41 protein-coding genes, 1 tRNA gene, 1 other RNA gene and 18 pseudogenes (1 of these 61 running past the window's edge) are annotated in these 57,671 nt (G+C 55.5%); 38 read left to right on the forward strand and 23 right to left on the reverse strand.

The window, feature by feature from the left end:
- Together ACTBDU_RS03300 and ACTBDU_RS03305 are read left to right on the forward strand one after the other, a co-directional pair.
- Positions 1-226 (forward strand): annotated as a pseudogene (locus tag ACTBDU_RS03300) (integrase core domain-containing protein); the annotation flags it as partial.
- 10 nt (positions 227-236) lie between these two features.
- Positions 237-641, forward strand: a pseudogene (locus ACTBDU_RS03305) (hypothetical protein); the annotation flags it as partial.
- Positions 642-704: 63 nt separating this feature from the next.
- Here the strand turns inward: ACTBDU_RS03305 and ACTBDU_RS03310 are convergent.
- Entirely contained in the window at positions 705-1,985 is a 1,281-nt protein-coding gene (locus ACTBDU_RS03310) for a citrate synthase (RefSeq protein WP_438805554.1), read from the reverse strand.
- 617 nt (positions 1,986-2,602) lie between these two features.
- Between ACTBDU_RS03310 and sdhC the strand changes: the two genes are divergently transcribed.
- From sdhC to ACTBDU_RS03420, 22 genes and pseudogenes are all read left to right on the forward strand, one after another.
- Positions 2,603-2,992, forward strand: coding sequence for a succinate dehydrogenase cytochrome b556 subunit (gene sdhC / locus ACTBDU_RS03315; protein ID WP_438805555.1), 390 nt, complete (start codon positions 2,603-2,605; stop codon positions 2,990-2,992).
- Positions 2,986-3,327, forward strand: coding sequence for a succinate dehydrogenase membrane anchor subunit (sdhD, locus tag ACTBDU_RS03320; RefSeq protein ID WP_438805556.1), 342 nt, complete (start codon positions 2,986-2,988; stop codon positions 3,325-3,327). The genes sdhC and sdhD overlap by 7 nt, the downstream gene beginning before the upstream one ends.
- Positions 3,328-3,330: 3 nt before the next feature.
- Entirely contained in the window at positions 3,331-5,097 is a 1,767-nt protein-coding gene (sdhA, locus tag ACTBDU_RS03325; RefSeq protein ID WP_438805557.1) for a succinate dehydrogenase flavoprotein subunit, read from the forward strand.
- Between the two features lie 15 nt (positions 5,098-5,112).
- Entirely contained in the window at positions 5,113-5,829 is a 717-nt protein-coding gene (locus tag ACTBDU_RS03330) for a succinate dehydrogenase iron-sulfur subunit (RefSeq protein WP_438805558.1), read from the forward strand.
- A 205-nt stretch (positions 5,830-6,034) separates the two neighbouring features.
- Positions 6,035-8,842, forward strand: coding sequence for a 2-oxoglutarate dehydrogenase E1 component (sucA, locus tag ACTBDU_RS03335; protein ID WP_438805559.1), 2,808 nt, complete (start codon positions 6,035-6,037; stop codon positions 8,840-8,842).
- A gap of 15 nt (positions 8,843-8,857) precedes the next feature.
- Positions 8,858-10,048, forward strand: a complete 1,191-nt coding sequence (odhB, locus tag ACTBDU_RS03340) for a 2-oxoglutarate dehydrogenase complex dihydrolipoyllysine-residue succinyltransferase (RefSeq protein ID WP_438805560.1) — start codon at positions 8,858-8,860, stop codon at positions 10,046-10,048.
- 116 nt (positions 10,049-10,164) lie between these two features.
- Positions 10,165-11,331 (forward strand): ADP-forming succinate--CoA ligase subunit beta, encoded by a 1,167-nt coding sequence (gene sucC / locus ACTBDU_RS03345; protein WP_438805561.1) that lies wholly within the window; start codon positions 10,165-10,167, stop codon positions 11,329-11,331.
- Complete coding sequence (gene sucD, locus ACTBDU_RS03350) at positions 11,331-12,203, forward strand: succinate--CoA ligase subunit alpha (protein WP_438805562.1); 873 nt, start codon at positions 11,331-11,333, stop codon at positions 12,201-12,203. The genes sucC and sucD overlap by 1 nt, the downstream gene beginning before the upstream one ends.
- 881 nt (positions 12,204-13,084) lie before the next feature.
- A pseudogene (gene cydA, locus ACTBDU_RS03355) lies at positions 13,085-14,643 on the forward strand (cytochrome ubiquinol oxidase subunit I).
- Positions 14,644-14,660: 17 nt separating this feature from the next.
- A pseudogene (gene cydB / locus ACTBDU_RS03360) lies at positions 14,661-15,808 on the forward strand (cytochrome d ubiquinol oxidase subunit II).
- 16 nt (positions 15,809-15,824) lie between these two features.
- Positions 15,825-15,938: a cytochrome bd-I oxidase subunit CydX gene (gene cydX, locus ACTBDU_RS03365; protein WP_438805563.1), complete on the forward strand. Its 114-nt coding sequence runs from the start codon at positions 15,825-15,827 to the stop codon at positions 15,936-15,938.
- Positions 15,935-16,231 (forward strand): cyd operon protein YbgE, encoded by a 297-nt coding sequence (gene ybgE / locus ACTBDU_RS03370; RefSeq protein ID WP_438805564.1) that lies wholly within the window; start codon positions 15,935-15,937, stop codon positions 16,229-16,231. The genes cydX and ybgE overlap by 4 nt, the downstream gene beginning before the upstream one ends.
- 155 nt (positions 16,232-16,386) lie before the next feature.
- A pseudogene (locus tag ACTBDU_RS03375) lies at positions 16,387-16,762 on the forward strand (YbgC/FadM family acyl-CoA thioesterase).
- A 5-nt stretch (positions 16,763-16,767) separates the two neighbouring features.
- Positions 16,768-17,445: a Tol-Pal system protein TolQ gene (gene tolQ, locus ACTBDU_RS03380; RefSeq protein WP_438805595.1), complete on the forward strand. Its 678-nt coding sequence runs from the start codon at positions 16,768-16,770 to the stop codon at positions 17,443-17,445.
- Between the two features lie 15 nt (positions 17,446-17,460).
- Positions 17,461-17,883 (forward strand): colicin uptake protein TolR, encoded by a 423-nt coding sequence (gene tolR / locus ACTBDU_RS03385; RefSeq protein WP_438805565.1) that lies wholly within the window; start codon positions 17,461-17,463, stop codon positions 17,881-17,883.
- Between the two features lie 54 nt (positions 17,884-17,937).
- Entirely contained in the window at positions 17,938-18,930 is a 993-nt protein-coding gene (gene tolA, locus ACTBDU_RS03390) for a cell envelope integrity protein TolA (RefSeq protein WP_438805566.1), read from the forward strand.
- A gap of 157 nt (positions 18,931-19,087) precedes the next feature.
- The gene (gene tolB / locus ACTBDU_RS03395; protein WP_438805567.1) at positions 19,088-20,380 is read left to right on the forward strand and encodes a Tol-Pal system beta propeller repeat protein TolB; all 1,293 of its coding nucleotides are present in this window, start codon (positions 19,088-19,090) and stop codon (positions 20,378-20,380) included.
- A 43-nt stretch (positions 20,381-20,423) separates the two neighbouring features.
- Complete coding sequence (gene pal, locus ACTBDU_RS03400; protein WP_438805568.1) at positions 20,424-20,942, forward strand: peptidoglycan-associated lipoprotein Pal; 519 nt, start codon at positions 20,424-20,426, stop codon at positions 20,940-20,942.
- A gap of 9 nt (positions 20,943-20,951) precedes the next feature.
- Positions 20,952-21,737: a cell division protein CpoB gene (gene cpoB / locus ACTBDU_RS03405; protein ID WP_438805569.1), complete on the forward strand. Its 786-nt coding sequence runs from the start codon at positions 20,952-20,954 to the stop codon at positions 21,735-21,737.
- A 184-nt stretch (positions 21,738-21,921) separates the two neighbouring features.
- Positions 21,922-21,997: transfer RNA gene (locus tag ACTBDU_RS03410), tRNA-Lys, on the forward strand.
- A 423-nt stretch (positions 21,998-22,420) separates the two neighbouring features.
- Positions 22,421-23,467 (forward strand): quinolinate synthase NadA, encoded by a 1,047-nt coding sequence (nadA, locus tag ACTBDU_RS03415; RefSeq protein WP_438805570.1) that lies wholly within the window; start codon positions 22,421-22,423, stop codon positions 23,465-23,467.
- 52 nt (positions 23,468-23,519) lie between these two features.
- A complete protein-coding gene (locus tag ACTBDU_RS03420; RefSeq protein ID WP_438805571.1) occupies positions 23,520-23,891 on the forward strand; it encodes a metallophosphoesterase in 372 nt (123 codons plus the stop codon).
- Positions 23,892-24,099: 208 nt separating this feature from the next.
- Here the strand turns inward: ACTBDU_RS03420 and zitB are convergent, their stop codons facing one another.
- Both zitB and ACTBDU_RS03430 read right to left on the reverse strand, forming a co-directional pair.
- Positions 24,100-25,098, reverse strand: coding sequence for a CDF family zinc transporter ZitB (gene zitB, locus ACTBDU_RS03425; RefSeq protein ID WP_438805572.1), 999 nt, complete (start codon positions 25,096-25,098; stop codon positions 24,100-24,102).
- Between the two features lie 300 nt (positions 25,099-25,398).
- Positions 25,399-25,848: pseudogene (locus ACTBDU_RS03430) on the reverse strand (YbgS-like family protein).
- 207 nt (positions 25,849-26,055) lie between these two features.
- Between ACTBDU_RS03430 and aroG the strand changes: the two are divergent.
- Positions 26,056-27,116: pseudogene (aroG, locus tag ACTBDU_RS03435) on the forward strand (3-deoxy-7-phosphoheptulonate synthase AroG).
- A gap of 50 nt (positions 27,117-27,166) precedes the next feature.
- Here the strand turns inward: aroG and gpmA are convergent.
- The 12 genes and pseudogenes from gpmA to rpoE all read right to left on the reverse strand — a co-directional run bounded on the left by gpmA (position 27,167) and on the right by rpoE (position 35,594).
- The gene (gpmA, locus tag ACTBDU_RS03440) at positions 27,167-27,919 is read right to left on the reverse strand and encodes a 2,3-diphosphoglycerate-dependent phosphoglycerate mutase (protein WP_438805573.1); all 753 of its coding nucleotides are present in this window, start codon (positions 27,917-27,919) and stop codon (positions 27,167-27,169) included.
- 120 nt (positions 27,920-28,039) lie between these two features.
- Positions 28,040-29,076, reverse strand: a pseudogene (gene galM / locus ACTBDU_RS03445) (galactose-1-epimerase).
- 116 nt (positions 29,077-29,192) lie between these two features.
- Positions 29,193-29,671: pseudogene (locus ACTBDU_RS03450) on the reverse strand (galactokinase family protein); the annotation flags it as partial.
- Positions 29,668-30,722: pseudogene (gene galT / locus ACTBDU_RS03455) on the reverse strand (galactose-1-phosphate uridylyltransferase). The pseudogenes ACTBDU_RS03450 and galT, both read right to left, overlap by 4 nt.
- Positions 30,723-31,340: 618 nt before the next feature.
- Entirely contained in the window at positions 31,341-31,547 is a 207-nt protein-coding gene (locus tag ACTBDU_RS03460; RefSeq protein ID WP_438805574.1) for an integrase core domain-containing protein, read from the reverse strand.
- Positions 31,548-31,559: 12 nt separating this feature from the next.
- Positions 31,560-31,772, reverse strand: coding sequence for a DDE-type integrase/transposase/recombinase (locus tag ACTBDU_RS03465; RefSeq protein ID WP_438805596.1), 213 nt, complete (start codon positions 31,770-31,772; stop codon positions 31,560-31,562).
- A gap of 26 nt (positions 31,773-31,798) precedes the next feature.
- A complete protein-coding gene (locus tag ACTBDU_RS03470) occupies positions 31,799-32,026 on the reverse strand; it encodes a hypothetical protein (RefSeq protein ID WP_438805575.1) in 228 nt (75 codons plus the stop codon).
- Between the two features lie 214 nt (positions 32,027-32,240).
- The gene (locus ACTBDU_RS03475; RefSeq protein ID WP_438805576.1) at positions 32,241-32,465 is read right to left on the reverse strand and encodes a transposase; all 225 of its coding nucleotides are present in this window, start codon (positions 32,463-32,465) and stop codon (positions 32,241-32,243) included.
- Positions 32,466-32,878: 413 nt separating this feature from the next.
- Positions 32,879-33,337, reverse strand: coding sequence for a SoxR-reducing system protein RseC (rseC, locus tag ACTBDU_RS03480; RefSeq protein ID WP_438805577.1), 459 nt, complete (start codon positions 33,335-33,337; stop codon positions 32,879-32,881).
- The gene (gene rseB / locus ACTBDU_RS03485; protein ID WP_438805578.1) at positions 33,334-34,302 is read right to left on the reverse strand and encodes a sigma-E factor regulatory protein RseB; all 969 of its coding nucleotides are present in this window, start codon (positions 34,300-34,302) and stop codon (positions 33,334-33,336) included. Before rseB ends, rseC begins: the two co-directional genes overlap by 4 nt.
- The gene (gene rseA / locus ACTBDU_RS03490) at positions 34,302-34,991 is read right to left on the reverse strand and encodes an anti-sigma-E factor RseA (protein ID WP_438805579.1); all 690 of its coding nucleotides are present in this window, start codon (positions 34,989-34,991) and stop codon (positions 34,302-34,304) included. Before rseA ends, rseB begins: the two co-directional genes overlap by 1 nt.
- Before the next feature lie 27 nt (positions 34,992-35,018).
- Entirely contained in the window at positions 35,019-35,594 is a 576-nt protein-coding gene (rpoE, locus tag ACTBDU_RS03495; RefSeq protein WP_438805580.1) for an RNA polymerase sigma factor RpoE, read from the reverse strand.
- A 414-nt stretch (positions 35,595-36,008) separates the two neighbouring features.
- Between rpoE and nadB the strand changes: the two genes are divergently transcribed.
- Complete coding sequence (nadB, locus tag ACTBDU_RS03500; protein ID WP_438805581.1) at positions 36,009-37,610, forward strand: L-aspartate oxidase; 1,602 nt, start codon at positions 36,009-36,011, stop codon at positions 37,608-37,610.
- Positions 37,611-38,043: 433 nt separating this feature from the next.
- Here nadB and ACTBDU_RS03505 read toward each other — a convergent pair.
- Both ACTBDU_RS03505 and ACTBDU_RS03510 read right to left on the reverse strand, forming a co-directional pair.
- Positions 38,044-38,679 (reverse strand): annotated as a pseudogene (locus tag ACTBDU_RS03505) (lytic polysaccharide monooxygenase).
- Positions 38,680-39,213: 534 nt separating this feature from the next.
- Positions 39,214-39,973: pseudogene (locus tag ACTBDU_RS03510) on the reverse strand (tRNA1(Val) (adenine(37)-N6)-methyltransferase).
- Positions 39,974-40,090: 117 nt separating this feature from the next.
- Between ACTBDU_RS03510 and srmB the strand changes: the two are divergent.
- On the forward strand, positions 40,091-41,437 hold the full coding sequence (gene srmB / locus ACTBDU_RS03515; protein ID WP_438805582.1) for an ATP-dependent RNA helicase SrmB: 1,347 nt from the start codon (positions 40,091-40,093) through the stop codon (positions 41,435-41,437).
- 605 nt (positions 41,438-42,042) lie between these two features.
- Here srmB and grcA read toward each other — a convergent pair.
- Positions 42,043-42,426, reverse strand: a pseudogene (gene grcA, locus ACTBDU_RS03520) (autonomous glycyl radical cofactor GrcA).
- 319 nt (positions 42,427-42,745) lie between these two features.
- On the opposite strand from grcA, the gene ung reads away from it, so the two are divergent.
- Positions 42,746-43,429, forward strand: a complete 684-nt coding sequence (gene ung / locus ACTBDU_RS03525; RefSeq protein ID WP_438805583.1) for a uracil-DNA glycosylase — start codon at positions 42,746-42,748, stop codon at positions 43,427-43,429.
- 247 nt (positions 43,430-43,676) lie between these two features.
- Here the strand turns inward: ung and grpE are convergent, their stop codons facing one another.
- Positions 43,677-44,264: a nucleotide exchange factor GrpE gene (grpE, locus tag ACTBDU_RS03530; RefSeq protein WP_438805584.1), complete on the reverse strand. Its 588-nt coding sequence runs from the start codon at positions 44,262-44,264 to the stop codon at positions 43,677-43,679.
- Positions 44,265-44,387: 123 nt separating this feature from the next.
- Here grpE and nadK point away from each other — a divergent pair, with 123 nt between their 5' ends.
- From nadK to bamE, 3 genes and pseudogenes are all read left to right on the forward strand, one after another.
- Entirely contained in the window at positions 44,388-45,266 is an 879-nt protein-coding gene (gene nadK, locus ACTBDU_RS03535) for an NAD(+) kinase (protein WP_438805585.1), read from the forward strand.
- Between the two features lie 87 nt (positions 45,267-45,353).
- A pseudogene (recN, locus tag ACTBDU_RS03540) lies at positions 45,354-47,027 on the forward strand (DNA repair protein RecN).
- Between the two features lie 113 nt (positions 47,028-47,140).
- Entirely contained in the window at positions 47,141-47,491 is a 351-nt protein-coding gene (gene bamE, locus ACTBDU_RS03545) for an outer membrane protein assembly factor BamE (RefSeq protein ID WP_438805586.1), read from the forward strand.
- Positions 47,492-47,589: 98 nt separating this feature from the next.
- Here bamE and ACTBDU_RS03550 read toward each other — a convergent pair whose 3' ends face one another.
- Together ACTBDU_RS03550 and ACTBDU_RS03555 are read right to left on the reverse strand one after the other, a co-directional pair.
- Positions 47,590-47,874, reverse strand: a complete 285-nt coding sequence (locus ACTBDU_RS03550) for an RnfH family protein (protein WP_438805587.1) — start codon at positions 47,872-47,874, stop codon at positions 47,590-47,592.
- Positions 47,867-48,301, reverse strand: a complete 435-nt coding sequence (locus ACTBDU_RS03555) for an SRPBCC family protein (protein WP_438805588.1) — start codon at positions 48,299-48,301, stop codon at positions 47,867-47,869. The genes ACTBDU_RS03550 and ACTBDU_RS03555 overlap by 8 nt, the downstream gene beginning before the upstream one ends.
- Positions 48,302-48,450: 149 nt before the next feature.
- On the opposite strand from ACTBDU_RS03555, the gene smpB reads away from it, so the two are divergent.
- The 4 genes and pseudogenes from smpB (at position 48,451) to ACTBDU_RS03575 (ending at position 51,565) form a co-directional block, all read left to right on the forward strand.
- On the forward strand, positions 48,451-48,942 hold the full coding sequence (gene smpB / locus ACTBDU_RS03560) for an SsrA-binding protein SmpB (RefSeq protein ID WP_438805597.1): 492 nt from the start codon (positions 48,451-48,453) through the stop codon (positions 48,940-48,942).
- Between the two features lie 45 nt (positions 48,943-48,987).
- Positions 48,988-49,373: a transfer-messenger RNA gene (gene ssrA / locus ACTBDU_RS03565) on the forward strand.
- Positions 49,374-49,951: 578 nt separating this feature from the next.
- On the forward strand, positions 49,952-50,353 hold the full coding sequence (locus ACTBDU_RS03570; protein WP_438805589.1) for a hypothetical protein: 402 nt from the start codon (positions 49,952-49,954) through the stop codon (positions 50,351-50,353).
- Positions 50,354-50,395: 42 nt separating this feature from the next.
- Positions 50,396-51,565, forward strand: a pseudogene (locus tag ACTBDU_RS03575) (IS3 family transposase).
- 579 nt (positions 51,566-52,144) lie between these two features.
- On the opposite strand, the gene ACTBDU_RS03580 reads toward ACTBDU_RS03575, so the two are convergent.
- Positions 52,145-52,588 carry a DUF1640 domain-containing protein gene (locus ACTBDU_RS03580; RefSeq protein ID WP_438805590.1) on the reverse strand — a complete coding sequence of 148 codons (444 nt, stop codon included), beginning with the start codon at positions 52,586-52,588 and terminating at the stop codon, positions 52,145-52,147.
- A 155-nt stretch (positions 52,589-52,743) separates the two neighbouring features.
- Here ACTBDU_RS03580 and ACTBDU_RS03585 point away from each other — a divergent pair.
- Positions 52,744-52,863, forward strand: a pseudogene (locus ACTBDU_RS03585) (glycerate kinase); the annotation flags it as partial.
- Positions 52,864-52,989: 126 nt separating this feature from the next.
- Here ACTBDU_RS03585 and barA read toward each other — a convergent pair.
- Positions 52,990-55,628: pseudogene (barA, locus tag ACTBDU_RS03590) on the reverse strand (two-component sensor histidine kinase BarA).
- A 49-nt stretch (positions 55,629-55,677) separates the two neighbouring features.
- Between barA and rlmD the strand changes: the two are divergent.
- A pseudogene (rlmD, locus tag ACTBDU_RS03595) lies at positions 55,678-57,020 on the forward strand (23S rRNA (uracil(1939)-C(5))-methyltransferase RlmD).
- A 56-nt stretch (positions 57,021-57,076) separates the two neighbouring features.
- A protein-coding gene (gene relA, locus ACTBDU_RS03600) for a GTP diphosphokinase (RefSeq protein ID WP_438805591.1) crosses the window boundary here: on the forward strand, positions 57,077-57,671 show its beginning. Its footprint extends 1,598 nt past the window's final position; the window shows 595 of its 2,193 coding nt (coding positions 1-595); its start codon is at positions 57,077-57,079; its stop codon lies beyond the right edge, outside the window.

A 57,671-nucleotide genomic window follows, 5' to 3' on the forward strand; every position in this document is an offset into this window, starting at 1 on the left:
AACTGTTGGGATAATAGTCCGATGGAGCGCTTCTTCAGAAGTCTGAAAAACGAGTGGATACCGGTAACGGGCTACATAAGCTTCAGCGAAGCAGCTCATGAAATTACCGACTATATCGTAGGATATTACAGCGCACTCAGGCCGCATGTACAACGGTGGGTTGCCACCAAACGAATCAGAAAATAGATACTGGAAAAACGCTAACGCGGTGGCCAGTTTTAGTTGACCACTACACTCGGCCGGACGGTAAACCTCTCTGGACCGGCTGGCGTTTTGTGGTACGGCCGGGGTAGCAGGTGAAATTGGCCTTGCCGAAACACGGCATGTACAGCTATCTAGTGGTGTCCGGCGGTTTTGACGTTCCGCCGGTACTGCAATCGCGCAGTACCGATATCAAAGCGGCGATGGGCGGTCTGGAAGGCAGATGGGTGCAGGTGCCCCCCGGCGGCCGCCCTATATCGTGCTGATGGCCGGTGCCCAGACGACCGGCGGTTATCCGCGTATCGCCTGTATCATCGAGGCCGATTTATACCATCTGGCGCTGATCCGTCTGGGCGCGACTGTTCATTTCATTCCTTGCTCATTGGATGAGCCGCATTCGGCTCTGGCAACAGCAGAACTGCTACCTAGAGCAGTTGGCTCTGGTGGCTGGCGCGGAGCGACTGAAATGGGGTAGGTGGCGGGGCCGCCCCGACGCGGCAGGTTTATTTGTGCTGGCTGTGGAAATCCCGCTGGGCATAGCCGGTGTAGAGCTGGCGCGGACGGGCGATTTTCAGACCATCGTCGTGCATTTCTTTCCAGTGGGCTATCCAGCCGACGGTGCGCGCCATGGCGAAAATGACCGTGAACATGGTGGAAGGAATCCCCATGGCTTTCAGAATGATGCCTGAGTAGAAGTCAACGTTAGGATAGAGTTTGCGCTCCTTGAAGTAGGGCTCGTGCAGCGCGATGTGTTCCAGCTCCATGGCCACCGCCAGCAGGTCATCGGAAAGCTTAAGCTCTTTCAAAACTTCATGGCAGGTTTCGCGCATGACGGTTGCGCGCGGATCGTAATTCTTGTACACGCGGTGGCCGAAGCCCATCAGGCGGAACGAATCGTTTTTGTCCTTGGCGCGCTTGATGAACTCGGGGATATGCTCCACCTTATTGATCCCCTCAAGCATCCGCAGACAGGCTTCATTGGCGCCGCCGTGGGCAGGCCCCCACAGTGAGGCAATGCCTGCCGCGATACAGGCGAAAGGATTGGCGCCCGAAGAGCCGGCGGTGCGCACCGTGGAGGTAGACGCGTTCTGTTCGTGGTCGGCGTGCAGAATGAGGATGCGATCCATGGCGCGTTCCAGCAGCGGATTGACCTCATAGGTTTCGCACGGCGTGGCGAACATCATATGCAGGAAGTTGCCGGCATAGGACAAATCGTTGCGCGGGTAGATAAACGGCTGGCCGAGCGAATACTTATAGCACATGGCGGCTACAGTGGGCATTTTCGACAGCAGGCGAAACGCGGCAATCTCGCGATGGCGTTCAACGTTGACATCCAGCGAGTCATGATAGAAGGCCGCCAGCGCGCCGGTCACGCCGCACATGACCGCCATCGGATGGAAATCGCGCCGAAAACCGTGGAATAGCCGGGTGATCTGTTCATGAATCATGGTATGGCGCGTGACGATAGTGCGAAACTCATCATATTGCTCGCAGGTCGGCGCTTCGCCGTTCAGGAGGATATAGCAGACCTCCAGATAGTTGGACTCCAGCGCCAGCTGGTCGATGGGAAAGCCGCGGTGCAGCAAGACGCCTTTGTCGCCATTGATATAGGTGATCTTGGATTCACAGGAGGCGGTGGAGGTGAAGCCGGGATCGAAGGTGAAATACCCCTGGCTGCCCAGGCTGCGGATATCGATTTCTTTTTCGCCCATGGTGCCCGTTAGCATATCCATGGCGATAGGGTCCTGCCCCTCAGGGGTAAAAGTCGCTTTACTTTCAGCCATTATATTCTCCTTAGCGCGTATAAACTCAATCTTTCACCACGGGTGGCTTACTAACCCCGGCGTTTTTTTCTACCGTCCGTGCCAAACATGCCAATAAGCCGGGTGCAAAGCGCAGCCTGACGCTTCACCCGTAAAGGTAGAACGAACGGTTTGCCTTGGGTGGTGAAGATTTATCAAAAATATTACTTGCTGTTAATAAGCACCTTAACCTGCGGGTCAAGGCGCTTTTCACACCGTTGCATAAACTTAATCTTGGAGGAAGTGTGCTGCCGCTCGATAAGCGAGTTATAGCATAAAAGCGGGGTGGTTTGTAATCAAAATGTTGCTTTATTGTCAATGTGGATGTATACCCTTATAGGAAATGTGAGAACCGTGACGGTACTCATTAAATCGTCCAAATGTTAACAAACTATTTGTATAGTAATTGTAATTATAATGTGAAAGCCATATACTTCAACAAGGTCTCCGGAACCCCCTGTAGTAGAAGCACTCAGCGTTATTTAACGCGTCATTTAGGCACAAGGAATTGTGGTTTTAGCACATGACGTCGCATGGTTTATCCCGTTAACGCTGTCTGAGCCAGCCAGGACCGGAGGAAGGAATATAATAATAGCTGTGTGGGCAAAACCGTGAAAAAACAAAGACCTGTCAACTCGGATCTGCAAACGATCCGGTTCCCCGTAACTGCAATAGCATCCATTCTTCATCGCGTTTCCGGCGTCATCATGTTTGTGGCTATCGGTATTCTGCTGTGGGTTCTCGGATTAACCCTCTCTTCCCCCGAAGGTCTCATTCAGGCGGCCGCCATGATGGATAGCTTTATCGTCAAATTCATCTTTTGGGGAATTTTAACCGCGCTGGCCTATCACACGCTGGGCGGTATCCGTCACATGCTGATGGATTTTGGCTATCTGGAAGAAACGCTGGCGATGGGTAAAACCACCGCAAATGTTACATTTTTGTTAACTGTCGTGCTATCTATATTGGCTGGAGTCCTCGTATGGTAAGCAATGCTTCGGCATTAGGAGGTAACGGAGTACATGAGTGGTTATTGGTTCGTGCATCCGCCATCGTTATTTGCCTTTATATTATTTATCTGCTCGGTTTTATCCTGTTGGCAGATACTCTCACCTATGACGTCTGGCGCGGTTTTTTCGCCACCCCTATGACGAAAGTCTCTACCCTGTTGACCCTGTTTTCCATCCTGGTGCACACCTGGATCGGCATGTGGCAGGTATTAACGGATTACATCAAGCCCCTGGCGCTGCGGCTGCAACTGGTTATCCTTATCGTGCTCATGGTGTACTTACTTTATGGAACTGTTGTGGTGTGGGGGGCGTAGTCAATGTCATTGCCGGTGAGAGAGTTTGACGCCGTAGTAATCGGCGCAGGGGGCGCAGGCATGCGCGCCGCGCTACAGATCTCCCAGATGGGACTCTCCTGCGCGTTAATTTCAAAAGTTTTTCCTACACGTTCCCATACGGTATCGGCGCAGGGCGGCATCACCGTCGCGCTCGGCAATAGCCATGAAGACGACTGGCAGTGGCATATGTACGATACGGTCAAAGGATCCGATTACATCGGCGACCAAAACGCTATTGAATACACGTGCAAAACCGGCCCGGAAGCGGTGCTGGAACTGGAGCATATGGGACTGCCGTTTTCCCGCCTTGACGACGGGCGTATCTACCAGCGTCCGTTCGGCGGCCAGTCGCTTAACTACGGTGGTGAACAGGCCGCACGCACCGCCGCCGCCGCGGACCGGACCGGGCATGCGCTGCTGCATACGCTCTATCAGCAGAACCTGAAAAACCACACCACCATTTTTTCCGAGTGGTACTCCCTCGATCTGGTGAAAACCCAGGATGGCGCCATCGTAGGCTGCACCGCGCTGTGTATTGAAACCGGTGAAGTGGTGTATTTCAAGGCGCGGGCGACCATTCTCGCCACCGGCGGCGCCGGACGCATTTATCAATCCACGACCAACGCCCACATCAATACCGGCGACGGCGTCGGCATGGCGCTACGCGCCGGAGTACCGGTCCAGGATATGGAAATGTGGCAGTTCCACCCCACCGGCATCGCCGGCGCCGGGGTACTGGTCACCGAGGGCTGCCGCGGTGAAGGCGGTTACCTGCTGAACAAGCACGGCGAGCGCTTTATGGAACGTTACGCGCCGAACGCCAAAGATCTGGCGGGCCGCGATGTGGTCGCCCGCTCGATTATGATTGAAATTCGCGAAGGCCGCGGCTGCGAGGGGCCTTGGGGGCCGCATGCCAAACTAAAGCTGGACCATTTAGGCAAAGAGGTTCTCGAATCGCGTCTGCCGGGGATCCTGGAACTGTCGCGCACGTTCGCCCACGTGGACCCGGTGGAGGAGCCGATTCCGGTCATTCCCACCTGCCATTACATGATGGGGGGGATCCCGACCAAAGTGAGCGGCCAGGCGATCACCGTCAACGCCCAGGGTGAAGACGTGGTTATCCCCGGCCTGTTCGCGGTGGGTGAAATCGCCTGTGTCTCGGTGCACGGCGCCAACCGCCTGGGCGGCAATTCGCTGCTGGATCTGGTGGTGTTCGGCCGCGCGGCGGGGATGCATTTGCAGGAGTCGCTGACGGAGCAGGGACCGACGCGCGATGCCAACGACGACGATATCGAGGCGTCGCTGAGCCGCTATCACCGCTGGAACAACAATCGCAGCGGGGAAAATCCGGTCGAGATCCGAAAAGCGCTGCAGGCCTGTATGCAAAACAACTTCTCAGTGTTCCGCGAAGGGGATGCCATGGCCAAAGGGCTGGCGGAGCTTAAGGAGATCCGCGAACGTTTGCATCATGCCCGTCTTGACGATACCTCGACGGAATTTAACACCCAGCGCGTAGAGTGCCTGGAGCTGGATAACCTGATGGAAACCGCTTACTCCACCGCGCTGTCGGCGAATTTCCGCACCGAAAGTCGCGGCGCCCACAGCCGTTTCGACTTCCCGGACCGCGACGATGAAAACTGGCTGTGCCACTCGCTGTATTTACCCGAAAGCGACAGCATGACGCGTCGTAAGGTCAATATGCAACCGACATTACGCCCGGCGTTCCCGCCGAAAGTGCGTACCTACTAGGGTGGAGGATGAATCATGAAGGTTGAATTTTCCATCTATCGCTACAATCCCGATGTCGACGATAAGCCGCACATGCAGGACTACACCCTCGCCGTGGAGGAGGGGCGCGATATGATGCTGCTGGATGCCTTAATCCAGTTTAAAGAGCAGGACCCCAGCCTGTCGTTCCGCCGCTCCTGCCGTGAAGGGGTCTGCGGCTCGGACGGCGTCAACATGAACGGCAAAAACGGTTTGGCGTGCATAACGCCGCTGTCGATGCTGCGCAAGGGCGACCATAAAGTCGTCATTCGCCCGCTGCCCGGGCTGCCGGTCATCCGCGATTTGGTGGTCGATATGGGGCAGTTCTACGCCCAGTACGAGAAGATCAAACCCTTCTTGATAAACGACGGCCGCAATCCACCGGCGCGTGAGCATCTGCAATCGCCGGAACAGCGCGCCAAGTTGGACGGGCTGTATGAATGTATTCTCTGCGCCTGCTGTTCCACGTCCTGCCCGTCTTTCTGGTGGAACCCCGATAAATTTATCGGGCCGGCGGGGCTTCTGGCTTCCTATCGTTTCCTTATCGACAACCGCGACAAACAGCAGCAGGCGCGGTTGGATGATCTGAACGACGCTTTCAGCGTTTTCCGCTGTCACAGCATCATGAATTGTGTCAGCGTATGCCCCAAAGGGCTTAACCCCACCAAGGCTATCGGTCATATCAAGAGTATGCTGGTGAACTATAGCGCCTGACGGGCGCGATCTGCTCCCCGTTCACTGTAGCGGTCGGGGGGTAGGGCAGGAAGCCTTTGAAGAGCGGCTGGCCGCGGGGCCAGCCGCTCTTCAAAGGTTCCTTCAGCAAAGATGACCTCGCAGGGGTAATCCGCTGGCTGAACCGCTTATTATGTTATCCGATTACGGGTTAACCACGGCGAAAACTGAAGCTTAAGGGATCATGATGCAGAACGGCGCAATGAAGGCCTGGCTGGGTTCCTCCTATCTGGCGGGCGCAAACCAGTCCTACATAGAGCAGCTCTATGAAGATTTTTTGACGGATCCTGACTCTGTCGATGCGAGCTGGCGTGCAATATTTAAACAGCTACCAACCGCGGGCGTCAGCCCTGATCAACTCCACTCCAAAATGCGGGAATACTTCCGCCGTCTGGCGAAAGATGCCACACGCTATACCGCCTCGGTCAACGACCCGGATATCGACTCAAAGCAGGTGAAAGTCCTGTGGCTCATCAATGCTTTCCGTTTCCGCGGGCATCAGCATGCCAATCTGGATCCTCTGGAGCTGTGGAAACAGGAAACGGTTCCCGATCTTGATCTTGCTTTCCATAACCTCACCGAGGCTAATTTCCAGAAAACTTTCAACGTGGGGTCGCTCGCCATCGGTCGCGACACCATGAAATTGGCGGATTTGTATGAGGCGCTGAAAAAAATTTATTGCGGCGCCATCGGCGCCGAGTATATGCACATCACCAATACTGAAGAAAAACGCTGGATCCAGCAGCGTATCGAGTCAGTGGTGGGCCAGCCGAGTTTCAGTCGCGACGAGAAAACGCGTTTTCTCGCCGAGCTGACCGCGGCGGAAGGGATTGAACGCTATCTGGGCGCCAAGTTCCCGGGCGCCAAGCGCTTCTCGCTGGAAGGCGGCGATGCGCTGATTCCGATGTTAAAAGAGATGGTGCGCTATGCCGGCAGCAACGGTACGCGGGAAGTGGTGCTAGGCATGGCACATCGCGGCCGCCTGAACGTGCTGGTCAATGTGCTGGGCAAAAAGCCGCAGGACCTGTTCGACGAGTTCGCCGGCAAGCATAAAGCGCACTTGGGCGCCGGTGACGTGAAGTACCACCAGGGCTTCTCCTCCGACGTCGAAACCGAGGGCGGGCTGGTGCATCTGACGTTGGCATTTAACCCCTCCCATCTTGAGATCGTAAGCCCAGTGGTCATGGGCTCGGTTCGCGCACGTATCGACCGGCTGGATGAGCAAAGCAGCAGTATGGTACTGCCGATCACGCTGCACGGCGATGCCGCTATCAGCGGCCAGGGCGTAGTGCAGGAAACGCTTAACATGTCTAAGGCGCGCGGTTACGACGTGGGCGGGACGGTGCGTGTCGTTATCAATAACCAGGTGGGTTTCACTACCTCCAATCCTCACGACGCGCGCTCCACCCAGTACTGTACCGATATCGCCAAGATGGTGCAGGCGCCGATCTTCCACGTCAACGCCGATGATCCCGAAGCGGTAGCGTTCGTCACCCGCGTGGCGTTGGATTTCCGCAATACCTTCAAGCGCGACGTCATGATCGATTTGGTGTGCTATCGCCGCCACGGCCATAACGAGGCCGATGAGCCGAGCGCCACCCAGCCGCTGATGTACCAGAAGATTAAAAAACACCCCACGCCGCGCAAAATCTACGCCGACCGCCTGGAGCGCGACGGCATTATCACCCTCGCCGACGCCACCGAACAGGTCAATGTGTTCCGCGACGCGCTGGATCAGGGCGAGTGCGTGGTGAAAGAGTGGCGGCAGATGAATATGCATTCCTTCGCCTGGCAGCGCTATCTCAATCATGACTGGGACGAAGAGTACCCCAGCCAGGTGAAAAGTAAGCGTTTGCAGTCCCTGGCGCACCGCATCAGCGAGGTGCCGGCCGGCGTCGAAATGCAGCCGCGGGTTGCCAAGATTTATCACGATCGCGGCGCGATGGCGCGCGGTGAAAAGCCTTTCGATTGGGGCGGCGCCGAGACGCTGGCGTACGCCACGCTGGTGGATGAGGGGATCCCCATCCGCCTGTCGGGAGAGGACACCGCCCGCGGCACGTTCTTCCATCGCCACGCGGTGGTGCATAACCAGAAGAATGGCTCCAGCTATACGCCGTTGGCCCATGTCCACAACGGTCAGGGCAGCTTCCGCGTTTGGGACTCGGTGTTGTCGGAGGAGGCGGTGCTGGCGTTTGAATACGGTTACGCCACCGCCGAGCCGCGCACTTTGGTAATTTGGGAAGCGCAGTTTGGCGACTTCGCCAACGGCGCCCAGGTAGTCATCGATCAATTTATCAGTTCCGGCGAGCAAAAATGGGGACGGATGTGCGGGCTGGTGATGCTGCTGCCCCACGGCTATGAAGGGCAGGGACCGGAGCACTCCTCCGCCCGCCTGGAGCGCTATCTCCAACTGTGCGCGGAACAAAATATGCAGGTTTGCGTCCCGTCGACGCCGGCGCAGGTCTATCATATGCTGCGCCGTCAGGCGCTGCGCAATATGCGCCGGCCGCTGATTGTCATGTCGCCCAAGTCGCTGCTGCGTCATCCGCTCGCTATCTCGTCGCTTGATGAATTGGCCAACGGCACGTTCCAGCCCGCCATTGGCGAAGTAAACGATCTCGACCCGCAGGGCGTTAAACGCGTCGTGATGTGTTCCGGCAAAGTCTACTATGATCTCTTGGATCAACGGCGCAAAAACGGGCAGCAAGACGTGGCCATCGTGCGCATTGAGCAGCTCTATCCGTTCCCGCTGCAGGCGATTCGGGAGGCACTAGCCCCCTATGCGCATGTGAACGATTTCGTCTGGTGCCAGGAAGAGCCGCAGAATCAGGGCGCCTGGTATTGCAGCCAGCACCATTTCCGCGAAGTGATATCTGCAGGCGCCGCACTGAATTATGCGGGCCGTCCTGCTTCCGCCTCGCCGGCAGTGGGGTATTTGTCCGTGCACCAGACCCAGCAGAAAAATCTGGTCAACGACGCGCTGAACGTTAATTAACAATAAGGATAGAGAATGAGTAGCGTAGATATTTTGGTTCCAGACCTGCCTGAGTCGGTCGCGGATGCCACCGTCGCCACTTGGCATAAAAAGCCCGGTGACAGTGTTCAGCGTGATGAAGTGCTGGTCGAGATTGAAACCGACAAAGTGGTACTGGAAGTTCCCGCCCCTGAAGCCGGCGTTCTGGAAACATTGTTGGAAGACGAAGGCGCTACCGTGACCGCCCGTCAAGTGCTGGGGCGTCTGCGCCCGGGCGACAGCACGGGCCAGGCGACGACAGAGAAGTCCCAGAGCCAGGAGTCCACGCCGGCCCAGCGCCATACCGCAGTTCTGGAAGAGGGAAGCAACGACGCGCTGAGCCCGGCCATCCGCCGCCTCATCGCCGAGCACGATCTTAATCCCGAGGCGATTAAAGGCAGCGGCGTGGGCGGACGTCTGACCCGCGAAGACGTCGAAAAACATATCGCCGGCCGCCAGAACGCCGCTCCGGCGCCGGCGCTCGGCAACCGCAGCGAAAAACGCGTGCCGATGACCCGCCTGCGCAAACGCGTGGCCGAACGTCTGCTGGAAGCGAAAAACAGCACCGCCATGTTGACCACCTTCAATGAGGTGAACATGCAGCCAGTGATGGATCTGCGCAAGCAGTACGGCGACGCGTTTGAAAAGCGCCACGGTATCCGTCTGGGCTTCATGTCCTTCTATATCAAAGCGGTACTGGAGGCGTTGAAACGTTTCCCGGAAGTGAACGCGTCTATCGATGGCGAAGATGTGGTTTACCACAACTATTTTGACATCAGCATCGCGGTATCCACGCCTCGCGGCCTAGTGACGCCGGTACTGAAGGATATCGATGCGCTGGGCATGGCCGATATCGAGAAAAAAATCAAGGAACTGGCTATTAAGGGCCGCAACGGCAAACTGAAAGTCGAGGAGCTGACCGGCGGTAACTTTACCATTACCAACGGCGGCGTCTTCGGATCATTGATGTCGACGCCCATCATCAACCCGCCGCAAAGCGCGATCCTGGGCATGCATGCCATTAAGGATCGGCCGATAGCGGTAGGAAGGCAGGTGGTTATTCTGCCGATGATGTATCTGGCGCTGTCTTACGACCACAGGCTTATCGACGGAAAAGAATCCGTCAGTTTCCTGGTGACGGTGAAAGAGATGCTGGAAGATCCTACTCGCCTGCTGCTGGACGTTTAGCGCATGGCGGCGGCGGACTTGGTGCCCGCCGCCCCAGGTCAACGGCTTTGGTGCCGAATTACGGCGACGCGACCGAGCGCCGCTGACACTCTCCAGACGAAGATGGAAACAACATCATGAATTTACATGAATATCAGGCAAAACAGCTGTTTGCTCGGTATGGTCTGCCTGCCCCGACGGGTTACACCTGCAACACGCCGCGTGAAGCGGAAGAGTCCGCCTCGAAAATCGGCGCCGGCTCCTGGGTGGTGAAATGCCAGGTGCATGCGGGCGGGCGCGGTAAATCCGGCGGCGTGAAAATGGTGAAGTCGAAAGAAGAGATCCGCGCTTTCGCGGAGCAGTGGCTGGGCCAGCGTCTGGTGACCTATCAGACGGACGCCCTGGGCCAGCCGGTCAATCAGATTCTAGTGGAAGCGGCCACCGATATCGCCAAGGAGCTTTATCTGGGCGCGGTCGTCGACCACGGTACGCGCCGCGTGGTATTTATGGCGTCCACCGAAGGGGGCGTGGAGATTGAAAAGGTGGCGGAAGAGACACCGCACCTGGTTCATAAAGTGGCTCTGGACCCGCTCACGGGCCCGCAGCCTTATCAGGGCCGCGAGCTGGCGTTTAAACTGCGCCTGAGCGGCAAGCAGGTTTCTCAGTTCAGCAAAATTTTTATGGGTCTGGCGACGCTGTTCTTAGAGCGCGATTTGGCGCTGGTGGAAATCAACCCGCTGGTGATAACCGGCGCCGGCGATCTTATCTGCCTTGACGGCAAATTGAGCGCCGACGGTAACGCATTGTTCCGCCACCCGGAGCTGCGCGAGATGCGCGATCACAGCCAGGAAGACGAACGCGAAGCGCACGCCACCCAGTGGGAGCTGAACTATGTGGCGCTGGACGGCAATATCGGCTGTATGGTGAACGGGGCCGGCCTGGCGATGGGGACGATGGATATCGTCAAACTGCACGGTGGCGAACCGGCCAACTTCCTTGACGTGGGCGGCGGCGCCACCAAGGAGCGCGTCACCGAGGCGTTCAAAATCATCTTGTCGGATGAGAAGGTCAAAGCGGTGCTGGTCAATATCTTTGGCGGCATCGTCCGCTGCGATTTGATTGCCGACGGCATCATCGGCGCGGTATCCGAGGTGGGCGTCAGCGTCCCCGTGGTGGTCCGTCTGGAAGGGAATAAAGCCGAACTGGGCGCCAAGCGATTGGCGGACAGCGGGCTGAACATTATCGCCGCCACGAGTCTGACCGACGCGGCTCAACAGGTTGTCGCCGCGGTGGAGGGTAAATAATGTCTATTTTGATTGATAAAAACACCAAAGTCATTTGCCAGGGTTTTACCGGCAGCCAGGGGACCTTCCACTCCGAGCAGGCGCTGGCCTACGGCACCCAAATGGTCGGCGGCGTCACGCCCGGCAAAGGCGGTACCGAGCATCTCGGTTTGCCGGTATTTAATACCGTGCGCGAAGCGGCAGACAAAACCGGCGCAACGGCATCGGTTATCTACGTGCCCGCGCCGTTTTGCAAAGACTCGATACTGGAAGCCATTGATGCCGGCATTGAGCTGATCATCTGCATCACCGAGGGCATCCCGACGCTGGATATGCTGACGGTGAAAGCCAAGCTCGAACAAAGCCGCGCGCGCATGATCGGACCGAATTGCCCGGGCGTGATTACCCCGGGGGAATGCAAAATCGGCATTATGCCGGGACATATCCATCAGCCCGGCCGGGTGGGCATTGTGTCCCGCTCCGGCACCCTGACCTACGAAGCGGTGAAACAAACGACCGATACCGGCCTTGGACAATCCAGCTGCGTGGGCATCGGCGGCGACCCGATCCCCGGCTCAAACTTCATCGACATCCTCAAGCTGTTTGAAGAGGATCCGCAGACGGAAGCCATCGTGATGATCGGCGAAATCGGCGGTAGCGCGGAAGAAGAAGCCGCCGCCTATATCAAGAATCACGTCACCAAACCAGTGATGGGTTATATCGCCGGCGTCACGGCGCCGAAGGGGAAACGGATGGGCCATGCTGGCGCGATTATCGCGGGCGGCAAGGGCACGGCAGATGAAAAATTCGCCGCCCTGGAAGCGGCGAGCGTTAAGACCGTGCGCAGCCTGGCCGATATCGGCGAAGCGCTGAAGTTTATTTTACCAAACTGAGTTGGCCCCTCGAAAGAGGGCGGACTGACGTCGCGCGCCCGGGGCCGCGGTGATGACATTGCATCAAGGGGCTGCCTGCGGGCAGCTTTTTTTGCCATAACAGCACAGTGGGAGCGATTTTTTCGTCCATTGCCCGGCAAAGAAGGGCTCATGCTTAGTCTGATGCGGATGCGGTCGTTACGCCTGATGATGCAAGACGACATTGGCGTTATACGCCGTCAGCCAAAGGCTCTGGCATGAGGTGAGCAGCGTTTGCAACGAAAGCGCCAGAAATAACGCTAAGTGATAAAAATGACGGTATGATGACCGTTGTGGATACTATATTAATAAACATGCGCTATCGCACAATGCGCATAATAAATAACGCTACCGCGCAGAAACGAATATTTCCCGCTATTATTTCCATTTACTTTTAACACCGTATTTTATTAATTACACTTTAGCAATATTTCGCCGGAATTGCTTTTTTTTGGCTACCAATATTTAATAAAGCGGGCGAAACATTGCGTCAAATCAATATCTCTCTGCGCGTGGCGGGTTATGCCGGCGCCGTTTTTGCGCCAGAACAATTTCAGCGACGACGCGGCGTTACCCCTCGATTGATCATTATGCGGTTTTAATACCTCCGTCACTAAAAAATATATTTATCCGGAGGATACTGAGGGGTACTATACGGGCATTCCCAACCGGGTCTGTTGGTATTTCTTTAATCCGTCTGCGGCGCCGCTGTTCTTCTTCCCCTCAAGGTCTGTAGTGGCATACTGAGGCGGCAGGCGGTTAATGATAACTATAAAGCCTTCATTATTCACCGTCCCTTTCCGGCTGACCCATTCACGAGGGACGGCCGTAGCGGCGCATGTGGGATCCTGCAAGGAGTCATCATGTTTGATGTCGTCGAACTATCACGATTACAGTTTGCTTTAACGGCGATGTATTATTTCCTGTTTGTGCCGCTGACGCTGAGTATGGCGTTTTTGCTGGCCATCATGGAAACGGTTTATGTGCTGTCGGGTAAACAGATCTATAAAGATATGACCAAGTTCTGGGGCAAGTTGTTCGCTATCAACTTCGCTCTCGGCGTGGCTACCGGTCTTACCATGGAGTTCCAGTTCGGTACCAACTGGTCATACTTCTCCCATTATGTCGGCGATATCTTCGGCGCACCCCTGGCCATTGAAAAGTTAATGGCCTTTTTCCTGGAATCCACCTTCGTTGGCCTGTTCTTCTTCGGCTGGGATCGCCTGGGCAAAGTGCAGCATATGGCGGTGAGCTGGCTGGTGGCGCTTGACTCCAACTTATCCGCGCTGTGGATCCTGGTGGCCAACGGCTGGATGCAAAATCCCATCGCGGCGGATTTCAACTACGAAACCATAGGTATGGAAATGGTCAGCTTCGCCGACCTGGTACTTAATCCGGTCGCGCAGGTGAAATTCGTGCATACCGTAGCCGCAGGCTACCGCACCGGCGCGATGTTTGTCCTCGGTATCAGCTCCTATTACCTGTAAAAAGGGCGTGACATCGCGTTCGCCATCGCCGCCTTCTTCGGCATGGCGGTGGAGCTGTCGGTCATCGTGCTGGGGGATGAATCCGGTTACGAGATGGGCGATGTGCAAAAAACCAAGCGGGCGGCGATCGAGACGCAGTGGAACACCGAGCCAGCGCCGGCCTCCTTTACCCTGTTCGGCCTGCCGAACCAGGAAGATCAGACCAACCATTTTGCGGTGCGTATCCCTTATGCGCTGGGCATAATCGCGACCCGTCCCACCGATCGCCAGGTTACCGGCCTGAAAGATCTGATGGCGCTGCATGAGGTGCGTATTCGTAACGGGATGAAGGCCTATAGCCTGCTGCAACAGTTACGCGAAGGCAGCACCGATCCTGCCGTGCACGAAGCGTTTAACAACAGCAAGCAGGGCCTGGGTTATGGACTGCTGCTGAAACGCTACACAGACGACATCACACCCAGGCCAACGAGCAGCAGATTCGCCAGGCAACCAGCGATTCTATCCCACGCGTGGCGCCGCTGTATTTCTCCTTCTGTATCATGGTGAGCTGCGGCGTGCTGATGCTGCTGCTGATTGCCGCCTGTTTCTGGACCGTGCTGCGTAACCGTATTGGTCAGCCGCGCTGGCTGCACCGCGCGATGCTCTATGGGATTCCGCTGCCGTGGATCGCGATCGAGTCCGGCTGGTTTATTGCCGAATACGGCGGCCGTCAGCCCTGGGCTATCGGTGAAATTCTGCCGACGTCTGTCGCCAACTCGACCCTGACCGCCGGCGACATCCTCTTCTCAATGGGGTTGATCTGCGGGCTCTATACGCTGTTTTTGGTAGCGGAAATGTATCTGGTGTTCAAATTTGCGCGCCTAGGGCCGAGCAGTCTGAAAACCGGCAACTACCATTTTAAGCAATCGTCCGTTTCCTCGGTGAGCGCACGGTAATACAGGAGCGAATGACTATGTTTAATTACAAAGTATTGCGTGTTGTCTGGTGGGTACTGATTGGCGTGCTGCTCATCGGCTTCGCCGGCACCGACGGATTTGATATGGGCGTCGGCATGCTGATGCGCCTGTTTGGCCGCGGCGACGTCGAGCGCCGGGTCATGATCAATACCATTGATTCGCACTGGGACGGCAACCAGGTATGGCTTATCACCGCCGGCGGCGCGCCGTTCGCCGCCTGGCCCCATGGTGTATGCCGCCGCGTTCTCCGGTTTTTATATCGCCATGATCCTGGTGTTGGTTTTGCTGTTCTTCCGCCCGGTCGGTTTCGACTACCGCTCGAAAATCGACGACGCCCGCTGGCGCAATCTGTGGGACTGGGGGATCTTTATCGGCAGCTTTATTTCTCCGGTGGTAATTGGGGTTGCATTCGGCAACCTGCTGCAGGGCGTGCCGTTCCACATGGACGAGTATCTGCGCCTGTATTACACCGGCAATTTCTTCCAGCTGCTTAACCCGTTTGGCCAGCTGGCGGGTATCGTCAGCCTGGCGATGTTCCTGACCTAGGGCGGCACGGCACCTAGCTGCAAATGCGTACCGGTGGCGATTTGCAGGTGCGGATGCGCGGCATCACCCAGCGTACCGCGCTGGTGACGGCGCTAACCTTCCTGCTGGCCGCTATTTGGGTCGTCTACGGCATCGACGGCTTTATTGTTACCTCCGTCATCGACCGGGCCGCGCAGTCCAACCCGTTGCACAAAGAAGTGGCGCATCAGAGGCCGGGGTGTGGCTGGCCAATTACCACGCATATCCGGGATTGTGGATCGTGCCGGCGCTGGGCGGGGTGCTACCGCTGCTGACAATTGCCTTTAGCCGTGCGGGGCGCCGCGCCTGGGCCTTCATTTGCTCCTCGCTGACTGTGGCTTGCGTGATTCTGACTGCGGGGATTACGCTGTTCCCGTTCATCATGCCGTCGAGCACGATGCCGAATGCCAGCCTGACCATGTGGGATGCGACCTCGAGCCTGGGGATGCTGAAAGTCATGACCGTGGTGGCGATCATTTTCGTGCCGATTGTGCTGCTCTATACCATTTGATGTTACTACAAAATATTCGGTCGCATCACGAAAGAACATATTAAACAAAACACGCATTCGCTGTACTGAGTTAAGTAGCTTAATTATGTGGTATTTCGCCTGGATTTTAGGAACGCTGCTGGCCTGTGCCTTCGGCATCATTACCGCGCTGGCTCTTGAGCATCTGGAAGATACCCGCGGTGAGGATGCCCTGAAGTGACAGGGCAGGCTATCTCGTTTTGGTACAGTCTGACGGACAAGCGCCCCCTGAGGGCGCTTTCCCTCGTCATGGCCCTGACGCTTGCCGGCTGCGTTTTCTGGTCACCATCCCGCTTCGCCGCCCAGACCACTACCCTGTCGTGGTGGCAGGGCATCTTAATCGTTTGGGCGGTTTGCGCAGGCGTGCTTCACGGCACCGGCTTTCGTCCGCGGCGCCTGCGCTGGCCTCTGGTTTTTCTGCCGTTGCCGGCGATGTTGGTCATGATCGCCGCCTTGCTTTACAGATTCTCTTAATAACTTTATGGTCCTTTAATCCTGTAATGTAAGGGACCTAAAATATTTTCTTTCCCCCCGTCTTAGCCATTCCCAACGTGTTAGGTCTTGCGTATAGTAAGCACCGTTGTTTTTGCGTTGTTGGACAGTGGAGTGCGTATTTCGTTCTTCCAGTAATCGGTTCGCGTCATACCGACGCCGGTGGCGCGGTCTACCATGCCCGTTACGTCGCCTTCTATTGAAGGCGCGCGTACCGAAATGGTACGCCAGCATAATTTTCATCAGCGTGCGCTTATGCAGGCGAGCGTGGCGTTCGTGGTGCGGCGCATGGCGCTGGGGTATTTTTGCGCCTGCGCGCCTGGAAGATTTACTGCAAGTGGAAAGCGAAATCGCCTCCCTCAAGAGCCCCTCTCTGACCTTTGCACAACGCATCCTGAATGCTGACCGACAATTGCTCAGCCAGGCTGACGCCGTAGATCGCATGTGTCGATCTACAGCAATTAAAGCCGGTTGCGCTTTTTAACGTCTTTTGTCGCGGAGTTCAAGCAGTGATTGACATGAACATCTTTGATCTGTTCCTGAAAGCGGGCTTTCTGGTAAAACTGATCGTGCTTATTTTGATATGCTTTTCTATTGCGTCCTGGGCCATCATTATCCAGCGCTCCCGTATCCTGACCTCCGCCGCGCGCGAAGCGGAAGCCTTTGAGGACAAGTTCTGGTCCGGTATCGAATTATCCCGCCTGTATCAGGAAAGCCTGACGCGCCGCGACAGCCTGAGCGGCTCCGAGCAGATCTTTTACGCCGGCTTTAAAGAGTTCGCGCGCCTGCACCGCGCCAATAATCACGCCCCTGAAGCGGTGGTAGAAGGCGCTTCCCGCGCCATGCGTATTTCGATGAACCGCGAACTGGAAGCGCTGGAAACCCATATCCCGCTCCTCGGTACCGTGGGTTCCATCAGCCCGTACATCGGTCTGTTCGGTACCGTGTGGGGCATCATGCACGCATTCATCGGACTGGGCGCCGTAAAACAGGGCACGCTGCAGATGGTCGCGCCGGGGATAGCCGAAGCGCTTATCGCCACCGCGATCGGTCTGTTTGCCGCCATTCCCGCGGTCATGGCCTTCAATCGCCTGAGCCTGCGAGTCAACAAGCTTGAGCAGAACTACGACAACTTTACCGAAGAGTTCATCGCCATCCTGCACCGTCAGGCTTTCGCCAGCGATAGCGCCAAGTAAGCAGGAGGGGTAATCATGGCCAGAAGGCACTCGAGCAGAGAAATCAAGTCCGAGATTAACATTGTCCCCTTGCTCGATGTGCTACTGGTGCTGGTGTTAATCTTTATGGCGACGGCGCCGATTATTACCCAGAGCGTCGAGGTGGATTTGCCTGATGCGACCGACTCCAAAACCGTCGGCAGCGATGATAATCCGCCGGTGATCGTCGAGGTTTCCGGCATCGGCCAGTACAGTCTGGTAGTCTATCATCAGCGTCAGGAGCAGTTGCCCTCCGAACAGGTGGTTTCCGAAGCGCGCGCCCGCATCACCGCGAATCCCAAGACGGTGTTTCTGATAGGCGGCGCCAAAGACGTGCCTTATGATGAGATAATCAAGGCGCTGAACTTGTTGCATCAGGCCGGCGTGAAGTCGGTCGGTCTGATGACGCATCCTATCTGACGGTCGGCTCGTGATGCGTACTATTTCCGGTCAACTCCATTTTGGGAATTGATTGTGTTGAAGGCTACCGAACAGAACGACAAGCTTAAACGTGCCATTATTCTGTCGATTGTGCTGCATTGCGTTCTGATCGCCGTATTGATCTGGAGCTCGATTCATCAGCCGCAAGAGACGAGTGCGGGCGGCGACGGGTCGTCCATTGATGCCGTGATGGTCGATCCCGGCGCCGTGGTGCAGCAATATAACCGTCAGCAGCAGCAAACCGACGCGCAGCGGGCGCAGCAGCAGGCAGAAGAGCTTCAGCAAAAGCAAGCGGCAGTGGAGCAGCGCCTGAAGGCGCTGGAGAAACAGCGGCTGGCCGCGCAGGAAGCCGCTGAAGCGCAACAGCGCCTGCAGGCTGAGCAGCAAAAACAGGCGGAAGATGCGGCTAAACAGGCCGAGGCAACCGCGGCACAAGCCAAAGCGGAAGCGGCGGCGCAGGCGAAGGCCGCAGCTGACGCGAAGAAACAGGCGGAGGCGGAAGCGAAAAAAGCCGCCGCTGCTGAAGCGCAGAAGCAGGCCGCCGCGGCTGCGCCGGCTAAAGCCGAAGCCGATGCGAAAGCCAAGGCCGATCAGGCAGCCAAAGAAAAAGCCGCCACCGAGGCCAAGCAAAAAGCCGCCGCCGCCAAACAATCCAGCGAGGTGGACGATTTGCTGGGCGGGCTGACCGACGCTAAAAATGCGCCCAAATCCGGCGGCGCGCCCGCCGGGACAGGCAACAGTAAGCTGAGCGTCGCCACCGGATTGGAAATCAATGGCTATCTGGCTCAAGTGCGCCAGGCTATCAGCAATAAGTTTTACGATTCGTCCAACTACAGCGGTAAGACCTGCATTTTGCGCATCAAACTGGCGCCAGATGGCATGCTGATTTCGCTCAGTTCTGACGGTGGCGATCCGGCGCTGTGTCAGGCGGCGGTCTCCGCGGCGAAGCTGGCGGCGATCCCCCGGCCGCCCAGTCCGAAGGTGTATGAGGCAGTTAAAAACGCGACGCTTGACTTTAAACCTTAGTAAGACCATTTAGCAGAATACAATGGTTATCAAATAGTCCTGTTTGGTTTAAGATTTATACTATGTTGTCTAATGGGAAGATGTAGTGTTGTTTAACCCGACAAGTTTACAATTTTGCAATTGCGACCGCCGCCCTGGCGTCGGTTTGGGAGATGAAATGAAGCAGGCATTTCGAGTAGCGTTAGGTTTTTTCCTTTTATGGGCTTCCGTGCTGCATGCGGAAGTGCGTATTGAAATCACCCAAGGGGTGGATACGGCCCGGCCTATCGGCGTGGTGCCGTTTAAATGGGCGGGGCCGGGTGCCGCGCCCGAAGATATTGGCGGCATAGTCGCCGCCGACCTGCGTAACAGCGGTAAATTCAACCCGCTCGACACTTCTCGCCTGCCGCAGCAGCCGACCACCGCCTCGGAAGTGACGCCGGCCGTCTGGACGGCTCTTGGTATCGACGCCGTAGTGGTGGGGCAAGTGCAGCCGAGCGCCGACGGTAGCTATGTGGTGTCTTATCAATTGGTGGACACCTCCGGCAATCCGGGCGCTGTATTGGCGCAAAACCAGTTCAAGGTCGCGCGCAAATGGCTGCGTTATGCCGCCCACACCGCCAGCGATGAACCCTTTGAAAAGCTCACCGGTATTAAGGGCGCCTTCCGTACCCGTATTGCCTACATCGTGCAGACCAACGGCGGCCAGTACCCTTACGAACTCCGTGTCGCAGATTATGACGGTTATAACCAGACGCCAATACACCGTTCGCCGCAGCCGCTGATGTCGCCTGCCTGGTCCCCTGACGGCAGCAAGCTTGCCTATGTTACCTTTGAAAGCGGCCGCTCGGCGCTGGTCATCCAGACGCTGGATAGCGGCGCTATCCGCCAGGTTGCGAGCTTCCCGCAGCATAACGGCGCGCCGTCCTTCTCGCCGGACGGTAGCAAACTGGCCTTCGCGCTGTCGAAGACCGGCAGCCTGAATTTATATGTGATGGATTTGGGGTCGGGTCAGATTCGTCAGGTGACCGATGGTCGCAGCAATAATACGGAGCCGACCTGGTTCCCGGACAGCCAGACGCTGGCGTATACCTCCGACCAGGGCGGCCGTCCGCAGGTTTATAAAATCAATATTAACGGCGGTACGCCGCAGCGTCTGTCCTGGGAAGGCTCCCAGAATCAGGATGCGGACGTTAGCTCGGACGGCAAGTTCCTGGCTATGGTCAGCACCAACAACGGCGTGCAGCATATCGCTAAACTGGATCTGGCAACGGGAGCCGTCCAAGTGTTGACGGACACGTCCCTGGATGAGACGCCTAGCGTTGCTCCCAATGGCACAATGGTTATCTACAGCGCTTCGCAAGGGCTGGGCTCCGTGTTACGGCTGGTCTCGACTGATGGGCGTTTCAAAGCGCGTCTTCCGGCAACCGATGAACAGGTCAAATTTCCTGCCTGGTCGCCGCATCTGTGATACATGTGTAAATATGTATGGCAAACTATAAAAGGAATATGAGATGCAACTGAACAAAGTGCTAAAAGGGCTGATGTTGGCGGTGCCAGTGATGGCGATTGCCGCATGTAGTTCTCACAAAAACGCTAACAATGGCGACGAATCTGCCATGGGCCCCGGTGCTGGCACTGGCATAGACATGAGCGGCAACAACGGCTCTTCCGACGAACAGGCTCGCCTGCAAATGCAGAAGCTTCAGCGCAACAATATCGTTTACTTCAACCTGGACAAATACGATATCCGCTCTGAATTCGCTCAGATGCTTGACGCACACGCCAATTTCCTGCGCAGCAACCCGTCTTACAAAGTGACCGTTGAAGGCCATGCGGACGAACGCGGCACGCCGGAATACAACATCGCCCTGGGCGAGCGCCGCGCCAATGCCGTGAAGATGTACCTTCAGGGTAAAGGCGTTTCCGCCAATCAGATCGCTATCGTATCTTACGGTAAAGAGAAACCTGCTGTACTGGGCCACGACGAATCGGCTTACGCCAAAAACCGTCGTGCCGTACTGGTCTACTAAGAGACTGGCATGAGCAATAACTTCAGACCTTATCTGTTGAGTCTGTCGTTATTGGTTGGTGTAGCGCCCCCCTGGGCTGCTACCGCTCAAGCGCCAATCAGTAATGCCGGCTCCGGCCCGGTGGAAGACCGGCTCACTCAACAACTTGAGCGTATTTTTAATGCGCACAGCCAGCTACTAACCCAGCTTCAGCAACAGCTCGCCGATAATCAACGCGATATTGACTCGCTGCGCGGCCAGATTCAGGAAAATCAATATCAACTATCGCAGGTTGTCAAGTGGCAGAAACAGATTTATCAGCAGATGGACAGCCTTCCCAGCCAGACGCCGGCCGCGTCTGCCGACGGTCAACCTCAGGCATCCACCTCCGCCGACGGCGCTCAAAGCGCGGCGCCCGCCGGCAAAGCCACGGCCAGCGGTTCAGACGCTAACACCGACTATAACGAAGCGGTGGCGCTGGTGCTGGAGAAAAAACAGTACGACCAGGCAATTAGCGCATTTCAACGCTTCGTGAAGTGTTACCCTGATTCGACCTATCAGCCCAACGCCAATTATTGGCTGGGGCAGCTTAATTATAATCAAGGTAAAAAAGATGATGCGGCCTATTATTTCGCGCTGGTGGTGAAAAACCATCCTAAATCGCCCAAGGCACCCGACGCGCTGCTCAAGGTGGGCGTCATCATGCAAGGAAAAGGCCAGAAGAATAAAGCCCGGGCGGTTTATCAGCAGGTGGGCAAACTGTACCCCAGCGCCGAGGCGGCCAAACAGGCGCAAAAACGGCTCGCGGGGCTGTAATATAATAGGGACGCGTCCTGAACGGGGCAGGAGGGCGTGAAATGGGCCAGAATGCTCGAAGAGCAGGCAGTTGGCCGCGTTTGGACTAATTAAAGGTTGCGTCAAAATTTATAATAAGTAACATATGCCGCCGTTGCCCGGGGAAAGCTGATTTCCTCTGGCTGCGGGTGTAAAACGGGTGTCGGGGTCGTTAGCTCAGTTGGTAGAGCAGTTGACTTTTAATCAATTGGTCGCAGGTTCGAATCCTGCACGACCCACCATCTTCCGCCGCTTGTTGACCTGTCCGCCCGTTCTCGCTTTTACTGCTATCTCCTATCTGCTATCGATTAGCAGATGTTAAACGCCAACGGCTATCAACGGCGAGCCTTCATGTTAGCGCCAGGAGCATCGGTGTCGTCCCCCTTTGGGGGTGAGTGTGGAAATCATAACCGGCAAATTTTGTCCTCGCGGGTGAGCTGGCATCGTCACTCTGGCGCCCCCTGCGTGCATAGGCCAGAGCAAATCACGATTCCTTCGCCGTCTGTGTTACCCACTAAACTTTTTTTCGCCAGAAGGCACAAATTAGGCGCGACAATGCGCGATAAATTGCGTATTTTGTTTAGCATACCAAACCTAGCTTTAGTCAGCCGGCAACGAGCTTTAAATAGACCGGTGCGGCGATAGCGCATTGCCAGAGAGCAGTGATGAGCGAACTCTTAGACGATTTTGCCGCCATATATCCCTTCCCGCCCAAACCAGCGGCGCTGACGGAGGTGGAAAAAGCCGGCCTGCGCGATAACATTGCACGTCTGCTTAAGGCGCGCAACGCGGTCATTGTGGCCCATTATTATACCGATCCTGAGATACAGGCGCTGGCGGAAGCGAGCGGCGGCTGTGTTGCGGATTCGCTGGAGATGGCGCGTTTTGGCAGCAGCCATCCGGCCACAACGCTGCTGGTGGCGGGCGTGCGTTTCATGGGCGAAACCGCCAAAATTCTCAGCCCGGAAAAAACCGTGCTGCTGCCGACGCTGCACGCGGAATGCTCTCTTGATTTAGGCTGCCCGGAGGCGGAGTTCGGCGCGTTTTGCGACGCTCACCCTGACCGGATGGTGGTGGTCTACGCCAATACCTCCGCAGCGGTCAAGGCGCGCGCCGATTGGGTGGTGACCTCCAGTATCGCGGTTGAGCTTATCGATCATCTCGACAGTCTGGGAGAGAAGATTATCTGGGCGCCGGATCGTCACCTTGGTCGCTATGTGCAAAAACAGACCGGTGCGGATATGCTGTGCTGGCAGAGTGCCTGTATTGTGCATGATGAATTCAAGACCCAGGCGCTGCGCCGCATGAAAAGACTTTATCCCGACGCGGCCGTGCTGGTGCATCCCGAGTCGCCGCAGGCGGTAGTCGATCTGGCTAATGCGGTGGGTTCCACCAGCCAGCTGATTCAGGCAGCTAAAACGCTCAAGCAGCAGCAGATGATTGTCGCCACCGATCGCGGTATTTTTTACAAGATGCAGCAGGCGTGCCCGCAAAAAACCCTGTTGGAAGCACCGACCGCCGGGGAGGGCGCCACTTGCCGCAGCTGCGCACATTGCCCGTGGATGGCGATGAACGGCCTCAAGGCTATCGCTGCAGGGCTCGAACGCGGTGGGGTGGAGCATGAGATACGAGTAGACGAAGCGGTGCGTCAGCGGGCGCTGGTGCCGCTAGATCGCATGCTGTCATTCGCGGCCGCCCTCAAGCGCCGTTAAGGCCAAGGCGTAGCGCCAACGCCGCGGCATGTGGCGACAATGGGAGCAAGACGTGATTATCGCTCAAATCTCGGACATTCATGCGGCGGCCGCTAATGATAACCTGTGCCGTTTGGAGCGTGCCCTGGCCTGGCTGGATACCCTGGTGCCAGACGCGCTCGTCCTCTCCGGTGATTTGATTGATAACGACGAGATTGAGGGCTATCCGGTGATAGCGTCCCGGCTGGCGAGGCGGCCTTATCCCGCCTATGTTCTGCCGGGTAATGCCGATAACAGGGCAGCCATGCGAGCGACAATACCTGCGCCTTACTGGACCGATGAAGGCAGGAAGCGCTGCATTTTAGGGTGGATATCAACGGATTGCGTGTTATCGGTCTTGACACTACCGTGCCGGGGAGCGCTACCGGCCCCGTGGCGTCGATAGTATTTTTGCACCACCCTGTCTTCCCAATAGGCATTGCGCCGTTGGATCAAACGATGTGCGGCGGCGCACAGGCGCTGGGCACGTTATTTCGTCTCGATTTAAGCCCACCGGCGGACGCGCTGACTGTGCCCACGGGCGGGAGGGGAAGAGGCGCGCACTGGCCCCAGCGGATCAGACCGTTAACGGCTGAAAAGCGGCATCGTCATCGTCAATGACGATGATGGGCGTGCAGATTTACCGCGCCCTGATGAATCGCACAATCATCTTCCTCGCAGTGCTGGTATTCCATTTGAATGGTGGCATGTCCAATGTGGTAATGCTCCAGCAAATAGTCCTGAATGCGGTGCAACAGACCATCGTGGTCGCGCGGCGGAATGACCTGCACATGCAGCGTCATCAGCGGCCGCTCGCCGACCTGCCAGAGATGGACATGATGGATGTTGCGCACTTCAGGGATATTACGCGTCATCTCGCGCTTGAGTTTTTCAATATCAAACTGCTGCGGGGTGCCTTCAAGTAACTCATGCAGGCTTTCGCGCAGCAGCCGCCAGCCGCTGCGCAGCACCAGACAGGAAACCAGTATCGACAGCAGCGGGTCAACCGGTAGCCAGCCCGTGTAGAGGATCACCAACGCGGCGATAATGGCGCCTACCGAGCCGAGCAAATCTCCCAGCACATGCAGCGCCGCGGCGCGCAAGTTAATATTTTTTTCGCCGGCGCCGCCGTGCAGCAGGCAGAACGATACAATATTCGCCACCAGCCCGGCCACGGCAATGGACATCATGGTCCATCCGGCGATGGGTTGAGGGGCAAGAAAGCGATGCGCGGCTTCCCAGACGATCATCACCGCGATAGACAGCAGCGCCAGGGCGTTGAGAAACGCCGCCAGCGTCGTCAGGCGCAGATAACCGAATGTGTGGCGGCTGTTCGGTCGCCGCGACGCGAACCGCACCGCCAACAATGCCATCAGCAGTGCTGCGGTATCGGTGAGCATATGCCCAGCATCCGCCAATAACGCCAGTGAGCCAGATAACCAGCCGCCGATCGCTTCGATAAGCATGAACAGCGCCGTGACGACAAACACCGCCAGCAGGCGTTGATGGGCGCCCCTGTCCACCTCTGGCGACGTGGCGTGGTTATGCCCGTGGTGGCTGCCGTGGCGTACCCGCGGCGCGGGGGCGTGTGAATGTAGAGGATCTGCCGGCATAGGGATTCCTGTCAGTCTGTCGCGAAACGGCCGCTGGCCGCGTGGTTGAGTCTGGGGCGCAGCCCAGGTAGCCAATAGAGTATATCGGTTATTGGCCGTGCTGCTCTATCAGTTTACCTACCGCTACCCTCCATTATCGTTCGGCCGTGGCATTGCGGCTTGCCTCAAGCCGCATCCTGGCTGCCTGATCCTGATAGCGCAGGGGCCGGTAGGACGGGACAAAAAAATCAGGCCTAAGCCTGATTTCTGTTTGCCCGATAGAGGCCGGGCAATGGACCTGCGTAAGTTACCGGCTGAGTTTTACTGCGTCGTGCCGTCGGTCTTAGTGCCTTCCGGCGATCCTGTGCCAGTAGTATCGGTTTCAACTCTTTTGTTCACGTTTGGGCAACGGCCGTCTTTACACATGGTGTTTTTATGCTGCTCGGCTTTATCTAGGCCGGAAGCATCGGTACCCGTTGTCGAGCCGGTGGTATTGGTATTAGTGCTGCTGTTTTGTTAACAGCCTTATTATCCACGCTGTTCGGCGCATTTTTTTGCAATTCAGTCACCGTTATCGGTACCGCCCGCGTTAGAGCCCGTACCGGGAGCCGCCATGGCTGCACCGCTGCCCAGCGGCATTGCCGTGGTAAGAAAAAGCATTGCCATTTTTTTACTGATGTTCGTCTGCATAGTTTTTCCTCTTAACCCGTTTTTGGTAAAGCTCTGCGGACGGAAAGCCCGCTGGAGAGAGAATGTCGAAATAAAAAGCATCCCACTGTGAAAAAATGAAAGCCGGCGCTGACCGGAGTTAAGTGCCGGTTATCTTTGGCTTATCATAAATTATGCATAGTAAAGAATTAGCCAATATCAAATTTTATAGCTTTTAATACTGCTTTGTGGATTTATAGTCTGGACCACAAGGGATAGATTGGATCGCTTTTTTTAAACCTGTCATGCCTGGAGCTAAGCAGAATTAACATGAATTACCAAAATGATGATTTACGCATTACCGAGATCAACGAATTGCTGCTGCCGGTAGCGTTATTAGAAAAATATCCGGCGACGGACCGCATAGTCAGTACCGTTTTCGCCGCGCGTTCGGCGATTCACAAGATCCTTAAAGGTAATGATGATCGTCTACTGGTAGTGACTGGCCCTTACTCGATCCAAGACCCCGACCCTGCGCTGGACTATGCCGGGCGCCTGCTCAAACTGCGCGAAAGCCTGAGCGGCGAGCTGGAAGTGGTGATGAGAGTCTATTTTGAATAGCCGTGCACCACCGTCGGCTGGAAGAGGCTTATCAATGATCCCCAAATGGACGACAGTTTCCACATTAACGATGGGCTGCGTATCGTGCGCCGTTTACTGCTGGCGATCAACGACAGCGGTTTGCCAGCGGCAGGCGAGTTTCTTGATATGATCACCCCGCAATATCTGGCGGATTTGATGAGCTGGGGAACTATCGGCGCCCGTACCACGGAATCCCAGGTTCACCGCAAGCTGGCTTCCGTTCTTTCCTGCCCGGTGGGATTCAAAAACGGCACCGACGGTACCATTAAGGTTGCGATTGACGCCATCAACGCCGCCGGCGCGCTGCACTGCTTCTTGTCGGTCACCAAGTGGGGGCATTCCGCTATCGTCAACACCAGCGGCAACGCCGATTGCCATATCATTTTGCGCGGTGGCCGCGAGCCCAACTACAGCGCGCCCATCATGTTCAGGCCGTGAAAGAAGGACTGACCAAGGCCGGGCTGCCGGCGCAGGTGATGATCAATCGCAACCATGCCAACAGCAGCAAACAGTTCAAGAAACAAATGACGGTGGCGGACGATGTCTGCCAACACCTGGCGGCAGGTGAAAGCGGTATTATCGGCGTGATGGTGGAAAGTTATCTGGTTGAAAGGAATCAGAGCGCGGAACTTGGCACGCTGGTCTATGGCCAGAGCGTGACGGACGCTTGCATCGATTGGGAAGATACTGAGCATCTAGCTTACCCAATTGGCTTGGCGCAAGCGGTGTTCGCGCGTCGGCAGAGATAACAACAATGCGCCGACGCAGCGTCATTTGAGCGCCCCGCAAGGCGCATCGGTTATTTCGCTTTACCCTGATTAGCGCCCGCGGCGACTTTGGCGACGATTTCGTCAGCGTTGCCGAAGTAGTAATGTTTAATCGGCTTTATATTGCCGTCGAATTCGTACACTAATGGCACGCCCGTCGGAATATTCAGTTCCAGAATTTCTTCTTCGCTCAGATTGTCCAGGAATTTCACCATGGCGCGAATGGAGTTACCGTGGGCGGCGATAATGATCCGCTCACCGCTCTTCATGCGGGGAAGAATCGTTTCGTTCCAGTAAGGAATCACGCGATCAATGGTCAACGCCAGGCTTTCGGTCGTCGGCAGCTCGGCGGCGCTCAGGGTGGCGTAGCGAGGGTCATGGCCCGGGAAGCGCTCATCTTCACAGGTGAGTTCCGGCGGCGTAATCGCGAAACCGCGCCGCCACTGTTTCACCTGCTCGTCACCGTATTTTTCCGCGGTCTCGGCTTTATTGAGCCCTTGCAGCGCACCGTAATGACGCTCATTCAAACGCCAGGATTTTTCCACTGGCAGCCAGGCCTGGTCCAGCTCGTCCAGGACGCCCCAGAGGGTATGAATAGCGCGCTTCAGTACCGAGGTGTAGGCGAAATCAAAGACATAGCCATCCGCTTTCAGTACCTGGCCCGCTTGCTTCGCTTCGGTGCGGCCCTTGTCAGACAGGTCTACATCCGTCCAGCCGGTGAAACGGTTTTCATTGTTCCACTGGCTTTCGCCGTGACGTATCAGAACCAGTTTAGTTACAGCCATTACACGACTCCTCAAAGTCCTAAGATTTTCATGATAACTCTCCGCATTATATAACCTACTTGTATCAGGCGGCAACCGCCAGTGGGCCAACCACGGGAATAAATCTCATCGGCAAACTGTTTACAATGCCTGGAACCGATATCGGGTCTGCGAATCATAGGCCTCCCCGACGGCTGGAGCCAGCAGGTGGGCTGGGGCCATTCCGGATGGTTCGTGCTTGTCCGGCAGAAACCCACTTTCCAGCGCCAGTCCGCTGTAGTTAAGATACTCCCCGCCCTGACGTGCTGGCAAGAAAGTTGCCGGTATAAAATTGTATGGCCGGCGCGGTAGTGTACATCTCCATTTGCACCTTGCCGTCGGCGGACCAGAGGCGTGCTGCAGGATCTTCTGCGCTGGAAAGAGCCGGATAGCAGGTAGCCGTGATCGTAACTTTTCATACGCTGCTGGTCACGGTCGCGCAAGAAGTCGGTGGCGATGGTTTTCGGCTGACGGAAATCCATACCGGTGTTGCCGACATCGGTTGGATCGGCGCAAGGTATCCCCTTGCTGTCCACCGGCAGGTAATCATTGGCCATGATCTGCAGGCGCTGTTGGCGAACATCGCTGTTGGCGCCGTCAAGGTGAAAATAGCCGTGATTGATGAGATTGACCGGACAGGGCTTATCTACCGTGGCGTGACAATCAACTTGTAGCGCATTATCGTCAGTAACGGAATAACGCACGTTCGTCACTAGATTGCCGGAATAACCCTGATTGCCGTCGGCGGAATGCAGCCGGTACAGTACGGAGGTCTGATCGTGCTCCACCACCTGTTAGCGCCGGTTGTGAAACCCTTCCGGCCCGCCGTGCAGCTGATGCTCGCCCTGATTGGCGGCAAGCGTAAAACGCTTGCCATCGTGGTTTAGCGTCGCCTGGCTAATGCGGTTGGCGTAGCGGCCGACGGTGGCGCCGAGATAGGCGGTCTGGCGCAAATAATCCATCGGCGTCGGGCAGCCCAACAGAACTTCCCGCGCCCCCGCCTGCAGTGGGACCTGACAGGAGAGCCAGGTGGCACCCCAGTCCATCAGGGTGACCTGAAACCCCTGATCATTGCCGAGGGTGACCAGCCAGAATGGCTGACCGTTGGGCGCCTGGCCTGATTCATACTCTTTCAGCATACCCCCGCTCCTTCGCTGGCGTGACAGACATAAACTGCTGCTTTCAACCTGGTTTGTTGCTCGTAGTGTTTTACCACGGCCGCCCGCACGTCCTTCACGCGGTCAGTGGGTACCAGCGCCACATCGCGCAATTTCTCCACCGCGAAAAAGCGCGCGCCGGTTTTGCACTGCTGACGGCGGGCGTTATATTCGCTGTCCACCAAGCCACGTTTGGCGTTGGAGTTGACGATAACCACCGCGATATTGTCCGGCATTGGCACCGCCAAAGTTTCCGTCCCGGCGCTGTAAATATTTTACCACACCGCGCACATAATTAAACCATTGCTGATCGGCATGGGACAAAATTGGCTTATCCAGAGATAAAAATATCGTGCTGGCGGTCATAGTCCACGACAATAACCCGGATTTTACGATCGTCGCGGCGGGCGCTGCTTATGATTGTCTCGTAATTGATGACGCAGGGTAGTACAAAACCGTCGTTATAATCGGTGTGTTCGCCAATAAGATTGGCCCGGCCGGGTGCCTTGATTGTCAGGGCAGGGGCATAACCAAAGGCGTCGCGAAAAACGGTTGCAGTGATGTTTTGTAAACTCATTGTGAGGCTCCAGATTGCCGAAAGTGATTCTCGCTGACCGCCCGCAGGCATTCGGCGGCTTGTTCTGCGCTCAGGTCGCGCTGGGTTTCCGCCAGCATTTCATAGCCCACCAATAAATTTGCGCACCGTAGCGGATCGCAGCAGCGGCGGATAAAAATGCGCGTGCAATTGCCAATGGGCATGGTTGCCGTCGTTAAAGGGCGCGCCGTGCTAACCCATAGAGTAAAGGAAAGAGCATTGAAATAAGTTGTCATAGCGGCTGGTGAGCTTTTTCAGCGCCAACGCCAGATCGGCACTGGTCTCGCTGTCCAGATCGGGCAAGCGCTGGACAGGGCGTTTGGGCAGCAACAGCGTTTCAAACTGCCAAGCGACCCAGTAAGGAACGACCGCCAGCCAATGGCGGGAATCCACCACGGTGCGCGCGCCGCCCGCGAGCTCGAGGGCGGCGTAGTCGAGTAACATTGATGAGCCCTGCTGCCGGTAAGTACTCCCGCTGCAAACGGCCTTCACGTTCGGCCTCATTCGGCAGGAAACTGTTTGCCCAGATCTGCCCATGGGGATGGGGATTGGAACACCCCATGGCGGTGCCTCTGTTCTCGAATACTTGCACCCAAGGATAGGTCTTGCCCAGCTCCGCGCTTTGCTCACGCCAGGTATTGACCACCGCTTCCAGGGCCGGTAGCGACAGTTCGGGCAGCGTTTTACTGTGGTCCGGCGAAAAACAGATCACCCGGCTGGTGCCGCGGGCACCCTGGCTGCGAAAGAGGGGGCCGTCGCTGGGCGGTGCGTCCGGCGTATCCGGCATCAGCGCAGCGAAATCGTTGGTAAACACGTGCGTGGTACGGTAATCGGGATTGCGATCACCGGTGATACAGGTATTGCCCGGACAAAGATAACAGTCCGGATCATGGGCCGGTAGCGTTTGCACCGAGGGCGTTTCCTGCTGTCCCTGCCAGGGGCGATTTGCCCGGTGAGGCGAAACGAGGATCCATTGACCGGGCAAAGGGTTGTAACGCCGATGCGGATGAGCGACGGGATTAAATGGCTGCATGCTGTCTCCTTAATCCGGATAGCCGCTCGGTGCCGGGATTGCCAGTGCCAGGTGTCGCGGACCATGTTTTCCAGCGTCCGGCTGACCCGCCAGTGCAACTCCCGCGCGGCCTTTTCCGGTGCAGCCCAATAGGCGGCCAGGAGCCGGCATAGCAGGGAGCAAAATGGTATGGCAGTTGGCTTGCCGCAGGCCTGGCTGAACGCCGCCACCACGTCCAGCACGCTATGGCCTTTGCCCGCACCCAGATTATAAATATGCACGCCGGGCCAGTCGCGTGAGGTAGTCATGTGGAGTGGCAAGCATTTCTGGACTCTCAAGGGAAATGATGAATTAGCCGAAAGCCCTTTACTAGCGCGGATTACAGTGATTTTACTGATTCTGGACTCGTCGCAAAAAAGTGAGCGAAAAATGATTTTTTTGCACTATATTCTGGACTGGATTGATTGTAATTTGGATAAGTTTAAATACCGTTTAAAAATTCTCTTATTAACAATTGTGTTACTAAAAATAAACAAGAAATTTATAGTTTTTTAAACGGCCCTTTTGCGTTCGCTTGCTAGGCTATCTTTTGATGCTACTTTACCAACCTCATTAGCCCCCTTTTTGATTTTGTAGTGGTCAACTAAAACTGGCCACCGCGTTAGGGTTTTTCCAGTATCTATTTTCTGATTTGTTTGGTGGCAACCCACCGTTATATTCATGCGGCCTGAGTGCGCTGTAATATCCCACGATATAGTCGGTAATTTCATGAGCTGCTTTGCTGAAGCTTATGTAGCCCGTTACCGGTATCCACTCATTTTTTAGACTTCTGAAGAAGCGCTCCATCGGACTGTTATCCTAACAGTTACCACGCCGACTCATGCTTTGTTTAATCCGGTAACGCCACAGCAACTGTCGGAACTGCCTGCTCGTATAGTGACTACCCTGATCGCTGTGGAACATCACTCCGGCTGGTTTACCACGCGTTTCCCATGTTATTTCCAGTGCTTTGATGCTCAGTCTGCTGTCCGGGGAGAACGACATAGCCCAGCCCAGCGTTTCCCGGTCCAGATATACGGCATATTACCGCACCATACCTAGTTTGGCTCCGTTACAGCGAACTGGCGTTCAAGATAATTCGGGATCGCAACATGCCCCTGACCGCCACGCTTATACTTGTGCGTCGACTGCTGACAACTGACCAGCCCCAGCTCTTTCATGAGCCTGCCTGCTTCTCCAGCGCCCCATGCGGAAGCCTCTCTGGGTTGCCATGGTGGTGATACTTCTCGCGCCAGCGGCACCATGGCTGATACTGTGCAGTTCATAAACCTGACTGCGCAATACCGTTCGCCTGCCGTCTAGCCTGTCAGGACGACTTTTCCAGTATTTGTAACTGCCTGCGATGAACCCTGAACACGTGGCAGAGTGTGGCCACAGGATAATGCGCTCTGAGTTTCCCGATTAACGAGAATTGTTCAGGGAGTCTGACATCAAGAGCGCTGTAGCCTTTTTTAATATTTCGTTTTCCATTTCAATGCGTTATACCTTCTTCTTGAGCTCACGCATCTCGATTTGTTTCGGGGTTATGGGAGAGGCTTTTGGCGTTTTCCCCTGTCGCTCATCACGCAGTTGTTTTACCCATTTCGTCATCCTAGAAAGGCCGACGTCCATGGCTTTTGCTGCTTGCGCGGCGGTGTAATTTTGGTCGACAACTAGTTGAGCGAATTCGCGTTTGAATTTAGGACTAAAATTTCTTCTTTTCATTGCTGCACCCGTGTTGTTTCGAGGTGAGCATATCACCTCTGTTCAGGTGGCCAAATTCAGTGTGCCACTACACCCTGCGGGGTGCGTGACCCCGACGGCCCACAAAATAATGTTTAGACTGTCTGATGGAAGCAAGGAAGAATGGCGGGGGCCAATTGCCGGGATTCGCGCTCGGTTTTGGCGTGGCAACGAAAGCGCAGGGTTAACCAGAGGTCGGAAGGCGTAGAACGCGCTACCGTTCAAGATGCTCCACGCCGGTCGGTCGTCCCGACGGTGGCACAAGGCGTCCTGGCCCGCATACATAATTGCACGCCGTATACTCCGTCTCGAATATACGGCAGGGGCCGAAGCAAGCGCGCACGCCGCACGCCGTAGCGCCACGCCTAACACGCAACGCTGCCGGGGCGCGAGCGTTAGTCCTGGACATGCAATGACGAAGACGGCAGCGCCACCTGTAAAATCACCGGCTGATTGGCGCACGTCTCAGACGTGCGGTGGGCTAGATAGCGCGCGCAAAGAAAACCGGCGAGACCGCCCGCCACGCCGCCACAGGCGGCAGCCGGATCGGTACCCAGCATGCCTTGGAAAATCGCCGCGCCGCCGATAAGTCCCAGCAGCGGCAGCATATACACCAGAAAAGCGGAGCGCAGCAGGCTACCCTCATTGATACCCACCTCCACGCGCTGTCCCGGTACCAGCGGCAACGGGCTGGCCACCTCTAAATGATGCTGCGTGCCGGGTGCCATTTTGTCGAGAAGACGGGTACCGCAGCTCTGCCGGGTGTGGCAGCTGCCACACCCCTCACGCGCCTCGTAGTGCACCTGCGCAATGCCCTGCTGCCAGGTGACGACCGTAGCCCATTCTTTAATCATGGCTGCGCCTGAAAAACGACGCCGTCGGCGATATGCTTCGCCGTGGCCGGCGGCAGTTCGCCCACGACGGTGATTTCCCGGTTGCCGCGCTGTTCGGTATGGATGGTACGTCGCCCGGTGCGAATGAGACATTCCCCATTGCCGGAGTTAGTGGCGGTATTCGCCTGGCCGACGTTCACCGAAAAGCTGAACAAGCCATCGGTATACAGCCTGGCCTCAATCGGTTCATTAATGCTCGGCAGCGTACGACGGCTGCGGGAGGCTTCGGACACGCCCGCCGGCAGCCAGTTAACGCGCCAGTCGAAATTGTCGGTGGCGGACGCCGGCAACGCCAGCTGGGGCGGCAAGGTCACCTTTTCCAACCCGGCCGTGCTGTTTTCAACCTGCTTGTCGACGTTAAAGGCGATGACGCGAAACTGTTCCAGCGCTTCGCCATCGCGATCCAGCAGATCGGCGCGCAGCGGGAGTTTAGTGGCGATATCAATCCAGACGATATAACTGAACTGGGTGCCGTCGCGCGCGACAACCCGCACCACCTCGCACAAACGATCGGTAATACGGGCGCGGCCCACCGGAATAAAATCGTAGAAGTGCGCCAGGCGTTCAAAATTGGCGTAGACAATTGAGGGAAGAGAATCAACGATGTGATCGCCCTGAAGGGTAAAAGCCTCCAGGCCGGGCTCGAAATAGCTGATCTCGCCGTTACGCTGGACAATCTCGCGACGCGGACCGTCCATTTGCAGCAGCTGCGCCAGCCGTTGCTTATCGCTAACCACGTGGCGGTAGCGCAGCGAGTCGACGCCCAGCGTGCTCACCAGCACGTATGCATATTCATAGTCCAGCGTCTGGCTGGCCTGACTCATTTGCGCGAGCAACGCGCCAGATGCGCTAGTCTGAGCCGGCGCGTGGATGGAATAGGGCAGGCTGCCCGTCAACAAACACACGGCATACCAAAGTTGCTTCATTACTGCGGCTGCATTCCTAATGATTGCGTGCCCGGCACCTGCACGGCGGCCTGCTGCGCGTCTTGCTGATCGAACTGCAGAGTATCAGCATGCAGGCGGCGCTGCAGCTCATAGTCCTGCAAAATGGCGTCGATGCGCCTGCGCTGTTCCTGCACCTGCTGATTGCCGTTATCCACCCCGGCGCCGTTGGCCGAAGAGACGCCCAGGCTGACCGGCGACGCCTGGCCCATCATCGGCAGAGTATTGAATACGGGGTTTTCTGGCTGACTGCTGTCATAACCAACGCCCTGCTGGGTATTGTAATGCTGCACGCCGACGATAACCGCCAGCGAGACGCAGGCCGCGACACCGATTTGGGTAAGGTGTGACGCGACGCCTAACCGGGCAACGCGCGAGGTAAAAAGCCGGGTCTTGCGCCAGAACGGGGAGCGGTGCCAGGAGTCCGGCGTCGGCTGCGATTCCGTTACGGCCTGCGGCGCGATACGCACCGGCTCTTCGGCAATGGCGGCGGCCACTCGATCGGCAATATCGAGGTGAAAAACTTTACCCGCGTCACCGCGCATTACATCACGAATAAGGTGATACCGTTGCCAGCTTTGCTGCAACTTAACATCCCTGGACAAATCGTTAAACAGTCCGCTGTCAAACGATTCCCCATCTATCAGAGCGGAAAGCTTTTCATTGTGCATGCCTGGTACCTTCTCCTGCCGCCGTCGTTAACGCTGAATAAGCGGTTGAATTTTATTGTCAATTGCTTCGCGCGCACGAAAAATACGTGAGCGCACCGTTCCTACCGGGCAATCCATGATGGAGGCTATCTCTTCATAGCTTAGGCCATCTAGCTCGCGCAACGTAATCGCCATACGCAAGTCTTCGGGCAACACCCCGATAGTGCGGAATACTATCTGTCGCAACTCCTCAGACAACATTAAATTCTCAGGGTTCGATATTTCTTTCAATGCGCCGGCACTTTCGTAATTTTCCGCGTCGCTGGCGTTCACATCGCTGGAGGGCGGACGCCGTCCCTGAGTCACTAAGTAATTCTTCGCCGTATTGACCGCAATACGGTACAACCAGGTATAGAATGCGCTGTCGCCGCGAAACAACGCCAGGGCCCGATAGGCCTTGATGAACGATTCCTGCACCACGTCCGGCACGTCCCCCTGCGGGACGTAGCGCGACACGAGGCTCGCCACTTTATGCTGATAGCGAACGACCAGTAAATTGAACGCTTTCTGGTCGTTTTTCTGGACCTGTTCAACCAGCACCTGATCCGTTAACTGCTCGCTCATCCGAGGTAATGTCTCCTCAAATTTTTCTCCACGCGCAAATAAATAGTACCGCCAGCTTCTGAACCAATTTTACGAGCAAACTCGCGGTTGGAGTTAATGATAATCATAAAGTTCCGCCACGCCTTGTATTTTTCTTAAAATAAGGGGCGCGGCCACAAGTACGCCAGGGCCGCCGGCCGGGCTTTGCCCTAGACTACCATAAATAGAATGGCCGCTACCCAGATTCTCGCAGGGCCAAAGCTCCGCGCGAAACAGTCGCAATAAAAAACGCAGGGTAACGTGAATTCGCCATGCTGTCAGTAAACATGCGTAAATAAAACCGCGTCAAAAAGCAGCAATAAGCGGTACAGCCAGCCGGCATTGGGTGGTACCATTGCCAAACAGTCTTTTCTATCAGAATACACACCATCCGCTATGCAACCATCAACTGAATATGCTACCGATGTCCTGGTTATCGGCAGCGGTGCGGCCGGGTTATCGCTGGCGCTGCGTCTGGCCGGGCATTGCGATGTCATGGTCCTGAGCAAAGGCCCGCTGAATGAGGGTTCCACGCTGTATGCTCAAGGCGGCATCGCGGCGGTATTCGATGAAACCGACAGCGTCGATTCCCACGTCGAGGATACGCTCATAGCCGGCGCCGGCGTCTGCGATCGTGAGGCGGTAGAATTCATTGCCGGCAACGCCCGCCATTGTGTGCAGTGGCTGATAGATCAAGGCGTGCTGTTTGACACTGACACCTCGACACCGCCCGGCGACCGCTACCACCTCACCCGCGAGGGGGGCCACAGCCATCGCCGTATTCTGCACGCCGCAGACGCGACCGGCAAAGCGGTGGAAACCACTTTGGTCGGCAAGGCGGCAGCGCACCCGGGCATTCAGATCCTGGAACGCTGCAACGCGGTGGATCTGGTCAGCTCCAACCGCCTGGGACTGCTGGGCACGCGGCGGGTGGTGGGAGCCTATATCTGGAACCGCGCCAAAGAGCGGGTGGAGCTGTGCCGCGCACGCACGGTGGTGCTCGCCACCGGCGGCGCGTCCAAAGTCTATCAATATACCAGCAACCCCGATATTTCCTCCGGTGACGGCATCGCCATGGCCTGGCGCGCCGGCTGCAGGGTCGCCAATTTAGAGTTTAATCAGTTCCACCCGACCTGTTTGTTCCACCCGCAGGCGCGCAACTTCCTGCTGACCGAAGCGCTGCGCGGCGAAGGCGCTTATCTGCGCCGGCCCGACGGCAGCCGTTTTATGCCGGATTTCGACGCACGCGCTGAGCTGGCGCCGCGGGATATTGTCGCCCGGGCAATCGATCATGAAATGAAGCGGCTGGGCGCCGACTGCATGTACCTCGACATCAGCCACAGGCCGGAGGCGTTTATCCGCCAGCATTTCCCGACCATTTATGACAAGCTGCTGACGCTGGATATCGATCTGACCCGCCAGCCCATCCCTATCGTCCCGGCCGCCCATCATACCTGTGGCGGCGTAATGGTGGATAACCACGGGCGCACCGATCTTGACGGTCTGTATGCCATCGGGGAAGTCAGCTATACCGGCCTGCACGGCGCCAACCGCCTGGCGTCCAATTCCCTGCTGGAGTGCCTAGTTTATGGCTGGTCGGCGGCGGAAGATATCCGACGCCGTCTGCCGGCCATAGCCCAGGTTCGCCAATTGCCTCCCTGGGATGAAAGCCGGGTCAGCAATTCCGACGAGGAGGTGGTGCTGCAACATAACTGGCATGAGCTACGGCTATTTATGTGGGACTACGTTGGCATCGTCCGCACCACCAAACGGCTGGAGCGCGCGCTGCACCGCATAGAGTTGCTGACGCGCGAAATCGACGAATACTACTTCCATTTCCGTATTTCCAATAATCTGTTGGAGGTCCGCAATCTGATACAGGTGGCCGAGCTGATCGTCAAAAGCGCACTGCAGCGCAAGGAAAGTCGCGGCCTGCATTTCACGCTGGATTACCCCGCTATGCAGCCTGACCCGCAGCCGACCATTTTACAGCCCTGATTGAGATTATCACCTGTTAAACACGCAACAGGTGATGACTATCCCGTTGCCATTGTGCTATAGCGCAGAAGGCATGGGGAAAATGCCACCCTCCTTTTTACACGCTTATCTCAAGGATGGCGATGGCAGAGCAGATATAGATAACAAAAATATTCTGGGCCATAAGGAATAAGCCCAATGTGAAAAAAGACACACTTTGGCGTTAACGCTATTTTCTCCGATTCCCATAAGGCTATTTGACTGTCTATTTCCTCCTTGCTGCGTGGGTGGGTGGCGCGCTCGCTTTCCCACTGCTTTGCTGACGTCAATGAAGTTATTCAACGACACGGCATTTGAATAACGCTAAGCACGGCGGTATGCGTTGTCAGTAAAAGAGCAAATAAAATAAGCGTTCAACGCATACCGCCACGGATGACATGGCCATTGCCTTTAATTAAACAAAGAGCATTCTCGGACAATCATATTCAGACAAAATTAACATCGATAACTTGATAAAAAACCATTGCGGTGTTGGCGATTTCCCATACACCGAGAATAACATGGTAGTTTTTTTGTTGGGCATTTGAATTTTATGAACCGTCCCCTCGGCGCTTGGCGTCAATTCATTAGCATGTTCCCAATACGGCTGCTGCGGATTTTGCACCATGAAAAAAGGCGCTTGCTCAAACTGTGAGCGGCTCAAAGGTTCATTAGGGTTCCAGCCATCCTTGGTAATAAAATAATTTCAACGCCGTGTGGCACGAGTTGCGGTATAGTGCCAGGTAAAATCCACCACAGAATTGGCTTTGATTTCATTCTTTTCCCAGCGGTCTTCAGCGTATTCATCCAGCTTGAGCGGTGCAGTGGTAGTGCCGCCATCCGTGAAACCGGCACTGGCAATCTGGCCATCTTTTGGCGGGAGGGCATTACGTTCATCACGTGGGGCAAATTTATCGGCTAAACCAGCCTCCGTTGCGGGGAAAAGCTTTCTACTCTCTAACGCATTTGCCCACCATTGTCTCATTTTTTTAGACCGTGATTCCGGGAAAGTGATGCAGCCATGTCTAAGCATAGTATTATCTTTATCCATAATTATTTTCACTATTTATATAAATAAATTACTTTATTTTTAGACGGTTTATTAGCGTCTTTCTATGGGGCCAAATTATGATGCCGTGGTGAAGACATAAAAACACCCAGCCCATGCCTATTTTATGACGACAGGACTGCCGGCAGCTGCCCCGCACATAATTTCCAGGTTGTCACCAAAGAATATTGCTCGCCGCACTTCGTATCATATTTCACTTTTAGCCGCGGCGAGCATGGCGGCATAACACTGCGCGGCAGTAATTCATGCTTATGCCATTTAAAAGGGGCGCTTCTCTCTTTGAAGGGAAAATAAAGATTGAGGGGAAATAAAGATAGAGACGCTATATAAGTTATCCACGCATTTTAACGTCGCAATAGGTACGGATCACCTCCCGGGCGGATGAAATATTCAATGTTGATAACGGACGGAAACAGAATGAACGCGGGAATGCGGTCCCTGCACATCTGTTTCATGAAGAAACAGGTTTGCCACTGCGCAGCTGCCACGCACCTGCAACCCAGAACGGCTCGGTGGTTAAAACGCCAGATAAAATCTGCCAGCCAGGGTACAAAACGCCGGCGTCCAGACGCCCGACGGGTCGCGTAACGTCAGCGTATCATGAATCATCGGCATCGGCCGGCGCGTCAAGGCCAGCAGTAGCTGGTGCGGTGGCAAATTTGCTTTGTTCTGTCGCTGACATCAATGCACCGCTGCAGCCACCAGCCCTGTGTTAATGCGCGGGCAATGAGCGCCTCCCCGGCGGCATACGGCAGGATAAACGCCAGCGTGCCCCTCTTCCAGCAGCGCGGTGGCGGCGGCCGTCAGCAGCGCCTGATGGCTCAGACTCCGGGTATAGCGTGCCCGCTCGCGCGCAGGGGTAGCGCAGGCCGGCCCCGCGTCAAAATAGAACGGATTACTGAGGATCATTTTATAGCGCCGCGACGCCCTGTCGACATAGGCGCAGATATCGCCCTCGACAGCGCCCAGGGATATCGCCCAAGGGCTGGCGGCAAAATTGTCCCGCGCCTGACGGCAGGGCGTCCGGGTCCAAGTTCGACAGCCTCGATCGGAATAGCGCCGTGCATGCGCTGCGCCAACACCAGCGCAACCAGGGCGCTGCCGGTGCCGATGTCCAGCGCCCTGCCCGCCTCAATGACCGGCGCCCAGGCGCCCAGGCGCCCAGCAGCACGCCATCGGTGCCGACTTTCATTGCGCATCGATCGTAAGCGACAAAAAACTGTTTAAAGGTAAATCCGTCCCGCCGCAGCGGTTTTGTGACAGCCGTGAATAGCATATTCATGTCGCTCCTCTGCAGGCGTATACCGCTACTTTAAAATAAACTGACGCGCACAAACAGATGAAGATTACGTGGGATCCGTCTATAATCTGCGCTCCAAACCAGAGGTAGCCCATGACTGTAACTCAATTTTCCGAACTCGAGCTTCACGAAGACCTGCTCGCCGCCATAAGCGACAAAGGCTTTGAGCGCCCCACCGCCATTCAGGCTGAAGCCATTCCGGCAGCCATGGACGGACGTGACGTCTTGGGTTCGGCGCCTACCGGCACCGGCAAAACCGCCGCATATTTATTGCCGGTCTTGCAACACCTCCTTGATTTCCCTCGCAAGAAGTCCGGTCCGCCGCGGGTGTTGGTTGTCACCCCTACCCGCGAGCTGGCGATGCAGGTAGCGGAACAGGCTAAACAGCTGGCCGCCCACACCCATCTGCACATCGCCACCATTACCGGCGGTGTGGCCTATATGAATCATGCGAAAGTGTTCAGCGAGAATCAGGATATTGTGGTGGCCACCACCGGTCGCCTGCTACAGTACATTAAAGAAGAAAATTTTGATTGCCAGGCGGTTGAAACGCTGATTCTGGACGAGGCGGATCGGATGCTGGATATGGGGTTTGCCCAGGACGTCGAGCAGATCGCCGCCAAAACTCGCTGGCGCAAGCAGACGCTTTTGTTTTCGGCCACGCTGGAGGAAGGGAACGCGGTCAAGGATTTTGTTGAACGTCTGCTAAACGATCCGGTGGAGATCGACGCCTTGCCGTCGCGCCGCGAACGTAAAAAAATCGTGCAATGGTATTATCGCGCCGATAATCTGACGCATAAAACCGCCTTGCTTTGCCGCCTGCTTAAACAGCCTGAGGTCAGCAAAGCTATCGTCTTCGTCCGCAAGCGCGAGCGGTTGCATGAGCTGGTAGGCTGGCTGCGCGACGCCGGCATTCCCTCATGTTATCTAGAGGGGGAACTGGTCCAGGCCAAACGCAATGAGGCCATCAAGCGCATGAGCGACGGCCGGATGAATGTCCTGGTAGCAACGGATGTCGCGGCGCGCGGTTTGGATATCGAGGACATCAGCCATGTCATCAATTTTGACCTGCCCGCGACGGCGGACGTTTATCTCCACCGGATAGGCCGCACCGCCCGCGCCGGCCGCAAAGGCTGCGCCATTTCGCTGGTGGAAGCGCACGATTATTTGCTGTTGGGAAAGATCAGTCGTTACCTTAACGAACCCTTAAAGGCGCGCACAATTGATGAATTGCGCTCCACCACGCGCGCCCCGGCAGAAAAGATGAGCGGCAAGCCGTCAAAAAAAGTATTGGCGAAGCGCAAAGAAAAGAAAGAACAGGCGCGGACGAAAGACAAAACCAAGGTGCGTATGCGCGATAAAAAGAATATTGGCAAGCGTCGTTTGCCGAAAGCGGTGCCGGATGCCATAAGCGTAACCAAGCCGGAAAGTGACGGTTAAGCTGTCGCGCAATCGGCTACGATGGGATGTTGATAAAAACAGCAGCGGGCTAGTAAACGCAGCACGATAGAATGGATTCACCCCAATGAAAGCAGTGCTTTCGTGACGTTAGCGCGGCGCCCGCCGTCAACGTGTTATTAATCGTTAGCAAAAAGTAACCGGCATGTTGCACTCGTGATGAAAAATAATAAACTTCGTTGTTTATCAAACAAATAATTTTCATTGCGTCTAGCGTCGATACGTGTTCACTTTTGCCACAGCGGGACGATTTTATCCCCGGTTTGGGCCGCGATAAGCGCAACGAAACAGGGTCTTTTGGCGCTCATCCACGGCACTTCGGGCCAAACGCCGCTTACAGCTTTCAGCTCCAGGCCGCCAACCGCTGCCTTCAGGAAGGCCGTGGTTTCGCCGCGAATGGACCTTAAACCCTGCCCATACGCGGTGGGCCCGCCTTCCGTATTCCTCTGCCTCGGAGGCCTAAGGTCTCGTCACCCTGTTCCCTTCTCCCTCTATTGCGCTGCTGTGGGATCGGTACTTGCGTTGACGCGAGTTCGTTTACGATAAAAAAGGGGCCAAAGGCCCCTTGCACGCATGTTGCGCCGAGATTACAGACCTTCGGTGAAGGTACAAATAATAACGTCCCGCTGCTGCTCTGGCGTGAGGGAATTAAAGCGCACCGCATAACCCGACACGTGGATAGTCAGTTGCGGATATTTTTCCGGATTCGCGACGGCGCTTTCCAGCGTCTCGCGGCTCAGCACGTTGACATTCAGATGCTGCCCATTTTTGACGCGCACCACTTCCTTATGCTCTAGCGGAATTTTACGGTACTCGAATTTGCCCAGTTCCTGCAGGGGAATCAACTGGTCGTCAGCGTAACCGGCAACGGCGACCAGGCAGTGGGCTTGTTTGTTAGTCTCATCCAGCAGCCAAAAAGAGTTTATTAGCGCTTTGTTTTCAGCCTAGGTAATTTGTGTTCCGATAATCATAGATGCCTCCGTGGTAGGGGTGCCATACGGCGTCCAGACACGTGTTGTTCATCATTTAACCTGTTTGGACATTTGGTAAACCCAATTTTTAAAACTGATTATACACCCGCCATCCGGGGCCGATACTTTGATTTAAATCAATCTCTGAAGGAAAGTGGCGACATTCCTGCGCTAAATTATTGATTTAAATCTATTTAAAGAGCTACTTTAATTCTGTTGCAAAGGCGATAATTTCCGGCATGCCGGGGCGAGAAAACGTTTAACCCGCAGTGAGAAAACGTTAGGCTTAAGCCAGGTCGTCACTATTATGGAGCGTATCATGACGCAAATGCTCACCTGGCGCGATGCTCTCGCACAGGAAAAAACTCTGCCCTATTTCCAGGAAACGCTGGCGTTTGTCGCCAGAGAGCGGGCGGCGGGAATGACTGTCTATCCGCCGGCCAAAGATGTGTTTAATGCTTTTCGTTTCACGGAACTGAACGCGGTGAAAGTGGTGATCTTCGGCCAGGATCCGTACCACGGCCCCAATCAGGCCCACGGTCTTTCTTTTTCGGTCAAGCCAGGCGTGCCCGCCCCGCCTTCGCTGGTCAATATTTATAAAGAGCTGGCCAGCGACATTCCCGGTTTTGTTATTCCGAATCATGGCTGTCTGCAAAGCTGGGCGCAGCAGGGCGTGATGCTGCTCAATACGGTATTGACGGTGGAGGCGGGTAAAGCGCATTCCCACGCCAGTCTGGGCTGGGAGACCTTTACTGACAAGGTCATCAATGTCCTCAACGCGCAGCGTGAAGACATCGTTTTCCTCCTGTGGGGCTCCCATGCCCAGAAAAAAGGCACGATTATCAACCCAAAACGTCACCATGTGCTTAAAGCGCCGCATCCCTCACCCCTGTCTGCCCATCGCGGCTTTCTTGGCTGCCGCCATTTCTCCAGGGCCAATGCGCTATTGGAACAGCAATGCCAACAGCCCATTGATTGGACGCCAACGTTGCCGACGGCGTAATGGCGCATCATCCTGCGCGCGCAAAACAGAGCACGAAAGATAATAGCGCTGGCGCAGTGGCGCAAGATGCGGCCAGTTTTTCGAGCCTGCTAGCGGAAGCGCTTAAAAAGCGGGTGGGCATTGCAATGTAATACTCTCGTGAGGGGCTTTGAGGGTCGGTTGCTAGCCTCCGGTCTCCGCTTTTATCGACGGCGACCGCGATCGGTGTGCCCCCCCCTCCCGCCGCGGGTGGCGGGAGGGAAAAACGTCAGCTTTTGGCTTTCGATACCCCAACCATTGCCGGGCGGATAAGCCGGCCATTGAGGGTGTAGCCTTTTTGCATCACCATCATCACCTGGTTAGGCTCATGCTCGTCAGACTCCAGCATCGTCATCGCCTGATGCACTTCGGGATTAAACGGTACGTGCGTGTCTCCCACCACATCCAGGCCGAATTTGCGTACCGCGTCCAGCAAAGATTTGAGCGTCAGCTCGATTCCCTCAATCGTGGACGCCAGCTCGGCGTTGGCTTTATCCGACATATCCAGCGCGCGCTCTAAATTATCGATAACCGGTAATAATTCACCGGCGAAACGTTCCAGCGCAAATTTATGTGCCTTCTCGACATCCTGTTTACTGCGGCGACGCACGTTTTCCATTTCCGCCTTGGCGCGCAGCACACTATCGCGCTCACGCTGTTGCGCCTGGCTCAACGCCGCTTCCAATTCAGCAATACGCTCATCTCGCGGATCCACAACGTCAACCGTCTCAGGCGCCGCTTCCGCTTGCTGCCCTTGTTCCATTTTACTCTCTTGTGAGACTTGCTCGTCAGGGGTGTTCTGTTCTTTACTACTCATCATGAGTTTTCTCCGCGGTTCAGCATTATTCTCGCTCGTCCGGTTATTATGGGGATGAATAGCGGGGATTCAAGGGATGACGCATAATGAAGCTTGCAAAAATACGCCGGGATCAGCAATCAAATGACTAGCACTTTTCAGACTATCGGCATCGTCGGCCATCCGCGTCACCCCAATGCGCTGGCCACGCATGAAACGCTGTACCACTGGCTGAACGAAAAAGGGTACCACGTTATCATGGAACATCAGATCGCCCGCGATCTGGCGTTGCACGAAGCCATTACCGGCAGTTTGGCCGATATCGGTCAGCAGGCCGATCTGGCGATCGTGGTCGGCGGCGATGGCAACATGCTGGGCGCGGCGCGCATTTTGGCGCGCCACGATATTAAAGTCATCGGTATCAACCGTGGCAACCTCGGCTTTTTGACCGACCTCGATCCCGACTCGGCGCTGGCGCAATTATCCGACGTGCTGGCGGGTCACTTTCGCAGTGAAAAACGCTTTTTGCTGGAAGCCCAGGTTTGCCGGGGCGATGTGTGCGGCCGATTAAGCAGCGCCATTAACGAGGTGGTGCTGCATCCCGGCAAGGTGGCGCACATGATCGAGTTCGAGGTCTATATTAATGATACCTTTGCTTTTTCCCAACGTTCCGACGGCCTTATCATCGCCACGCCAACCGGCTCCACGGCGTATTCCCTTTCCGCCGGCGGTCCGATACTTACCCCGCTGGTGGATGCTATTGCATTGGTGCCGATGTTTCCCCATACCCTCTCCTCGCGCCCGCTTGTGATTAACGGCGGCAGCACCATAGGGCTGAAATTTTCCCAACTGACGCCGGACCTGGAAATCAGCTGCGACAGTCAGATAGCGCTGCCGATCCAGGATGGCGAGGAGATTTTTATTCGCCGCAGCGACTATTATCTCAATTTAATCCATCCCAATGATTACAGCTATTTCAATACGTTAAGTAGCAAATTAGGCTGGTCGAAAAAATTATTCTAAATTTTGGCCGCCGCCGATTTACTGTATAAAAAACCAGTTTATAGCGTGATTAACCACAGCGGTGTATTTATATACAAAAAGGCAACTATGCTGTCTCAATTGACTATTGCCAATTTCGCCATTGTGCGCGCGTTAACGATTGATTTTCAGTCGGGGATGAGCGTGATTACCGGTGAGACCGGCGCGGGGAAACCCATTGCGATCGATGCGCTCGGTTTGTGTCTCGGCAGCCGTTCAGAGGCCAGCATGGTACGGCCCGACGCCGCCAGGGCGAATATTTGCGCGCGTTTTTTGCTCAACGATACCCCCCCTTGGCAGCCCGCGGGCTGTTCGATAACGTGCTCGATAACGGCAATGAATGCCTGATGCGCCGCGTGGTAAGCCAGGACGGCCGCTCACGCGGCTTTATCAATGGTACGCCGGTGCCGCTGTCACAGCTGCGCGAGCTGGGTCAGTTCCTGATTCAGATTCACGGTCAGCACGCCCACCAGCTGATGCTGCGTCCCGATCACCAAAAGCGACTGCTGGGACGCCTACGCCTGTGAGAAAGACCTCCAGCAGGCCATGGCGGCCGCCTACCACCAGTGGCACCAAAGCTGCCTGGATCTTGCCAGGGCGCGCCAGCAGGCAGCCGAACGCGACGCCAGGCGCGAGCTGCTGCAGTATCAATTGAAAGAGTTGAACGAATTCGCGCCGGTTTCTGACGAATCCGAGCAGATTGATCAAGAGTACAAGCGGCTGGCAAACAGCGGGCAGCTGATTACCGCCCCACAGCAAACGCTGGAGCTTTTGAGCGAAAGTAACGAGGCTAACCTGCTCAGCCAGCTTCACGCCGCCCGTCAGGTGATGAGCGAGCTGGTTACGCTGGATGCATCACTCGCCGACGTAATGACGCTGCTGGAGGATGCCGCTATCCAGATTACTGAAGCGAGCAATGAGCTGCGTCATTACGGCGATCGTATCGATCTTGATCCCGGTCCCCTGCATGAGCTGGAGCAACGCCTGTCGCGCCAAATCAGTCTGGCCCGTAAGCATCATGTGAAACCGGAAGCCCTGGCGCAGCACCATCAGCAGCTCCTGCGGGAACAGGAGGCGATGGCGCAGCACGACGCCTGCGCCGGCGCGCCGGCCGAGGCGGTCGAGCGGCACCACCAGCAAGCGATGGATCTCGCCCGCCAGCTCCATCAGCGCCGTGCTGAGCACGCCGGCAGCCTGGCCCGGCCATATCACCCACAGCATGCATGCACGAGCTATCCCTGCCGCACGGTAAGCTGGCCATTGAAGTGCATTTCCAGCCCGAACAGCTTAACGCCGACGGCGCCGATCGCGTGGAGTTCATGGTGACCACCAACCCCGGCCAGCCGCTGCAGCCGCTGGCTGGCAAAAGTGGCCACCGGCGGCGAGCTATCCCGCATTGCGCTGGCGATACAGGTCATTACCGCCTGCAAAATAGACACGCCGGCGCTAATCTTTGACGAAGTCGACGTAGGCATCAGCGGGCCGACGGCCGCTATCGTGGGCAAAATGCTGCGTCAGTTGGGCGAATCCCCCCAGGTGATGTGCGTGACGCATTTGCCGCAGGTTGCTGGATTCGGGCATCATCACTTTTTCGTCAGTAAAAATACCGATGGCAGCGCCACTGAGACGCAAATGCTAGCGCTGGATAAAAAAGCCCGGCTGCAGCAGCTGGCGCGCCTGTTGGGCGGCAGCGAAGTCACAAAAAATATGCTGGCAAACGCCAGGGAGCTGCTTGCCGCTTAGAAAAGCTCAACTTTTTTCTCATCCTGCGGTCATAGATGGGCCTTGCAGAGGTTCCCAACGCCGGCAAGGTCTATTATCATCGGCACCCTATGCCCAAAAGGAATGTGATTATTATGAGCTGTAAGACGTTGACTGCTGCTGTCGTTATGCTGATGTTTACCGCCGGTTGCTCTGTGTTCGAGAGAGTGGCTTATCGTCCTGACATCAATCAGGGCAATTATCTGAGCGCAGCTGACGTCGCAAAAATCCACACCAGCATGACCAAGCAGCAGGTAGCCTATACCCTTGGTACTTCAATGATGAAGGATCCGTTCGGTTCGAACACCTGGTATTACATTTTCCGCCGCGAGCCGGCCCATGACGCGGTCTCGCAGCAAACGCTGACGCTGACCTTTAACAGCAGCGACATCCTGACGCATATTGACAACAAACCGACGCTCAAAGGCCCCAGCACCAGTCAATAAGCGGCGTTAGCCGATACTTTGGCCGGCGTGAAGGTTGACCTGTGCAAGGCCTGGAATCGTCTGCTGTCGTGCAGACAGGGAATGGCGGGTGTGCCGGGTTATTTTCGCGTGCGATCCGCGCGCTGACGGCGCAGTTCCTTGGGATCGATAAGCAACGGCCGGTAGATCTCCACCCGGTCGCCGTCACTGAGTATATCCTCCAATTTGGCGGGCCGGCTGAAGATGCCCACTTTATTCACGCTGAGATCGATATCCTGCCGTAGCGCCAGAAGACCCGATGCGCGAATCGCCTGCTCCAGGGTACTCCCCTCCTCCAGCACCAGCTGGCGCAGATACTGGCGCTCCGGCAGGGCGTAAACGACCTCGACCCGGATGTCAGGCATGGTAAACCTCTTTGGCCCGGCGGGTGAACGCCATGACCATGCTGTTCGCCATCTCTTTGAAAATACGCCCAAACGCCAGTTCAATCAGCTTGTTCTTGAATTCAAAATCGAGATGGAATTCAACCTTGCTGGCCTCTTCGCTAAGGGGGATGAAACTCCAGTCGCCGGCAAAGAAGCTGAAAGGCCCTTCCACCAAAAGCATCACAATACTCTGATTTTCAGTAATAACATTGCGGGTGGTGAAGGATTTGCTGATGCCCGCTTTAGAGACATTCATCTCTGCGGTCAGTTCGCTGTTGTTCTGCTCAAGCACCAGGCAGGCGGTACAGCCTGGAATGAATTTCGAATAGGCGCTGATATCATTAACCAAGGCGAACATTTGCTTTGCGCTATAAGGAACCAGCGCGGAGCGCGTAATATGAGGCATAATCTTTCCTGTCTTTATCGATTCACCCTAATATTATCATTTATCTCCAACGAGACAAAAAGACCGTTACGTGCGCTATGTCACGTCTGTGATCAAAAGCCCGTACACCTTAAAGGAAAGCTTTTCTTCCCCGAGGTTAACTGTATAATATTGCGCACTATGACAAAAAAAAAGCACACAAGCCCGGTTCAGCTACCATTGCGCAAAACAAACGCGCCCGACACAAATTCTTTATAGAACAGGAGCTCGAGGCGGGACTCTCGCTGCAGGGATGGGAAGTGAAATCACTACGCGCCGGCAAAGCGAACATCAGCGATAGCTATGTGCTGCTCGAGGATGGCGAGGCCTATCTTTTTGGCGCCACCTTCCAACCGCTGACAATGGCTTCTTCGCATGTGGTCTGTGACCCGATGCGAACCCGCAAGCTATTGCTCAATAAGCGTGAACTGGATCCACTGTTTGGCCGCGTTAACCGTGAAGGCTACACCGTTGTGGCGCTCTCGCTGTATTGGAAATACGCGTGGGTGAAAGTGAAAATCGGCGTGGCCAAAGGTAAAAAAGAGTACGATAAACGGACAGATATCAAGGAACGCGAATGGCAACTCGACAAAGCGCGCATCATGAAGCACGCCGGCCGATAGCGTTGCCTTGCCACTGTAAGTTTGCTATGATGAAATTAACAACTTGGGGCTGATCCTGAACTCGACGGGATTTGCGAAACCTAAAGTGCATGCCGAGGTGGGGTTGGCCTCGTAAAAAAACCTCAAAAAAAATAATTGCAAACGACTCGCAATTCGAATCTAACGCTGCTTTAGCAGCTTAATCAGCTTAATAACCTGAAGATTCCCTCTCTCCCTAGCCTCCGCTCTTAGGACGGGGATCAAGAGAGGTCAAACCAAAAAGAGATCGCGTAAGTGTCCTGCCTGGGGCAGAAGCGTTAAAACTAATCAGGCTAGTTTGCTAGTGGCGTGTCCGTCCGCAGCTGACAGGTGAATGTAAAGACTGGACTAAGCATGTAGTGCCGAAGGCGTAGAAATTCCGGACGCGGGTTTAAATCCCGCCAGCTCCACCAAATTTGATAGGGCAGTGACAAAACTGTAGCTCTAAAATTAGTAAGTTACTGACCACGCAAGCACACTGGCTAGATGTAGATTAGGCAATAAAGTGCACTCAATCTGCATGTGCATTTAGCTTTCTCTTCCTCTGACGCCCCAAGTGAGTTATTTAAAGTATTTTTATACATAATAATTTGAAACAAAATACACTTTATTATCGCCCCTTCAAATGCACGGGTTGCCATCAAACTTTTTCGGCTACGCATCGCTAATGATAAATGTCGCCACACCGAAAATCGCGGCGTGATCTCCCAGCTGTTCTCTTTCTAATGACTCCGTATCGATCAGATCGTCTAGCCTGTCAAGATGCTGAAGTGCTGGCCGCTCCCGTAGCGGCAACCAGCGCATCACATAGCGTCCATTCAGCGCAGCTGATTGAATAGTTTTAAACCTTTCCGCAATTATTTTTAGCCTGATAATCTGATAATAACAACCTGCATGATTGGGAAAATGTATTCTTTACTGTCGTAAAAAATATGTGAATTTTACTCTTGGCTGTTTAAACTTAACGGAGTAGCCAAAAGGAGATGACCTTATGAACAATAAAACACCGCAATCTCAAGACTTAACTTTTAATTCCTTAGATAATATCCCACCTCTATCATTACTTGAGCACTCAGTCTTGCCATTTGGCATCAAAGATACGAAATCTAGATTTGTTTACATGAATGATTCCTCTAGAGATTTCTTCAATGTGCCAAATGATTTCGATATTGAGGGAAGATTTGATGGTGAATTTCCATGTTCATGGTCCAAACTTGAACCTGAGTTACAAACCCACGATAGGAAGGCTGAACAAAACAGAGGTGTTACGGATGTAATACAAACATCAAATTATGGTATACAGTCAATATTAGCTCAATTTTTATGCTACAAGCACCTAATATTAAACAATGATAACGAAGCTTGTAGTGGCACACTGAATTTGGCCACCTGAACAGAGGTGATATGCTCACCTCAGAACAACACGAGTGCACCAATGAAAAGAAGAAATTTTAGTCCTGAATTCAAACGCGAATCCGTTCAACTGGTTGTCGATTAAAATTACACCACCGCGCCAGCAGCAAAAGCCATGGACGTTGGCCTTTCTACGATGACGAAATGGGTAAAACAACTGCGTGATGAGCGACAGGGGAAAACGCCAAAAGCCTCTCCCATAACCCCGGAACAAATCGAAATACGTGAGCTCAAGAAAAAGGTACAACGCATTGAAATGGAAAACGAAATATTAAAAAAGGCTACAGCGCTCTTGATGTCAGACTCCCTGAACAATTCTCGTTAATCGGGAAACTCAGAGCGCGTTATCCTGTGGCCACACTCTGCCACGTGTTCAGGGTTCATCGCAGCAGTTACAAATACTGGAAAAGTCGTCCTGACAGGCCAGACGGCAGGCGAACAGTATTGCGCAGTCAGGTTTATGAACTGCACAGTATCAGCCATGGTGCCGCTGGCGCGAGAAGTATCGCCACCATGGCAACCCAGAGAGGCTTCCGGATGGGGCGCTGGCTTGCAGGCAGGCGCATGAAAGAGCTGGGGCTAGTCAGTTGTCAGCTAGCGGCTCACAAATACAAACGCGGCAGCAATGAACACGTTGAAATACCGAACCATCTCAACCGCCAGTTCGCTGTAACGGAGCCAAACTAGGTATGGTGCGGCGATGTGACGTATATCTGGACCGGGAAACGCTGGGCATACCTTGCGGTTGTTCTTGATCTGTTCGCGAGGAAACCGGTGGGCTAGGCTATGTCGTTCTCCCCGAACAGCAGACTGACCATCAAAGCACTGGAAATGGCATGGGAAACGCGTGGTAAACCAAGCCGGAGTGATGTTCCACAGCGATCAGGGTAGCCACTATACGAGCAGGCAGTTCCGACAGTTGCTGTGGCGTTACCGGATCAAACAAAGCATGAGTCGGCGTGGTAACTGTTGGGATAACAGTCCGATGGAGCGCTTCTTCAGAAGTCTGAAAAACGAGTGGATACCGGTAACGAACTACATAAGCTTCAGCGGAGCAGCTCATGAAATTACCGACTATATCGTGGGATATTACAGCGCACTCAGGCTGCATGAATATAACGGTGGGTTGCCACCAAACGAATCAGAAAATAGATACTGGAAAAACGCTAACGCAATGGCCAGTTTTAGTTGACCACTACACCAATCATCGAGAGCAAACATTACCTATTACCGGACGTTGCTATTATTGCGAAGCCCCTGCCGAGGGTAATTTCTGCTGCAAAGAATACCGGGAAGATTGGGAGAAACGAAAATATTTTGATGGCCAACGGAGGATTGAATGATGCAACTTAACAAGCCTCGTATAACGACCTTCAACCATCCAAATTTCGGTGAAATGATCGCCGTCACCAACGGCAGCAATAACATTAATGATTCGCATTATTTAATGCGCATCGACACTTATCCGTACGACGACCACGATACAATGCTATATAAATCAACCATTGTTATATCTAATGGAGGAGAATAAACGACTCAAGAAGCAGGTAAGGAAATTAACGATAGAAAGCTATTGAAATATGGGGGGTCGAGCAGCCATCAAACCCGCGTCCTTACGGTTTAACAACTCGTACGCTCTTTCATACCGAGTTACCGATTCTAAAGTCACACCGGCAGATTAAAGTACTAATTACTTTGACTTGTGTCAAGCTTACCCCGGCAGATCATTCATTAACTACAGAATGATTGCCATACCCTATACAGGACAGTGTTACATTTTGAGGATGGCAGCAATGATACTGACGGCGGCAGCGACCATGAGCCCGAGCCTGATGGTCATCTGCATGCCAAGCTTTTCAAATTTATCGTTAATTTTATCAAATCCCGCAGCCATATCCTTACGGACATCGGCTATCTCTGCTGACAGGTCCTTACGGACATCGGCTATTTGCGCGTCGGTCTTCTCGAAGCGGTGAGCCATATCTTTGCGAACTTCAGCTATTTGGCCATCAGTCTTCTCAAAGCGAGCTTCCATATTCTTGCGCACGTCCTCAAGGTCACGCTTCACATTGACAATATCAGCCTTGGTAGCCACATCCGCCACCTCATGAGACTTGCGTACGACGAGCGAAATGGCCTTGGCTTGCTCACTGGTAAGCCCGGCTGTCTGAAGCTCTTCTGACGCCAGCAATGTATCAAATGCGACTTGACCCATGGGGAAATCCTCCTGTTTAGGCCAAGTGTAGCGTATCCACCACATCAACGGAAGGAGTATTGATGGAGGGCTGCCAGCCCGCAACAAGCAAATTAATAATGCATTATCACTAGTGATGCCTGAAGGGGTTCCGAGTCTTGTAGTGTGCCACTACATTTAGCGTGCTGTATAGCATTTGTACGCTGGAGCAGACGCTGGAAAACGCCGGCGAAAATGTGCGTATGACGGCGCGCAATATTGCGGCGACGGTGAAGCTCGGACAGACGCTACGCTAACGGCAACGCCCGCCCTGCACCCGCGCGTCGCCTTAGCCATGGGCGTCCGCTCGTCGTTCGTCCAAACGCGGCAGGTTTGCACGCTAATCCCACGTTGGCCGGAATGGCGAGCGGGCGCGCAGCCCGCTAGGCGCTCAGGCAGGCGCGAGCGGCGATGCGGACATTCTCAATCTCATCAAGCATTTCCAGCCACTCCGGCTCCAATGCCGCGACCTTGACGCCGCCGCGCAGCTGTTTGCTCAATATTGGCGCATAAACGCCGCAGCCGCGGCACGCCGCTATAGCTGCAACTGCCATGCAGTTTATGGATCAGGTTGCTGATATGCTCGTCGTGCGCGCCACTCGCCACCGCTTCTACACGCTGTTTAATCTCGGGCAGAAATTCGAGCAGCATACCCAGCATCCTCCCATGCCAGATTCGGCTTATTCCCCGCCTGGCGCAGCGCCAGCTGCCAATCAAGCAAGACATCTTCATTGCCGGAAGGCAGCAACCGCTGGCGTTTATCGCTAATGATATGGGCGGTAACCGCCACAATCGGCGTATGGGCATGCAGCGGCAACTGGCGAATCAGCTCCGCTGTGCGCAGACCGTCAATTTCTGACATCTGGATATCCATCAAGATAATATCCAGCGGTTTTTACGGGCGTAGGCGATAGCCTCGGCGGCGCTGTTACACAAGGGGGTCTGCTCCACTTGCTCTTGCAGCAACGCGTCGATAAGCTTGAGATTCGCGAGATTATCATCCACCGCCATTACGGTCAGCGGCAGGCAGGGCGTGCCGGCCTCGGCCTCGGGCTCGCTGCTTGGCCGCGGCGAGAGGGGCGATTGCAACAGGGAAAGCAGGCGCTGGCCGGATACCGGTTTGGTCAGACAGGCGTCCGCGTCCATTTGTTTCAGCAGCTCTGCCTCAACTATCCAGGCTGCCCGGCAGCGCCAGGATAATACAACGGGCATGGCCGCTGGCCTGCAACAGCTTATAGCGCATTTCCGGCAGCGATAGTGTCGCGGTAACCGGTTTACCGAGAAGCAGAATATCCACCTGCGCATCTCCCAGCGCGTCCAGGTCCGGATAATAACTGACCTCAAGGGGTGTGCCCGCCAGCAGTTCGAGGGTGGCCTGCGCCGAGGTGGCTATTGGCCTCGATAAGCGCGAGACGCTTATACATCAGGGCGTCGTAGCGGTGCGGATCAACCCAGGCGCGACAGTTGATCTGCAATTGAATATGGAACCAAAAGGTGGATCCCCGTCCGGCGCGGCTGCGGAACGTGATCTCCCCGCCCATTTTGCGCACCAGTTTTTGCGTAATCACCAGCCCCAAACCGGTACCGCCGTGCCGACGGGTAATACTGGCATCGGCCTGACGGAAAGCCTGGAACAGCTGCGATTGTTGGCGCTCGGGAATACCGATGCTAGTATCGCGGATTTGTACGTTGATTTCCACGCGCTCCCGCTCGTGGCCCTGGCGGCTGACGCGAATGATGATATGCCCCTGCTCGGTAAATTTAATAGCGTTGCCGATAAGGTTGGCTGTTGCAGCCGCGGCGGATCGCCGATGACATATTCCGGCACCTCGCGCTGCACCTGTAAAATCAGCTCCAGCCCCTTTTCATGGGCGGTATGGGCCAGCAGGATCACCACCTCATCGAGAATGGCGCGTAGCGCGAAGGGGATCGTTTCCAGCATCAGTTTGCCGGCTTCCAGTTTGGAAAAATCCAGTACATCGTTAATGATGCTGAGCAAGTGATTACCCGAGCGCTCGATGGTTTACAGATAATCGCGCTGGTTAGGGGAGAGCGGTGTTTTCAACGTCTGACGAGTGAAGCCGATGACGCCATTCAGCGGCGTACGCAGCTCGTGAAACATATTCGCCAGGAACTCCGATTTAATGTGCACCGCCTCTTGAGCGCGTTTTTTCGCCAGATCCAGTTCGACGTTCTGGACTTCCATTTGCTCCAGGGTTTCGCGCAAATCCGACGTGGCCTGATCGATATTCTGCTGCAACTCTTCGTGGTAGGCGCTAAGGGACATCGCCATGGCGTTAATGCCGTTTTTCAGCATGTCCAGCTCGCCGAGCATGTAGCCTTCCACTCGGCTGTCCAATTGGCCGCTGCGGATACGGTCAACGGTGTTGACCATGTTGCGAATAGGGCCGGTGACATCGCGCATCAGACGGTAGGCGAACAACTTGGCACAGCAAAGACACAGGAGGAGCAACAGCGTGGAAACAAACGCCTCTCTATATTGTTGCAGCCGTACCGCGTCCATATCCAGTTCGATGGCGATATAACTAAGCAGTTTTATGGCGCCGCTGGCCGCGCCATAAGCGTGCTCGCCGTCCGGCAGACTGTCCTCGCGCACGATGGGGGTACGCATGATGCGCGATGAGCCGGTGCGTATCAGGGTCAATCCTTCGGGCATCGGCGCGCCGTCCGGCAACTTCAGCCGCTCCATATTTTGTTGATAATTGGAGGTAACGAACAGCGTATTGTTCGCATCAAACAACGAGATGGACCGCACAATATCAGAGTGGTGGCGATGCAGCAGATTGACCAGATGGCGCACCGATTCGCGATTGTGAAACGTCATGCCGTATTCGCTGGACAGCGCCGGCGGCTCGATAATGCTGGCGCCGTCGTCGACCAACTGGTGTTGCAGTTCGTTGTAGCGGTGGACGACAAAAAACGCACTGAGCAGTAAGCCAATGAAAAGCGTCGGAGCCAGAATCAGTATCATCATCCGCGTGCGCACGCTGTATCTGGTTATAACGGTCCAATATGGGAGAATAATTTTGCAAAGGCGTTTCCGGCAATCTATGGCGCAATTCTACTCTGCAAACCGCCGCGTAGCGACCCGTGAGAGGGTCACAGTCTCTTGTGACCAACTGGATACGTTCGGCCAGGGGTTGGCGCGCCGCCGGGGCAAGGTGATGTTTATCCCCGAACTGTTTTGCCAGGCGAGCAGGCCGAAGTGCGTCTGACCGAGGATAAGCGCCAGTACAGCCGCGGCGAAGTTATCCGCCGTCTGAACGACGTCCCTGAGCAGGTCACGCCCCGCTGTCCGCATGTATGGCGTGTGCGGCGGCTGTCCAGCAGCAGCATATCAGCCAGTCGCTGCAGCAGCGCACCAAGGCCGCGGCGCTGGCGCAGCTTTTTGCGCGCGAACAGCCCGGCGCGGTGCCAGATGTGGCGCAAATCGGTTCCAGCGTTTATGGTTACCGGCGGCGCACGCGCCTGGAGCTGGTCTATCTCCCGAAAGGCCATCATCTGAGCATGGGTTATCGACAGGCAAAGTCGAGTGAATTAGTAGATATTCACGGCCTGCCCGATTTTGCGGCCGGAGCTTGAGCAACTCATCGCGCCCTTGCGCGCCTGTCTGGAAGGGGTGAGGGCCGGGGCGCATCTGGAGCATATTGAACTGGCGGCGGCTGATAATGGTCCGCTGGTGGTGCTGCGCCACCTGCAGCCACTGGGGGAAGAGGACCGCCGCCGGCTGCTGGACTTTGCCGCGGCGCAGCAGGTCAGCGTCTGGCTGGCGCCCGATAGCGAGACGCTGGACTGTTTGCGCGGCGAGACGCCTTTCTACCGGATAACGGCATTGACGTTGCGTTTCAGCCCGAGCGACTTCATTTAGGTCAATGACGAAGTCAACCGGCAAATGGTGGCCCAGGTGCTGGACTGGCTGACGCCGACCCCCGGCGATCGGGTACTGGATCTGTTCTGCGGCATGGGCAACTGCACTCTGCCGCTGGCACGTTCAAGTGGGCAGGTCACCGGCGTGGAAGGAGTTGCGGCGTTAGTTAGTAGCTAATGGGCAATATAATGCGCAGAGTAATTCACTAAGTAACGTGACTTTTTTTCACGAAAATCTTGAGCAGGATGTGATGCGGCAGCCGTGGGCCGCCTGCGGGTTTGATAAGATATTGCTCGATCCGGTCAGAGCGGGTGCGGCCAGCGTGTGCCCCTGTTGGCGGCGTGGGCGCCGCCGCACACTGTCTATGTTTCTTGCAATCCGGCGACGCTTGCGCGGGATAGAAAAATTCTATTGGCGGCAGGCTACACCCTGGCACGCCTGGCGATGCTGAATATGTTTCCGCATAGCGGGCATCTTGAATCGATGGCGTTATTTATCAAGCGTTCCGGCATCTCTGCAAGATAGAGAGTGGGTATGGTTGCGGTAAGAAGTGCACATTTAATCCGGCGGGCAAATTTACCGTGGACGACTGGGTGGCCAGTCTGGGCCTCGCCAAGCCGCAATCAAGTGAACGGCTGGCCGACATTTGGCGCTACTGCGAGCAGCGGTGCAAGGACCATCCAAACGCTTCCCTGCTGTTGTGGCGCGGCATCGAAATGGTAGAAATCTTGTCCATGCTGAGCATGGACAACGACAGCCTGTGCGCGGCGCTTTTGTTCCCGCTGGCCGATGCCCGCGTGGTGGAAGAAACGGTGCTGGAGGCGGAATTCGGCAAGAGCATTGTCGAACTGGTGCACGGCGTGCGCGATATGGACGCCATCCGCCAGTTGAAGGCAACCCATAACGATTCGATTGCGCCGGAGCAGGTGGATAACGTGCGCCGCATGCTACTGGCGATCGTCGAGGATTTCCGCTGCGTGGTCATCAAGCGCGCCGAACGTATCGCCCATCTGCGCGAACTGAAAGATGCGCCGGAAGACGAACGGGTGCTGGCGGCGAAAGAGAGTAGCAATATCTATGTGCCGCTCGCCAATCGTCTCGGCATCGGTCAGCTGAAATGGGAGCTGGAGGATTTCTGTTTCCGTTATTTGCATCCCGATGAATACAAGCGTATCG

The organism is Sodalis sp. (in: enterobacteria), from assembly GCF_051710625.1.
In the GTDB taxonomy this organism is placed as follows: domain Bacteria; phylum Pseudomonadota; class Gammaproteobacteria; order Enterobacterales; family Enterobacteriaceae; genus JBPESN01.

Coding starts and splice junctions, on each gene's coding strand:
- ACTBDU_RS03310 (WP_438805554.1), bottom strand. CDS start 1,985: ATGGCTGAAAGTAAAGCGACTTTTACCCCTGAGGGGCAGGACCCTATC.
- sdhD (WP_438805556.1), top strand. CDS start 2,986: ATGGTAAGCAATGCTTCGGCATTAGGAGGTAACGGAGTACATGAGTGG.
- sdhA (WP_438805557.1), top strand. CDS start 3,331: ATGTCATTGCCGGTGAGAGAGTTTGACGCCGTAGTAATCGGCGCAGGG.
- ACTBDU_RS03330 (WP_438805558.1), top strand. CDS start 5,113: ATGAAGGTTGAATTTTCCATCTATCGCTACAATCCCGATGTCGACGAT.
- sucA (WP_438805559.1), top strand. CDS start 6,035: ATGCAGAACGGCGCAATGAAGGCCTGGCTGGGTTCCTCCTATCTGGCG.
- odhB (WP_438805560.1), top strand. CDS start 8,858: ATGAGTAGCGTAGATATTTTGGTTCCAGACCTGCCTGAGTCGGTCGCG.
- sucC (WP_438805561.1), top strand. CDS start 10,165: ATGAATTTACATGAATATCAGGCAAAACAGCTGTTTGCTCGGTATGGT.
- sucD (WP_438805562.1), top strand. CDS start 11,331: ATGTCTATTTTGATTGATAAAAACACCAAAGTCATTTGCCAGGGTTTT.
- cydX (WP_438805563.1), top strand. CDS start 15,825: ATGTGGTATTTCGCCTGGATTTTAGGAACGCTGCTGGCCTGTGCCTTC.
- tolQ (WP_438805595.1), top strand. CDS start 16,768: ATGAACATCTTTGATCTGTTCCTGAAAGCGGGCTTTCTGGTAAAACTG.
- tolR (WP_438805565.1), top strand. CDS start 17,461: ATGGCCAGAAGGCACTCGAGCAGAGAAATCAAGTCCGAGATTAACATT.
- tolB (WP_438805567.1), top strand. CDS start 19,088: ATGAAGCAGGCATTTCGAGTAGCGTTAGGTTTTTTCCTTTTATGGGCT.
- pal (WP_438805568.1), top strand. CDS start 20,424: ATGCAACTGAACAAAGTGCTAAAAGGGCTGATGTTGGCGGTGCCAGTG.
- cpoB (WP_438805569.1), top strand. CDS start 20,952: ATGAGCAATAACTTCAGACCTTATCTGTTGAGTCTGTCGTTATTGGTT.
- nadA (WP_438805570.1), top strand. CDS start 22,421: ATGAGCGAACTCTTAGACGATTTTGCCGCCATATATCCCTTCCCGCCC.
- zitB (WP_438805572.1), bottom strand. CDS start 25,098: ATGCCGGCAGATCCTCTACATTCACACGCCCCCGCGCCGCGGGTACGC.
- gpmA (WP_438805573.1), bottom strand. CDS start 27,919: ATGGCTGTAACTAAACTGGTTCTGATACGTCACGGCGAAAGCCAGTGG.
- ACTBDU_RS03460 (WP_438805574.1), bottom strand. CDS start 31,547: ATGGAGCGCTTCTTCAGAAGTCTAAAAAATGAGTGGATACCGGTAACG.
- ACTBDU_RS03470 (WP_438805575.1), bottom strand. CDS start 32,026: ATGAACTGCACAGTATCAGCCATGGTGCCGCTGGCGCGAGAAGTATCA.
- ACTBDU_RS03475 (WP_438805576.1), bottom strand. CDS start 32,465: ATGAAAAGAAGAAATTTTAGTCCTAAATTCAAACGCGAATTCGCTCAA.
- rseC (WP_438805577.1), bottom strand. CDS start 33,337: ATGATTAAAGAATGGGCTACGGTCGTCACCTGGCAGCAGGGCATTGCG.
- rseB (WP_438805578.1), bottom strand. CDS start 34,302: ATGAAGCAACTTTGGTATGCCGTGTGTTTGTTGACGGGCAGCCTGCCC.
- rseA (WP_438805579.1), bottom strand. CDS start 34,991: ATGCACAATGAAAAGCTTTCCGCTCTGATAGATGGGGAATCGTTTGAC.
- rpoE (WP_438805580.1), bottom strand. CDS start 35,594: ATGAGCGAGCAGTTAACGGATCAGGTGCTGGTTGAACAGGTCCAGAAA.
- nadB (WP_438805581.1), top strand. CDS start 36,009: ATGCAACCATCAACTGAATATGCTACCGATGTCCTGGTTATCGGCAGC.
- srmB (WP_438805582.1), top strand. CDS start 40,091: ATGACTGTAACTCAATTTTCCGAACTCGAGCTTCACGAAGACCTGCTC.
- ung (WP_438805583.1), top strand. CDS start 42,746: ATGACGCAAATGCTCACCTGGCGCGATGCTCTCGCACAGGAAAAAACT.
- grpE (WP_438805584.1), bottom strand. CDS start 44,264: ATGAGTAGTAAAGAACAGAACACCCCTGACGAGCAAGTCTCACAAGAG.
- nadK (WP_438805585.1), top strand. CDS start 44,388: ATGACTAGCACTTTTCAGACTATCGGCATCGTCGGCCATCCGCGTCAC.
- bamE (WP_438805586.1), top strand. CDS start 47,141: ATGAGCTGTAAGACGTTGACTGCTGCTGTCGTTATGCTGATGTTTACC.
- ACTBDU_RS03550 (WP_438805587.1), bottom strand. CDS start 47,874: ATGCCTGACATCCGGGTCGAGGTCGTTTACGCCCTGCCGGAGCGCCAG.
- ACTBDU_RS03555 (WP_438805588.1), bottom strand. CDS start 48,301: ATGCCTCATATTACGCGCTCCGCGCTGGTTCCTTATAGCGCAAAGCAA.
- ACTBDU_RS03570 (WP_438805589.1), top strand. CDS start 49,952: ATGAACAATAAAACACCGCAATCTCAAGACTTAACTTTTAATTCCTTA.
- ACTBDU_RS03580 (WP_438805590.1), bottom strand. CDS start 52,588: ATGGGTCAAGTCGCATTTGATACATTGCTGGCGTCAGAAGAGCTTCAG.